Here is a 57,671-nt window from a genome sequence, read left to right on the forward strand (position 1 = left end):
TGGCCCTCCTTGAGGGGGAAGACGACGATACCGTCGCGGATGACCCGGATGAGGGTATTGCGGGTGATCTTGCCCTCCTCCACGAAACAGCCGGCAATGGTACCCACCTTCGAAATCTTGAAGACTTCGCGGACGGACACCTGACAGGTCGTCTTTTCCTCGCGGGTCGGTTCGAGCATGCCTTCGATGGCGCTGCTGATCTCGTCGATGGCCTCGTAGATGATCGAGTAGGTCTTGATCTCCACGCCCTCCCGCTCGGCGAGCTTGCGGGCGGAAGAACTCGGGCGCACCTGGAAGCCGACGATGATGGCATCCGAAGCGGTGGCCAGCAAGATGTCGGAATCGATGATCTGGCCGACGGCCTTATGGATCACGTTGACCTGTACGGTCTCCTGGGAGAGCTTGATGAGCGAGTCGGACAGGGCCTCTACGGAACCGTCCACGTCACCCTTCACGATGAGGTTGAGCTCCTTGAAGGTACCCAGGGCCAGGCGGCGACCGATCTCGTCGAGCGATACCCGCTTGGCGGCGCGGTTGGCCTGTTCGCGACTGATCTGCGCGCGGCGGCTGGCCAGCTGGCGGGCTTCCTGCTCACTGGGCATAACCTTGAGGATCTCACCGGCCTGGGGGGCACCGTCGAGGCCCAGCAGCAGTACGGGCGAACCCGGTCCTACTTCCTTCACGCGTTTGTTGCGTTCGTTGAACATGGCGCGGACACGTCCGCTGGCTTCACCGGCGACGAGAATGTCCTGCACCCGGAGGGTTCCGTGCTGCACCAGGATCTTGGTGACGTAGCCACGTCCCTTTTCCAGCGAGGCTTCCAGAACGGTAGCTACGGCGGGGCGGTCGGGGTTGGCGGAGAGCTCAAGCATTTCGGCTTCGAGCAGTACTTTTTCGAGCAGTTCGGGGATGCCTTCTCCCTTCAGGGCGCTGATGTCCTGCGACTGGTACTTACCTCCCCACTCCTCGACCTGGTAGCCCATGGAGGCCAGTTCGGTCTTGATGCGGTCGGGGTTAGCACCGGGCCGGTCGATCTTGTTGATGGCGAAGATCATCGGTACTCCGGCGGCTTCGGCGTGGCTGATGGCCTCCTTGGTCTGGGGCATCACGTTGTCGTCGGCGGCGATGATGATGATGGCGATGTCGGTCACCTTGGCACCCCGCGCACGCATGGCCGTAAAGGCTTCGTGACCCGGCGTATCCAGGAAGGTGATCTCCTTGCCGTTCTCCAGTTTCACCTCGTAGGCACCGATGTGCTGGGTGATACCACCGGCCTCACCGGCGATGACGTTGGAGTCGCGAATGCGGTCGAGCAGCGAGGTCTTACCGTGATCGACGTGACCCATAACGGTCACGATCGGCGGACGGGATTCGAGATCCTCCGGATCGTCGATGTACTCTTCCTCTTCCTCCTCCGACTCGTCGACGTTGATGAACTCGACCTCGTGGTTGAATTCCTCGGCTACGAGTTCGATGATCTCGGCGTCGAGTCGCTGGTTGATCGACACGATCACGCCGGCGTTCATACAGGCGGTGATGACCTCCCCGATACCGACGTCCATCATGTTGGCCAGTTCCTGAGCGGTTACGAACTCCGTCACCTGCAGTTTGCCGGTGGTTTGCTCGTCCATCATCGCTTCCTGCTTCTCGCGGATGCGATCGCGGTTATCGCGACGTTGACGCTGACGCTTCTTTTTGCCACCGCCGCCCTGCAGACGGGCCATGGTAGCCTTGATCTTGTCTTCGATGTCCTTCGCGGATACTTCGCGGGGTTCATCATTGCGTCCGCCCGTGCGGCCACGGTCATTACCACCGCGACCTCCGCCGCCACCGCGCTGTCCGCCGGTCTGGGGCGGGCCGGTGGTGATCTTTTTGCGTTTGCGCTTCTTACGGCTGTCGTCGGTCGAGGCCGCGCCGCGCTTTTCGGGCTTCTTGATCTCGATCTTTCCGAGCACCTTCAGTCCGCGAAGTTTGGGTTCCGCCGTGACGTGTACGTCGGGGGTTTCCGTGGCCTTCACTTCCGTAACGGGGGCCGGAGCGTCCGGCTTATTGGTCTTGGCGGTTGCCGGCGTGGGCGCGGCGGGTTTCGGGGCCGCGGGTTCGGCGGGAGCACGTTTCGCCTCGGGTTTGGGGGCCGGTCTACGTTCGGGCTTAGGCTGCTCTTTTTTGGACGGGCGACGTTTGGTTGCTTCCAGATCAATCTTTCCCATCACCTTCAGGCCGGGCACTTCGCGCTTCTGCGGCTCCTGGGTGGCCGGTGGAGTCTTGGCGGGCTCCCTGGTCGTTTCCTTGGGCGCCTCGGCGGCGGGCTTCGGTTCAGGTTGCTTGGCGGCCGGTGGCGGCGGCGGGGTAGGCGGCGTGGCCTTGGCTACCGGCTGGGGCTGCACGGGCGGCGGCGCGGGAGTACTGGCCGGACGGGGCGGCGGCGGTGGCGGCGGGGTAGCACGCACGACGGGAGGTGGCGGCGGCGGCGGCGGTGCGGTCGGCCGGGTGCCGAACTCCATCTTGCTCGCTTTCTCCTTGTCCGAAATGGCCTTCGCGAATTCTTGACGTACGGCGGATTCCATCTCGCTACTGACTTGCGCGATCGGCTTATTCTCGATCTCGAAGCCCTTACCGGTCAGGAACTCGACGATCGTCGAGGTCGCTACGTTCAATTCCTTCGCTACTTTAATTAGTCGTTTACTCATTCGATCTCTTAAGCACGTCATAGTTTTACCGCGGGGTGCCGCCGCGGGGCCATTTAGAACTACCCTAAAAAGCCGATTTTCCCCGCCTGTCTGACGCCGCGTCGGGGAGGACTTCCGGAACACTATCCGAATGCGACGCAAATATAACCTAATCTAAGGTACAAAGCGGCAGGCTCACCTGCTTTGTGCCGTGTCTGGGTAAACGTCTATCGGCAAACATGGTTGATTGCTCACCCCCAAGGATTATTTACACCTCCCTTACTCCCGGCCGGATCAGTAGCGGATGTCATTATCCCGTACCGCGCTCACCGTGGATTCGACGAGCGCACGGAGTACTTCTTGGTCTACGTCTTCTAACCGTTTGATGTACAGGCAGCTTCTTCCCGTCCGGTGCTTCCCGAGGCGGTCGAGCAAAGCCTGCTCCCGCCGCACGCCCGCCATGAGGTACAGCGTCAGGTCCTGTTTACGCGGACTGAAGCCCACCTCCATCCAGTCGCCTTCCCGACCGGTGGCGTATTTGTACCGGTACGTGCCGAAACCCACGATACTGTCGCCCCACATCACGGGCGGGTGCCCCGATACTTCCTGCATCAGCTCCACGATGGCCAGGCTGTCGGCTCGCTTGCGGGGGTCTTCGATGCGGTCGATAAACGCCGCTACGGATGCTTCGGTGGGCTGGGTCTTGTTCGCCATACGGGCGTCGGGGAGTTGGTATTTGCGTAAGTTCGTACTTTTCCGTCACGTTTTTTGCTTTCCAAAGACCGCACCAAATTTACCGTCTCCACAATTCTAGCTACATGTTGATACGACGCTGGCCGGCAATCGCCCTGGCCCTGATCCTTTGCGCCGGCTACGCCCACGCGCAGGTTACTTTTCCCTACAATGGCGTATACGACCAGCGTGAGGGCCACTATGCCTTTACGGGAGCCACGGTACACGTAAGTCCGGAGCAAACGGTAGAAAACGCCACCCTCACCATTCGTAACGGCAAGGTCGTTTCCGTCGTCAGCGGCGGGGCGGTGAACGCAGGAGCGGTGGAGGTTAAGCTGAACGGCAAGCACGTTTACCCGAGCTTTATCGAGGTATACGGCGACTACGGGATGCCCGAAGTAAAGGAGGGACGCCGTGGCCGCGGTACGCCCCCCCAACTCGAGAGCAATACCGACGGAGCATACGCCTGGAACCAGGCCATGCGGCCGGAAACCGACGCGGCGGCCCTATTCACCATCGACGCCAAGGCCGCTAAACCCCTGCGGGAGGCCGGCTTCGGCACCGTATCCACTCACCACCCCGATGGCATCAGCCGGGGTTCGGCCGCGGTGGTCACCCTGGGGGAAAGTAGCGATAACGAGGTCCTCATCAAACGGGACGCCGCTCACCACCTGTCCTTCGACAAGGGTTCCTCGGGGCAGGCCTACCCCAACTCCCGCATGGGAGAGATTGCCCTGCTGCGGCAAACCTACCTCGACGCGGAATGGTACGCCGGTCAGAACGGCGAGGAAACTAACCTGAGCCTGGAAGCCTGGACGGACCGCCAGGACCTTCCCCAAATCTTCGCCGTCGACAACTGGCAAGATGCCCTGCGGGCCGACCAGGTGGGCGATGAATTCGGAAAACAGTACATCATCCGTGGTGGAGGCGACGAGTATCAGCGCCTGCAACCCCTGAAGGCATCGGGCGCCACCTTCATCCTGCCCCTCAAGTTCCCGGATACCTACGACGTCAGCGATCCCTTTGCCGCCGACCTCATCTCCATCGGCCAGCTCCGTCACTGGGAACGGGCCCCGGGCAACGTCGCCGCGGTCGCCGGCGCCGGTATCCCCTTCGTACTGACTGCCGATGGCCTGGATAAGCCCACTGACCTGCACGATGCCATGCGCAAGGCCGTGCGGGCCGGGGCGGACGCGAAAGACGTCTTTGCCGGACTGACCACCGCGCCGGCGCGTCTCCTCGGCATCGAGAAGCTCGTCGGCACCCTGGAAAGCGGCAAGCTGGCCAACTTCATCGTTACCGACAAGGACCCCTTCACCGATAAGGCCACCATTTACCAGAACTGGGTGCAGGGCAAAGCCTTCGAGCTGAAGCCCCTCCAATCGGTCGACCTGTCCAGTGCCTACGACATTACCGTCGGTTCGGCGAAGTACGCGGCCAGCATCACCGGGGCGCCCGGAAGCCAGAAGATGACCGTCAGCCCGGCCGGCGATACGACCAGGACGGACGTAAGCTTTACCGAGAGCGGCGGGGTAGTCACCTTCCGGTTCCGCCCCGGTAAGGAGGGCGGCTACTACCGCATCAACGCCACGCCCGACGGAGACGGATACGTCGGTACCGGACGCGATCCCGACGGCAACATCGTCACCTTCACCGCTACGCCGGCCTCCACCAAGTCCACCGAGGACGCGAAGAAGGAGGAGAAAGACAAGGAGGAGGACCGCCCGGAATACCGTGGGCGTCTTACCTACCCCAACATCGCCTACGGTCTGAGCGAAATGCCCCGTGCCGGCCGCGTGCTGTTCCGCAATGCTACGGTCTGGACGAATGAAGACGACGGCATCCTGGAAAACACCGACGTTCTCATCGAGGACGGAAAGATCAGCCGGGTAGGAAAGGAGTTGTCCGACCGCGGCGCCGAGGTCATTGATGCTACCGGTATGCACCTTACCAGCGGCATCATCGACGAGCATAGCCACATCGCGCTCAGCGACGTGAACGAGGGCACGGAATCAAGTACCGCCGAGGTCCGAATGGCTGACGTGGTGGATGCCGTGGACGAAAATATATACCGCCAACTCGCCGGCGGCGTGACGACCAGTCAGCTCCTGCACGGCTCAGCTAACCCCATCGGCGGTCAGTCGGCGATCATAAAACTGCGCTGGGGAGCTACCCCTCAGGAAATGATGTTCGCCGGTGCCGACCCCTTCATCAAATTCGCGCTCGGAGAGAACGTGAAGCAGTCCAACTGGGGCGATGCCAACCGCATCCGCTATCCCCAGACCCGCATGGGCGTGGAGCAGATCTTCGAAAATTACTTTAGCCGCGCCGCGGAATACGGCCGGGCACTGAAGGCCGGCGAGAACGTCCGTCGTGACCTGGAACTGGAAACGCTGCTGGAGATCCTCAACGACGAGCGCTTCATCACCTGTCACAGCTACCAGCAGGGCGAGATCAATATGCTCATGGAACTGGCCGAGCGCCACGGCTTCCGGGTGAACACCTTCACCCACATTCTCGAAGGCTACAAGGTGGCCGATAAGATGGCCGAGCACGGCGCGGCCGGGTCTACCTTCTCCGACTGGTGGGCCTACAAGTTCGAGGTCAACGAAGCCATCCCCTACAACGGAGCCCTCATGCACGAACAGGGTGTCCTTACCGGCTTCAATTCCGACGATGCCGAAATGGCCCGCCGCCTCAACCAGGAAGCCGCCAAGGCCGTCCTGTTCGGCGGCGTAAGCGAGGAGGAAGCCTGGAAGTTCGTGACCCTCAACCCGGCCAGGATGCTGCACATCGACGATCGCGTCGGCAGCGTACGCGCCGGCAAGGACGCCGACCTCGTGCTCTGGAACGAGAACCCCCTAAGTATTTACGCCCGCGCCGAACGTACCTACGTCGACGGTAAGGAGTACTTCAACCGCGAGGAGAACGAAGCCCGCCGGGACGAGCTCCTCGCCGAACGCAACGCCCTCATTCAGGCCAGCCTGGACGACAAAAAGAGCGGTGCAAAGACGCAATCCCCGAAGGGCAACAGCCGCCGCCTGCTCCACTGCGACAGCGTAAACCACTAAAGAAGAACCCATGATCTACCGAATAGAATACCCACTGACCCTGCTCCTGGTCATCCTGCTTGGCACCTGCGTCCGCGCCCAAAATCCGACGCCGGCGGCACGGCAATCGACTCCCTTCGCCGTTACCGGAGTTACCGTACACGTCGGCGACGGCACCGTACTCGAAGGGGCCACCCTGCTGATCCGCGACGGAAAGATCGCCGAAGTGGGAAGCGGTGTACAAGTGCCTAGCGGCTACGAATCCATCGACGGCAGCGGCAAGCACGTATACCCCGGCCTCATCGCCCTGAACAGCCAACTCGGTCTGACCGAGATCGGAGCCGTCCGCGCGACCAACGATCAACGGGAAGTAGGAACCTTCAACCCTAATGCCCGTGCCCTGATCGCCTTTAATACCGACTCCCAGGTCATTCCTACCGTACGCTCCCGGGGGGTACTGTTGGCGCAAGCCACGCCGGAGGGAAGTCTCGTCAGCGGCCGGAGCAGCATCCTGCAACTTGACGCCTGGAACTTCGAGGATGCCGCGGTTCTTGCCGACGACGGGGTGCACGTCAACTGGCCCAACCGCAACAGCTACAACTGGCAAACCGGCGATCTGAAGCCCAACGAAAACTACGACGAACAGGTCCGCGAACTCGAGTCGTTCCTGCAGCAGGCCGGCAGCTACTGTGGCCGTTCGGAAGAAGACGGCGGCAACCGGCTGCTCAAGTTGGAGGCCTTCTGCGAAGCCATCGCGGGGAACGCTAACGCCTACCTGCACGCCGACGAAGCCCGCAACATTCAGGCCGGCGTGCTGCTGATGAAGCGTATGGGCGCCCGGCCGGTCGTGGTCGGCGGCGGTCAGGCTCATTTGATCACGGATTTCCTGAAGCGGGAAGGCGTGCCGGTGATCCTGAGCAGTACCCAGGCCCTCCCAAACTCCCAGGACGACGCCATCGATCAGCCCTACCGCAACCCCGCCCTGCTGGCCGAGGCCGGGGTGGAATTCGCCATCAGTCACGAAGGATACTGGCAGCAACGTAACCTCCCCTTCGTGGCCGGACAGGCGGTCGGCTTCGGGTTACCTTACGAGAAGGCCGTGGAGGCCATTACCCTGGCTCCGGCCCGGATCGTGGGCATCGACGCCGACTACGGGAGCGTCACCCGCGGAAAATCCGCTACCTTTGTGATCGTTGATGGCGATCTGCTCGATATGCGCACCAGTGTTGTCGAGAAAGCGTACATCGATGGTAGGGATGTCAACCTGGACAACAAACAGGCCGAGCTCTACCGGAAATTTAAAGAAAAGTACCGCCGGTTGACGCGGTAAAACACCTAACTCGTATCCAGCAATTATTCATGGCAGTGGCCCGCCGCCCCGAGGGGATGTGCGGGCCACGCTTTGTTTCGGCGCCGTTGGTCGGCGGGGAGGCCCCGTACTTCTAATGGCGGGGCGGGGCGGGGCGGTTTCCGGTGGCTGCGGCCTACATTCGTATTCTACCTCCAACCGCTCCGTATGATCGCCGCCCGTTGCACGCTCAGTTTTTTGCTCGTCCTGCTCACGGCGCTGGGTACCGCCCAGACCCTGACCGGGCGGGTCACCGACGAAGCTACCGGGGAAGCGCTGCCGTACACCTCCATATACGTACAACAAACCGGAACGGGCGCCACCACGAACACCGAGGGCCGGTACGAACTTAACCTACGCCCCGGTAAGAACACCATCATTTTTCAGTTTCTCGGCTACCAGACCCAGGTACGGGAGGTGGAAAGCGGCCGGGGTTCCCTCGACGTGCAGTTGCGCACCGAAGCCCTGGATCTGGATCAGGTGGAGGTACTCAGCGGAGCGGAGGATCTGAGCTACAGCGTCATCCGCCGGGCCATCGCCAAGGCCGATTACCACCGCAACCAGGTGGATCGCTACACCGCCGACGTATACCTGAAGGGGAAGGGAAAGGTGGATAAAATCCCGAAACTGTACCAAAAGCTCGTCCCGAAGGAGGAGCGTAGAGAGGTGACCGAAATCATCGGTAAGGACTTTACGAGTGAAACGACGAGCCGCATCACTTACGAGCGGCCCGCTACCTTCACCGAGGAAGTGCTGTCGAAGTACGTCGTAGGGGAGGAGGATTTTTCGGTAAGCGGGTACATTTTTTCCTCCTTCTACCAGCCGGAGGTGGCGGGGGTGGTCAGTCCGCTCTCTCCGAAGTCATTCGCCTATTACCGTTTTGAGCACGAGGGCGTCTTTATGGACCAGGGGAAGTTGATCAATAAGATCCAGGTGATCCCCCGCAGTCGGGGGGAAGACGTGTTCGAGGGCTACGTGTACATCGTCCAGGACGACTGGTCGTTGCACAGCCTCGACCTGCGAACGTACGGCATGGGCTTCACGGTCGACCTTAAAATTAACTACAATGAGGTGGCCGACCGCATCTGGATGCCCACCACGACGACCATCAGCGGTCGGGGAGGCATTCTCGGCATCAAGATCAGTGCCAGCTACATCGCCAGTACGAGCAACTACGACATCGAACTCAACCCCGATCTCGGCGGCTACGTGGAGGTCATCGACGAGCAAACGCAGCCGGAGGTCGCCGCGGCCACCCGCCGCGAAAACCAGACCGCCGGATACGAGGAAACCCTGGAATCCGGCGGCGAACTCACCCGTAAGGAACTCATGAAACTCATGCGCAATTACGAGCGGGATGAACGCGAAAAGACCGGCGAGCCCGAGGTAGTGGGTAATTATACCTTCAAGGACGACAGCGTAAAGACCATCCGCGACTCGGCCGCCTGGGAGGCCGTACGGCCCATTCCGCTGACGCAGGAGGAGATCGCCGGCTACCGCTACCAGGACAGCGTCGCCCGGGTGGCCCGCCTCGACAGCATCGCGGAAGCGCGGGGAGAGGACCTTCCCAGCGAGCAACGGGCCGGCAGGAAGCGGCTGCCCCCCGCCCTGCGCTTCGACGTAGCACCGGATCTGGTATTCAACCCCGTGGAAGGTTATGCCGTAGGGGCCAAGCTGACCAAAAATCTGCGCCGAACCGTCGTCGAGGATACCAGTAGCCACCAGGAGAAATTCGGTGAACTCAGTCTGCGTACCCGCTACGGCTTCGCCTGGAAGCGTGCCAGCTGGGAACTGGAATACCGGAACTGGACGGGCAAACGGGAGAAGGGGGAGTACTACTTTTCCGGGGGGCGTTACCTGCGGCAGTTCGATCCGGCGCCGGCCATCGATCCGGTACTCAACAGCTTCACCGCCCTGCTTTACGGAGACAACTACGCCCGGTTCTACGAGCGGGCCTACGCGACGGCCGGCTACCGCAAGCGTTTCAGCGATGCCTTCAAGATCGGGACGTCGGCTACTTTCGAGGACCGCCGTACGGTAAGTAATCACACCAACCACCGCTGGTGGGGGGAGGACGATTTCGCTTATGCGCCTAACCGTCCGTTTAATGCGGAGCGGGGGGAAATCGACCGAGTAGCGGACGCCGCGCTGATCGATGTCCGGGCGGCCTGGCGACCGGGGCTGAAGTACTTCATCCGCAACGGCAGAAAGCGGCTGATCGAGAATTCCGCCCCGACGCTGGGGTTCTATCTACAGGCGGGTTTACCCGGTCTCAGTGGCAGCGCATCCGACTTTACCCTGGTGGAAACCAGCTATCGTCACCGGTTCGCGGCCGGGCGTAAGGGAGCGGTCAACTTGCTGGTACGCGGCGGGGCGTTTTTGAATAACGCCTACGTAGACTTCCCCGACTTCAGGCACTTTGCGACCTCCGAGATATTCCTGACCCGCCTCGACCCCATCGGGAGCTACCGCCTGCTGCCCTACTACCGCAACAGCACCGCCGAGGAGTACCTCGAGGTATACGCGCACTACCAGTTCCGCAAACTGCTGTTCACGAACATCTGGCAACTGCACCTTATGGGACTAAAGGAGGATCTCTTCGTGAACTACCTCTACACGCCGACCAGCGAGCACTACACGGAGGTGGGCTACTCCCTGGACAATCTGTTGCGGGTACTGCGGCTGGAATTCGTCACCGCCTTCCGCGACGGACGCTACGACGACTTCGGGGTGCGCCTGAGTTTCACGACCACGTTCGGCGGCGGGGACGACGTGGCCGATGAATTTTAGGTTTACACCGCCAGAAAATCGCGTATGATCCGCTCCCCCACCTTCGCCGATTTTTCGGGGTGAAACTGGGCGGCGTAGAAGTTGTCCTTGCGCAGCATGGCGGCGAACTCCCGCCCGCAGTAGGTAGTGGTGGCGACGGTATCGGGCCCGGCCTCTACGTAATAACTGTGGACGTAGTAGCAGTAGCCGCCGTCAACCTCCCCGCTTACCCAGTCGTTGGCGGCAGCGAGTTTCACCTCGTTCCAGCCCATATGCGGCACCTTGTCGCCGTTGGTGGGCCGGAACTGTCGCACCCGTTCCGGAAAGATCCCCAGGCACTCCACGTCGCCCTCCTCGCTGTGGCTGCACAGCAACTGCATACCCACGCAAACCCCGAAGACGGGCTGGGTGAGGGAGCGGATGAGGTCGGCCAGCCCCGTTTCGTTCAGGTGCTTCATGGTGGAGGCCGCGTGGCCAACGCCGGGGAAGATGACCTTATCGGCCGCGCGAATCCTGTCGGGGTCGCTGGTCAATTCGTGCTCCACCCCAATGCGCTCGAGAGCGTAGAGGACGGAGCGAATATTGCCGGCGTTGTAGTCGATCACTGCTACCATGTCGCAAAAGTACGACAACCGTAATGGGGGTAAATTATACCGTAACCCGGGGCATATGTCGGCTACCGCTCGGGTCTACCTTTGCGGCATGCTACGTTCGTTCTCCTTTCCGTGTTCTCTCCATCACTGGCTAGCCGGCTGCCTACTCCTGACCGCCGGTTTTCTGACTGCCCAATCCGACAGTACCGTCATCCACCGCGAATTATCCGGGACCATCAGCGCCACTCACAATGGCATCTCCATCATTCCCTCGTTCTCGCTGGACAAACCGGCACTGATCATAAACCTGAAAATGGGAGGCAGCCGCTTCACCTTCGAACCCGACCTGCGTATGGCCCTGGAGGGTAAACCCTGGTCGATGCTCTTCTGGGGGCGCTACCAAGCCGTACGCGGCCGACGGTTCTCCCTCCGGTTAGGCGCGCACCCGGCCATCAACTTTCGCACGGTCATGGCCCAGGTCGGGGGCGAGTTTCGGGAGGTCATCGAAACCCGCCGCTACCTCGCCTCGGAGATCGTGCCGAACTTCCGCGTGAGTCCCCATCTGTCGGTAGGCATGTATTACCTCCACGGCCGGGGACTGGATGAAGGCATCAAGGTCAGCAATTTCGTGCAACTCAACGCCGCCCGGACCGGCATTCCCCTGTTTAGGGAGCTGCAACTCGATCTGTTTCCCCAGTTCTATTACTTGCGTACGGACGACCTGGATGGTACCTACGTGGCCGGAGCCTGGAGGATACGGAAACCAAACTTTCCCGTCGCGATAAGCGGGCTCGTCAACCGGAGCTTACGTACCGAGATCGCCCCGGAGCGGAAGTGGATCTGGAACATCGTGGTGGAGTACCATATCGCCGCTGGCCGTTGGACGGTCCCGAACCGGCAGCCGTTGGACGGTTTCAAACCGTCCAACGGCTAGCGGTTTTAAACCGTCCAACGGCTAGCGGCCCAGGTGCACCAGCAGCACGCTCACGTCCGCCGGGCTCACCCCGCTGATGCGGCTGGCCTGGCCGATGGTCACCGGCTTGAGTTTATTCAGCTTCTGGCGGGCCTCCTTGGAGAGGGCGGTGAGCTGCTCGTAGTCAAAGGCCTTACCCAGCTTGATGCCCTCCAGGCGACTCATCTTCTCGACGGCCTGCCGTTCGCGCTCGATGTAGCCTTCGTACTTGAGAGTGACTTCGGCGAGGTTGACGGTCTCGGCATCGTAGGGCGCGAGGAAGTCGCGCAGAGCGGGCACGGCATCGGCCATTCCCTGCAGGCTTACGCCGGGACGGGCGAGGATGGAATCGAGTTTTACGCCCTGCTTCAGCGGAGCGGTACCGACGCTCTCGAGGTAGCCGTTGATCTGTTCCGGGGTGATGCTGTGCTGACGGAGCTCACCGGAAATGTCCGCTACTCCTTCCCGCTTGCTCTGCACCCGCGCTACGCGCCCCTCCATATCCCGTACACCGAGTGCGGCGGCCATGGGGGTAAGGCGCAGATCGGCGTCGTCCTGCCGTAACAGAATACGGTACTCGGCCCGGCTGGTAAACATGCGGTAGGGCTCCTCGGTGCCCTTATTGATCAGGTCGTCGATGAGCACGCCGATGTAGGCATCGCTGCGCCGCAGGATGAAGGGATCGCGTTCCTGGACGCCCAGTGCCGCGTTCATGCCCGCGATGAGGCCCTGGCAGCCCGCTTCCTCGTAACCCGTGGTGCCGTTGATCTGCCCGGCGAAGAACAGGCCGTCGATCAGCCGCGTCTCCAGGGTAGGACCGAGCTGGGTGGGCGGAAAGAAGTCGTACTCGATGGCGTAGCCGGGCCGGAACATCTTCATATTCTCGAAGCCGCGGACCTGACGCAGGGCCTTATACTGTACGTCCTCCGGCAGACTGGAACTGAAGCCGTTCACGTAAATTTCGCAGGTGTTGCGGCCCTCCGGCTCCACGAATAGCTGGTGCTGGTCGCGGCCGGCGAAGCGATCGATCTTGTCCTCGATGCTGGGGCAGTAGCGGGGACCGAGCCCCTGGATGCGGCCGTTGAACATGGGGCTGCGGTCGAAGCCCTCCCGCAGGGTTTCGTGCACCTCCGGACTGGTGTAGGTCACGTAGCAGGGCAGCTGATCGGTCAGTGGGGGCGTATCGGTATAGCTGAAGCGACCGGGATTCTCGTCGCCGTGCTGCACCGTCATGGCGCTGTAGTCGAGAGTGCGGCCGTCCAGGCGGGCGGGGGTACCGGTCTTCATGCGACCGGCTTCGAAGCCCAGTTCCTGGAGTTGTTCCGTGAGTCCGGTAGCGGAACGTTCCCCGGCGCGGCCGCCGCCGAACTGCTTTTCGCCGATGTGGATGGTACCGTTGAGGAAGGTGCCGTTGGTGAGGACGACCGACCTGGCGGGGATTTCCATGCCGAGGCCGGTCCGTACGCCGGCAATCCTGCCGTCCTTTACGACAAGTCCGACGACCATTTCCTGCCAGAAATCGATATTCGGATGAGCTTCCAGTCGTTCGCGCCAGTTTAGGGCGAAGGCCATGCGGTCGCTCTGGGCGCGCGGACTCCACATGGCGGGGCCCTTACTCAGGTTGAGGAGGCGGAACTGTACCATCGTCTCGTCGGTCACGATGCCGGAGTAGCCGCCGAGGGCATCGATCTCGCGCACGATCTGCCCCTTGCCCACGCCGCCCATGGCCGGGTTGCAGCTCATCTGGGCGATCGTCTGCATGTTCATGGTGGCCAGCAATACCTTCGCTCCGAGGTTGGCCGCGGCAACGGCAGCCTCGCAGCCGGCGTGTCCGGCACCGACCACAATGACGTCGTAGGTAGGAAACATAATTTTCGGTTTGGCGGAGCATCCATAACGCCCGGCGAACGCACAAAGTTACGCAAATGCTCAGGGCGGGTGCGCGGGAGCCGGAGGAACAAAGCAAGAGCAGGCCAAGCAAATAGCGCGCATTAATTATACAAAATCTAAATAAGGCCCAATAATTAACAAGGCCGGACACGGGTGGCCTAGATGTTGCCGATGTCGTAACTTTGCCGCAATTCCCAAAAGCCTGGTGATCCGCCCGGCTTTTTTCCTCTTTCGGCTTCCCCCAGTCGAGTCAACCGTAACAATGCATGCCCCCGCGTATGAGAAATTTTAAGAGACCGGCCGGCCTATCTCTGCTGTTACTTGCCGCGCTTTCGCTCCAGTCGCAGTCTTCGGTATCCGGCGGTAACTTGGTTTTCTACGGCATTGCCGCCCTGGCCCTCCTCATTTTCTTCTACATCGTGGTCAGCGTGGCCGATAACTTCATGGTTATCGAGTCCAAGCAGATGGGCCTCGACGACGAGAACCGTGCAGGCCTCTTCCCGGACTTCAGTCAGCTGTTCGCCGGCAAAAAGCCGAAGTACCTGAAGGATGCCCACGTGTACACCCTCACCAAGGGTTACGATATTCCCATGGATGGTGAGCCCCAGGAGACGATCAGCGAGCCCAACGTGACCCGCTTCGCCATCTCCCCTCCCGACTTCTTCGGTCTACGGCCCATCCCCAAACTCCTGGTGGAGGAGGGCGACGTCGTGAAGGCCGGCGATCCGGTATTCTTCGATAAGCAACTGTCGCGGATCAAGTTTGCCGCGCCCGTTTCGGGGGAGATCATTGCCGTCAACCGCGGGCTGAAGCGCTCCATCGCCGAAATCGTCATTCTGGCCGATAAAGAGCAGGAAAGCCGCAGCTACGAACTTCCGACTGCCACGGCTCCCCGTGAGGAACTGGTTGAATTCCTGCTGGAGAGCGGCGCCTGGCCCTGCATCCGGCAGCGCCCCTACAACCTCGTCGCTAACCCCGACGTGGTGCCCCGTGACATCTTCGTCTCGACTTTCGACACTTCTCCCGTCGGTCCCGATCTCAACCTCGCGGTGAGCGGCCGCATGGATACCTTTCAGGCCGGTGTCGACGTGCTCCGCCGCCTGACCCCCGGTCTGGTCTATCTCGGGCTCGACGGTAACGGGGAGGTAGACTCCCCCTTCGCCGTTGTGAAAGGTGCCGAGAAGCGCTACTTCCGCGGTGCCCACCCCGCTGGGAACGTCGGGGTACAGATCCACCACATTCACCCCTGCGGCGTCGGCGAGAATACCGTTTGGACCCTCGGCGTCGAGGACGTCCTGCTGATCGGCGAGCTTTTCCGCAACGGTCATTACGATACCACCCGTCTGGTGGCGCTGTCGGGTGGCTCCCTGAGCAGTCCCGGCTACGTGCGTACCCGGGCCGGTGCCAACATCGGCGAACTGCTGGCGGGACAGACCATCGAGCCCAACTCCCGCATCATCAGCGGCGACGTACTGTCCGGCACCCAAAAATCAGCGGAAGGTTTCCTGAGCTTCTTCGACAACCAGGTCACCGCCATCCCTGAAGGCAACGAAGCCGAAATTTTCGGCTGGTTGCTGCCCCTCAAGCCCCGGGCGTCGATCTCCCCCACCATCCCGGTGCTGAGCGACAACATCCACATCACCACCAACAGTCACGGGGAGAAGCGCGCCTTCGTGGTCAATAACGACTACGAGCAGGTCATGCCGATGGATATTTACCTGACGCAGCTTATGAAATCCATCCTCGTTAACGACCTGGAAAGCATGGAAGGACTGGGCATTTACGAGCTCGTTCCGGAGGATGTCGCCCTGGCCGAATTCGCCTGCGTGAGCAAGCAACCCCTGCAGCAGATATTGCGTCAGGGTCACGACACCATGATTGCGCAGGGATAACTATAAAATACACGGCCTGTTTTCCATTAGCAGTCCGCAACTATAAAGCTTGACATGAAAGCATTGCACGATTTTGTAAAGAAGTTTGAGCCGGATCACGGGACATCCCCCTTCCTGCATACGACCTACGACGCTTTCTATACCTTCCTCTTTCAGCCGCCCGCCGTCACCCAGGGTGGCGTGCACGTCCGCGACGGCATGGACCTGAAGCGCCAGATGGTGTGGGTCGTACTCGCCCTGCAGGTTCTTTACATCTTCGGCACCTGGAACATCGGTCAGCAGCACTTCTCGGCGCTCGGACAGTACACCGGTCTGCTGGAAGGATTTCACCTGAAGCTGGTCTACGGCCTGATCCAGGTTATTCCGATTTTCGTCGTTACGCACGTGGTCGGCCTGGGCATCGAGTTTCTCTACGCGGCCAAGAAGGGCCACTCCGTTGAGGAAGGCTTCCTGGTTTCCGGTGCCCTGATTCCTCTCATCATGCCCCCCGATATTCCCCTGTGGATCCTGGCCGTTTCGGTGGCCTTCGCCGTCGTGCTCGGTAAGGAAGCCTTCGGCGGAACGGGTATGAACATCTGGAACATCGCCCTGCTCGCCCGGGTATTCATCTTCTTCGCATACCCCACGACCATCTCCGGCGACGAAGTCTGGATCAGCGGTATTGAGAAGGTAGACGTCGGCGTTTACGCCAGCGAGGCTTACAGCATCGTGCACCACGGTTTCGACTGGATCTTCGCCGGCCTCGGATGGAACACCTTCGGGCAGGGAGGAACCCTGGTCGCCGACGGTTTCACCGGTGCCACTCCCCTGGGCATTGCCGCCAAGGAAGGTTGGGAAGGCGTATCCGCCGTCTATACGCAGAGCGAAATTTTCTGGGGCACCATTCCCGGATCGATCGGCGAGTCTAGTGTACCCCTGATTCTGTTCGGTATGGCCTTCATCATGTTCACCCGCATCGCCGACTACCGCATCATCGTCGGCGGCATCATCGGACTGCTGGTCGGTGGCTTCATGCTCAACGCCATTGCCCCCGCCGAGCTCACCGAGGACACCCCCGGCATCTTCAAGTTCATGGCCATCCATCCGCTGCGGCAGATGATCATGGGCAGCTTCCTCTTCGCCATCACCTTCATGGCTACGGACCCCGTCAGTAGCGCCGACACCCCGACCGGCAAGTGGATCTACGGCTTCCTGATCGCCTTCATCGGGCTGATCATCCGGGTGCTGAATCCGGCCTACCCCGAGGGCTGGATGCTCTCCATCCTGTTGCTCAACACCTTCGCTCCCCTCATCGACCACTACGTCTACCAGGCGAACATCAAGCGCCGCGCCAAGCGGACCGCCTCGATGGCCAAGACCCGCGACGAACTGATCACCAAGCGGAACGAGGAAGTGGAGATCTTCACCCCCCAGAACGCCGAAGGCTACCGACCCGTCGGTAACCTGGGCAACTACTAACAAACTCAATACTCGACCATGAGTACGAAATACATCTACACTTTCGGCGTCATCATGACCGTAGTGGTGGCCCTCGTTCTGGCCGGTTTCCGTACGGCTACCGCCGACGCGGCCGCCCGTAACGAAGACATCTTCAACAAACGGGAAATTTTGGCCACGGTCGCCGAACCCCTGGCCGAGGCGGGAACTCCTATCGGCAGTCTCTCGGACGATCAGGTGCTGGAGATCTTCGAGAATCAGGTGACTCAGGTCCTCGTGAATTCCGTCGGCGAGCAAGTTGATCAGGAATTTTCCGCCCTCGACCTTGCCAAGGAGTACAAGAAGCCGGAGGATGCGCGCATTTACCCCGTCAACATCTTCGACCTGAACGGAGAGAAGTACTATGTTTTCAGCGTCCGGGGTAACGGACTGTGGGACGCGATCTGGGGCAACATCGCCCTGGCTTCCGACCTGAATACCGTGACCGGAGCCAGCTTCGACCACGCCGGGGAAACTCCCGGACTCGGCGCCGAGATCAAGGACAATTCCGGCTGGAAGTCCCAGTTCAAGGGAAAGAAGATCTTCGACGGCGATAAGTTCGTCAGCATCATCGTGCGTAAGGGCGGTGCGGTTGATCCTGAGCACGACGTCGACGGCCTGAGCGGTGCAACCGTTACCGGCGACGGCGTGACGAAGATGCTCTGGAACGGACTCAAAGCCTACGAGCCCTACATCGAGGAGCAGCGTGCCGAAAACGGCGCCACCAGCATGAACCTTAAGTAAATTCAATCCCCGCCGGCGATCCGGCGGTGACCTATAGCTACAACCATGGCAGAATCAACTGAAATCAGAACCGGGGTCGTCGCCGATCCCGCCGGTACGGAGAAAGAGCCCCTGTTCGGTAAGAAGGAGAAGATCCTGATCACTGATCCGCTACTCGACAATAACCCCATCACCATTCAGGTGCTCGGGGTGTGTTCGGCACTCGCCGTTACCTCGCTCGTGTACCCATCCCTGGTGATGGCCGTCGCGGTGGTCTTCGTGTGTGCGTTCTCGAGCCTGTTCACGTCCCTGATGCGCAACATCATTCCGAAAGCCGTACGTCTGATCGTGCAGCTGGTGATCATCGCTACGCTGGTGACCCTGGTGAACGAAGCGCTGAAGGTGCTGGCTTTCCCCGTATACAAGCAGTTGTCGGTCTACATCGGCCTCATCATCACGAACTGCATCGTGATGGGTCGCCTGGAGGCCTTCGCGATGGCCAACAAGCCCTGGCGGGCCTTCCTCGACGGCGTCGGTAACGGACTGGGTTACGGACTAATCCTGGTTGCCGTGGGCGTCGTCCGCGAGCTGTTCGGCAAGGGAAGTCTCTTTGCCGGTTCCGGCATCGCGATGAACATCATCGGCCCCAGCAACGACACGACGCAGTACTGGATCAACACCGCCGCCGAGAGCGGTATCGGCAGCTTCTTCGGTTGGTACGCCAACAACAACCTGATGGTGCTGCCCGCGGCCGCGATGTTCGTGATCGCCGTCTTCATCTGGATCCAGCGTAGCTACAATACCAAACTGGTCGACGTCTCTTAGGGTACGAGCCCTTCGTTCATCCGCCCGACGTCGTTTCCTACCCACCTCCTAAAGATCAACCCCACCATGGGAGACTTTCTCAACATCTTCATCAAGTCGGCCTTCATCGAGAATATGGTCCTGGCCTACTTCCTCGGTATGTGCTCCTTCCTGGCCGTATCTAAGACGCTGACCACCGCCACCGGACTCGGACTCGCCGTCATCTTCGTTCTCGGCATCACCATGCCGATCAACTGGGTGATCAATGAGTTCATCCTCATTCCGGCCGAACTCGAATTTCTGCGCTTCATCCTCTTCATTGCCGTAATCGCCTCCACCGTACAGCTGGTGGAAATGGTGGTGGAGAAGTTCAGTCCCGGTCTCTATGCAGCCCTGGGTATCTTCCTTCCCCTCATCACGGTGAACTGCGCCATTCTCGGTGGTAGCCTCTTCATGGTCAGCCGGGAGTACAACCTGACCGAATCGGTCGCTTTCGGTCTCGGTGGCGGCTTCGGCTGGTTCCTGGCCATCATTGCGCTGGCGGCTATTCGTGAACGCATCCGGTACAGCAACGTGCCCCCCGCCCTACGTGGCCTGGGCATGGCGTTCCTCATTACCGGTTTGATGGGTGTTGCCTTCCTGAGCCTGACCGGAATCGACCCCGCCGTCTTTGCCGGATGGAGCGGCGCGGCCGAGTAAGTTTTACCCCGAACAGATAAACCGTCGGTTGTAGAACCGGCTTATACGTAAAATATCCCACCATGATTACCATCGGAGCAGCGGTCGTCGTTTTTACGCTCATCGTGCTTGCCCTCATCACCATGTTGCTGGTGGCCCGCCGCAGGCTCGTTCCCCAGGGTGAGGTCAGCATCATCGTCAACGGGGATAAGGAAAATCCCCTCCGGGTTCAGCCCGGCAATACCCTGCTCACGGCTCTTTCGGATAAGAGCGTATTTCTTCCTTCCGCCTGCGGTGGCGGTGGTACCTGCGCCATGTGTGAATGCCACATCACGAAGGGTGGCGGAGATGTACTGCCCACCGAACTCAACCACCTGACCCGCCGTGAAGTCGCCGAGCATAAGCGTCTGGCCTGCCAGGTAAAGGTGCGTGAGGACATGGAGATCCAAATTCCCGAAGAGATCTTCGGCATCAAGAAGTGGGAATGTACCGTCGACCGGAACTACAACGTCGCCACCTTCATCAAGGAGTTCGTCGTGCGGCTGCCGGAAGGGGAGAGCCTGGATTTCGAATCCGGCGGCTACATCCAGGTAGACGTACCTAAGTGTGAAGTGCACTTTAAGAACTTCGACATTACCCCGCACCCCGTTTTCCACAAGGGCGCACCCGCCGATAAATTTAAGCCGGACTGGGATAAGTTCGGTATGTGGGACTTCGTCATGAAGAACGACGAAGAGCAATTCCGTGCCTACTCCATGGCCAACCACCCCGGGGAGGGCGACATCATCATGCTCAACATCCGGATCGCGCCACCACCCTTCGACCGGCAGAAGAACGCTTACATGGACGTCAACCCCGGCGTCTGCTCCAGCTACGTGTTTGACCAGAAGCCCGGCGACAAGGTGACCATCTCCGGTCCCTACGGCGAGTTCTTCATCAAGCCCACCGATAAGGAAATGATCTACATCGGAGGGGGTGCCGGTATGGCACCGTTGCGGAGCCACATTTTCCACCTCTTCCACACCCTGAAGACCGACCGCAAGGTCAGCTACTGGTACGGTGGTCGTTCTAAGGCCGAACTCTTCTACACCGAGGAATTCGAAGCCATCGAGAAGGACTTCCCCAACTTCAAGTACCACATCGCCCTCAGCGATGCCCTCCCCGAGGATAACTGGAACGGCATGACCGGCTTCATTCACCAGGCGGTACTTGACAACTACCTCAAGGACCACCCCGAACCCGAAGAGATTGAGTACTACCTCTGCGGCCCGCCCCTGATGCTACAGGCCGTCCAGAATATGCTCGACGAACTCGGCGTACCCGAAGAGAACATCGCCTTCGACGACTTCGGCAGCTAGTACAATGCGGTCTCCGACCGCGCAAGCAAAAAGCTGCCTCCGGCAGCGCTAGAGAGCCCACCGAGATTTTTCTCGGTGGGCTCTTATAGTTTATGGCGGTTAGCCGCCGATGGCAGTCCCTATGGTGTAATTTCTGATTGTACAGGGGGGGGTACGGTAAGTGCAGCTGCCGGAGGCGGCGTTTTACTTCGCGAGGCCGAGGTGCTTCACGCTGAAGAAGAAGATGGTACCGTAGCCTAGAGCCAACAGCGCGTGAAAGACCACGAAGGTGGTATTCTGAAGGTAAAATGCTCCCCACACCGCGAAGAGAAAATACACGGAGAGCAGACCCTCGCCGACGGTAATCAGATTGAGCTTACCCGAGAGGTATTTTTTCGTGGACAGCTTATCGCGGACGGTGCTGATGTTAAACTTCGGAGTGCGTACGAAGGGACTTTTCTTGCCCCGGTAACCCTGCAGTACCGCCACCGAGTTGTGCAACGAAAGCCCCATACTCAGGGCCAGGAACAGGGGAAAGAGGAAGGCGAATTTGATCAGGCTCTTTACGAAGCTCGGTTCCTTATTCGCGACGCTCTGCACGTTCGCAACATAATAGATCCCGATCACCGACAGCAAACCGGCCAGGAAGAGGGCGAAAAAATTCTTACTGAAACCGTACTGCGCCAGTTCCCCGAACAGAAAGAGCAGCGGGACGCTGAACACCCCGCACAGAAATACGAAGAGAAAGATCGAGGAGGCCAGCAAGTGCGCCGTGGCCTGCACCTTGTGGCCGAACGCCAGATCGCTGTGCCACACGTCGGGCAGCATCTTGCGGGCCGTTTCGGCACCCCCCTTCATCCAGCGGTGCTGCTGACTCTTAAAGCTGTTCATCTCCACGGGGAGTTCCGCCGGACTGCCCACTCGTTCCAGGTACTGAATCCGGTAGCCGGCCAGCTGCGTACGGATGCTCAGGTCCAGGTCCTCGGTAAGGGTATCGGGCTGCCACCCCCCGCCGGCCTCGATCGCCGCCCGCCGCCACACGCCGGCCGTTCCGTTGAACTGCAGTAAGTGCCCCCCGTTCATGCGCCCTACTTGCTCGACGGTGAAGTGTACGTTGAGCTGCAGGGCCTGTAGGCGGGTAATGAGGCTGTAATCTTCGTTGAGGTGTTCCCAGCGGGTTTGTACGACGCCCACCTTAGGATCCGTGAAGTAAGGAATGGTCCGCCGCAAAAAGCTGGGGTCAGGTACGAAATCCGCGTCGAAGATGGCTACGAACTCCCCCCGTGCGACGTGCATCCCGTCCCGCAGCGCCCCGGCCTTATAACCCTGTCGTTCCTCCCGGATGATCTGTTCGATCAGGAATCCGCGGGCTCGGTAATGCGCCACCCGTTCGGCCACCAGCGCTACGGTCTCGTCCGTACTATCGTCGAGTACGTGGATTTCAAAGCGGTCACGTGGGTAGTCGAAGGCCGCGACGGCGTCGATCAGGCGGCCGATGACGTACAGTTCGTTGTAGATCGGTAACTGGATCGTGACGAAGGGATACGGGGGCGGGGCCGCGGGTGCAAGATCAATTCCGGAAGTCCGGTGCGACCTGGTCGGGTAGGCGGAGTGCGCAGCAGCGGAATGGCCATCTTTTCGTGCGGGTTCGGCGGGAGCGACGGCCTGCAGCGGCGGCAGATTTACCGGGGCCGGGTGCTGCTTGTAGTGATACAGCAAGTTGAATTGCAGCAGGCAGTAGACCGTGATGTACAGTAGACTAATGGTATAGATAGCCAGAACCACGAACGCCGCTACGGTCATCGTCAAATCAGTTTAAAGATGGTCCACAGGATCTTGTGACCGGCGAGGATGGTTCCGCGCAGCGTACCGGAGATCTTGGAGACCCCGATACGCCGACGGTAACGAACGGGTACTTCCGTACACTGCAGACCGGCCCGCGCGGCTCGCACCTGCATTTCTACCGTCCAGCCAAAATCCGGATCCTCCATTCCCAATTGCACGAGGGTGGAGTAACGAATGGCCCGAAACGGACCGAGGTCGGTAAAGGCGTAACCGTAAAACAGCCGAATAAGATTCGTCGCGAGCCAGTTGCCGAATACCTGAGGTACGGTCATGCTCCCCGCTTCGGATTCGCCGAGCGCCCGCGATCCGATCACGAGGTCATAGCCGTCGTTTACAATTGGGGCAACCAGTTCCGGTAACTGCTCGGGGTAGTCGCTGTGGTCACCGTCGATGAAAACGACGATGTCGGGATGCTCGTGCGGTGGCCGCCGGGCGATGTATGCCATACCCCGCAGGCAGGCACTACCGTACCCGGCCCGCTCTTCCCGTACAACTACGGCACCCGCGTCCGCGCCCACCTGAGCCGTACGGTCCCGGCTGTTGTTGTCGCACACGATAACGTCCCGCAACAGGTGGCGGGGCAGTTCACCCACGACCCGCCCGATGCTTGCCTCCTCATTGTAGGCGGGGATGATGACATCGATAACCGGGGGGGTAGACAAAGACGAAAATTTGCGTAAAGATACGCTTCCCCCCCGGCCCCGAACGTCGGCTTACGACAGGCCGCCGTCGACGGATAGTACTTGTCCGCTCACGTAGCTGCCCAGGTCCGAGCCCAGGAAGATGCAGGCGTTAGCAATCTCCTCCGGTTTGCCGAAGCGCTTCAAGGGGATATTAGCCAGGTAACCCTCCCGGACCTTCTCGGGAAGTTCGTCGGTCATATCGGTCTCGATGAAGCCGGGCGCGATGACGTTGCAACGAACGTTGCGGCTGCCCATTTCCTTAGCGATCGACTTGCTGAAGCCGATGATACCCGCCTTACTGGCCGCGTAATTCGCCTGGCCGGCGTTGCCCTGGATGCCGACGATGCTCGACATATTAATGATGCTGCCCCCGCCGCGCATCATGGTCCGCATGGCGTGTTTGGTGAGGTTGAAGACGGACTTGAGATTGTTATCCATGACCGTATCCCACTGTTCCTCGTTCATGCGCAGCATGAGGGTATCGCGGGTGACGCCGGCGTTGTTGATGAGGATGTGAAGTCCCCCGAAGTCCGCTACGACGGTCTTGACGAGCTGCTCGGCCTCCGCGTAGTTGGCAGCGTCGCTCTGGTACGCCCGTACGTTCTCCCCCAATTCTTCCACGAGCGCGTCGGCGGGCCCGGCGGAGCTGCGGTAGGTAAAGGCCACTTTAGCGCCGGCCGCGGCGATGGAACGAACGAGAGCGGCCCCGATGCCGCGGGATCCGCCGGTGATGAGGGCGACTTTTCCGTCGAGTAGACCCATAATGTCAGCTTGTTTTGGTGACCGCCAAAGGTAGGACAAGTGCAAAGAATGGCGAACCCGGCAAACTAAACCGCCCGCCCCTTCCTTCTATAGGTTCACCAAACGACCTAGCCATGTTCGGAGATATGATGAAACAGATGGAGGAGATGCAGGCCAAGATGCAGGAGCAACTGGCCCAGCAAACCTTCGAAGCCGAGGCCGGCGGAGGAGCCGTGAAGGTTACCTGCGACGGCACCCGCACCATTCACAATGTGAGCATCGACCCCGAGCAGGTCGACCCCTCCGATCTGGAGGCCCTGGAAGACCTGGTGGTCGTGGCCACCAACCGCGCCCTCGAACAGGCGGCCGCCTACGAAGCACAGCAGGCCGGCGGCATGATGGATAATATGCTGCCCGGCGGACTGGGAAGCATACTGGGGGGATAGCCTTAACTTTAAGGCCTCCGGAACGCCAGCACACCTTACATGGAAGAATTAGCGGGAATTATTGTACTCGGCATATTCGCCCAGTGGCTCGCTTGGCGCGTCAGGGTTCCCGCGATCTTGCCCCTCATCGTGATCGGGCTGCTGGTGGGTCCGCTGTCGACCCTCTTCACCGCGGACGGGAGTAAACTCATCAGTCCCATCTTCACCGTAGCCGGCGATACGGGCGAGGGGCGGGGACTTTTTCCGGGAGAATCGCTGTTCTACTTCGTCAGTCTTGCCATCGGTATCATCCTGTTCGAGGGGGGGCTTACGCTGCAGTTCCGGGAAGTAAAGGAGACGCAACGCTCCATACTGCGCCTCATCTCGATCGGCAGCCTCATCACCTTCATCGGGGCGGGGCTGGCGGCCCACTTCATTATGAATCTGGGGTGGAGTGTCAGCTTTCTCTTCGCCGGCCTGATCATCGTGACCGGCCCTACCGTAATCGCGCCGATCCTACAGAATATCCCCCTGAATCGGAACGTGAGTACGGTGCTGAAGTGGGAGGGCATATTGATCGACCCTCTGGGGGCACTGGTGGCGGTCCTCGTCTTTGAGTTTATCAGCTCCACGGACCACGGCCTCGGCTTTACCGGAGAGGCGGTGCGCACCTTCGTACAGATCATCATTTACGGCGGCACCCTCGGTTTCCTGGCGGGCTACGGACTGTTCCACATCATCAAGCGGGAATTGGTGCCCCACTATTTGCTCAACGTTTTCATTCTGGCGTTCGTCCTCTTCGTCTTCGTGGCGAGCGACCAGCTGGCCCACGAGTCCGGACTGCTCGCCGTCGTCGTGATGGGGCTCGTGCTGGCAAACAAGGACGTGCCGCGCATCAAGGAGATTCTTTCCTTCAAGGAGTCCATCAGCGTGCTCCTCATCTCAATCCTCTTCATTCTGCTGGCGGCCAACATGAATATGGCGGAACTGCGCCTGCTGACCGAAGACTGGCGCCCCCTCGCGCTGTTCGGGGTCGTTATTCTGGTGCTCCGGCCGCTGGGCGTGTTTGCCAGTACGGCCCGCGGTAATCTGAGCTTTAACGAAAAACTCTTCATCAGTTGGGTGGGCCCCCGGGGCATCGTCGCCGCCGGTATTGCCTCCCTGTTCGGACTCAAACTGGCCGCCGACGGGGTGCCGGGAGCGGAATACATCACGCCACTGGTGTTCATGATCGTGCTCGGTACGGTACTGATCAACGCTACGACCGCCCGTTTCGTAGCCCGTCTGCTCGGCGTTATTCAGGATACCTCCAGCGGGGTACTGATTCTCGGCGCAAACGACTTCGCCATCACCATCGGGGAATACCTCAAGGGGGAGGGCCGCGAGGTCTTCCTGGTCGACAGCAACGCTAAGAACATTCGCCGCGCCCAGGAGAAAGGGCTGCGGGCGATCGTCGCCAACATTTATAATTCTGACCTCAGCGAGGAGTACGACCTGCTCGACGTCGGCTACATGCTGGCCCTGACCGGCAGCGACGACGTCAACGCTTACGCCATCACCCGGTACGAGGACATCTTCGGAGAACGGGGGGCCTACCGCCTGATCACCGCCGAAGAGATGAAGGCCGAGGAAGCGCCGAGCGATGCGGAGCACATCTTCAGTCGGACGGATGACTTCATCAACATGAGTGAAGCTCACCGGGAGGCCGGTATCGTGCACGAGCGCAAACTCTTCAGCCAGCGTGAATATCTGGACCTGCTGCTGGAAATGAGCCGGGAAAGCTACTCGGTGCCCTTGTTCATCAAGGCCCCCGACGGCACGCTCCAGGTGCTCTCGGCCCACCCGGAGGAAATTGACGTCGACGCGGGGGGCTATCGTTTGGTGTACCTCGGCGTGGAATTGCCCGGCGCTACCGAGCCGAAAAAGGTAACCGAAGTCCGTGGGGAGCGATGAATTGACTACCTTCGGGTAGGATTATTTTTTTCAGCTTTGAGTGGGCACAAGAAACCAACCTCGCGCCCCGTTCACGCAGTAACTGGAGTATACATATTATGCGTTACCTCATAACACTAGCCCTACTGGGCTGTGCCGTGGCATCCTTTGCACAGGATCCAGCGGACATTTTCCACCGGACCGTCGACGTCGACCAGGTTAACCTGCTATCGTTCGATGTGTATCCCAAGGACCAGGTCGAGTACCGTAGCTGGCCCGGTGATGATCTCCTCATCGAGACCAGCGTCGAGATCAAGAACGTCAAACAGGACATTCTCGATTTCTACATGCGCCAGAACCGTTATCTGCTCAAACCCCGCGTCGAGGGTGACCAGATGGCGCTCGTGAGCTTCGATAAGACCCGCCGCGCCGTGAAGGGCACCGAAGCTAATGCCTTCGAAAACGTGGTGATCGTGGTATACGTCCCCGAAGACTTTACCGTAGCCGGTGACGGGCAGTACCGCCGGATCGGTAAGTGATCCCGTCGGCGGGAGTGCGTAACTTCGCCCTCCATGCCGACCACCTTAGAAATAAAGCTTCCCCCCGCCGAGCTCCACGATCCGGAGGCTCTCCGGCGTGCCGTCAGCCGTAAGGGAATTTCCGAACAACGGATCGGTGAGGTCATCGTGGACCGGCGGAGCATCGACGCCCGGGGCTCCCACCCCGTCTACCGCCTGCGCGTAGAAGTGAGGAGTGCGGAGGAGGGGCCCGCCCCGGAAGCACCCCCGACCCTGTCTCTACGCGACGTGAGCGATGCTCCCCCCGTAGTTGTAGTGGGGTGCGGTCCGGCCGGTATGTTCGCCGCCCTCGAGCTGATCGAACTCGGACTCCGGCCCATCCTGCTGGAACGGGGCCGGGACGTGCGTTCCCGCCGCCGCAGTCTGCGGGCGATCCAACAGTTCGGGGAGGTGGATCCCGATTCCAATTACTGCTTTGGAGAGGGCGGGGCCGGTACCTACAGTGACGGAAAACTGTACACCCGTAGCCTCAAGCGGGGCAACTACCTCAAGGCGCTGCGTACCCTGGTCGACCATGGCGCGCAGGCCGATATTCTCATCGACGCCCACCCACACATCGGTTCCAATAAGTTGCCGCAGGTGGTCGCCAATATGCGAGAGACCATCCTGGCCCACGGGGGGGAGATCCGCTTCGGTCACCGGCTGACGGATCTGGAATACGATCAGGACCTAAGAGCTCTGCTCGTGACGGACGATTTTGGCAGTACCTACCGGCTAGTCGCCGAGGCGTACATCCTGGCTACCGGCCACTCCGCCCGGGATGTTTACCACTTACTGGACCGTCACGGCATCCGGCTGGAGGCCAAACCCTTCGCCCTCGGCGTACGCATCGAACATCCGCAATCGCTGATTGATCGGATCCAGTACGGCCAGTCCGAACGGGAGGAGAACCTACCCGCCAGCAGCTACAAGCTGGTGACCCAGGTAAAGGAACGGGGGGTATTCAGCTTCTGTATGTGCCCGGGGGGCTTGGTCGTGCCCGCCGCCACGGCTCCCGGGGAGATCGTGGTCAACGGCATGAGTTTATCGCGCCGCGACAGTCCCTACGCCAACTCCGGTACCGTTGTTGCGGTAGAGGTGGAGGACCTGGCGCCCTACGCGGCGGCGGGCGTCTTTGCCGGCTTAGCCTTTCAGGAAGCCGTCGAACGGGCCATGTTCGCCAGCGGCGACGGGACCCAACAGGCACCGGCCCAGCGGCTGCCGGACTTCGTGGCCGGCAAGATCTCCCGTGACCTTCCGGCGAGCAGCTACATTCCCGGTCTGCACACCGCTCCCCTCCACGATCTTCTGCCGGCCGGCATTTATGATCGTCTACGGCAGGGTGTGCAGGACTTCGGCCGCAAAATGCGGGGCTACTTCACGGCCGAAGCCAACGTGATCGGGGTGGAGAGCAGAACGTCCTCGCCCGTGCGCATCCCCCGCGATCGCCATAGTTACCAGCATCCGGAGGCCGCCTCGCTGTACCCCTGCGGGGAGGGGGCGGGCTTTGCCGGAGGAATTCTCAGTGCGGCCATGGACGGTCAGAACGTGGCCCGGGCGGTCGCCGCAAAGGTGAAGGGTTAGTGCGGCGGGCCGGTAGGGCAGTGGGGGGAATCCTGCAATCCGCCGGGGTCTTGTACCTGGGGTTCGGCGTAGATCGTTCGGACTTCGTCTCCCTCTTCACGGCCTTTACGGTGGCCTTTCTCGGATATCTGGTCGTACTGCTCGTCCGGGGCGGTTCGTCGCAGCTACCCTACTGGATCGGACTCGGCATTGCGCTGCGGCTGGTGCTGATCTTTGCCTTCCCCCTGCTGAGCGACGATGTGTACCGCTTTATCTGGGACGGTCGCCTGGTCGCCGCGGGCGAGAACCCCTTCGTTCACCTCCCCGCCTACTACCTGGAAGGGGGCAACGGAGTTCCGGGGCTATCCCGGCAACTCTTCGAACGGCTGAACTCTCCGGAGTATCATTCCATCTATCCCCCGCTGGCGCAGGCCGTGTTTACGGTGGCTGCCTGGATCAGTCCGCAGAGTTGGTACGGGGCGGCGGTGGTCATGAAAGTCTTTCTCTTGCTGGCCGAACTGGGTTCACTAGCCTTGCTCTGGCAGCTTTTGCCCGCTTTTGGTCTGCCCCGCTTCCGCTTGCTGTACTACTGGCTCAACCCCCTCATCATCACCGAGATCGTTGGTAACATCCACTTTGAGGGCATGATGATCTGTTTTCTGCTACTCTCCCTGCGACTTCTGACGCGTAGCCGATACGGCGGGGCCGCGGGTGCCATGGCGTGCTCGATAGCCAGCAAGTTACTGCCCCTGATGTTCCTCCCCTTCCTTCTGCGGCGGCTATGGAAGCGATCTTTTTGGGTATTCTTCCTGACGCTTGGGTTGGGGATCGTTGTGTTGTTCCTGCCCCTGCTGGCGGGTAGTGAGGTGGTCGGTGGATTCGGGGGGAGCCTCGATCTGTATTTCCGCAAATTCGAGTTTAATGCCAGTCTGTACTACCTGGCCCGGGCCTACGGCTATTACGAACTCGGTTGGAATCAGATCGCGCGCTTCGGTCCGCTGCTGGCCCGGGTGGCGGCGGCACTGATCTTCATGGTCGCGCTTGGCGACCGGACCACCGATTGGCGATCCCTGCCCGGGCTCTGGTTGGCCGCTTTCGTGATCTACTTACTGTGCGCGACCACGGTGCATCCGTGGTATCTGAGCCTCCCCATCGTGCTGTGTTGCTTTACCCGCTGGCGGTTTCCCCTGGCTTGGTCTTACCTCATCATGCTTACCTATACCAGCTACGTAGCCCAACCCTACCGGGAAAATCTCTGGCTGGTGGCAATAGAATACGTGTTGGTGCTGTTATTCTTTCTGGCGGAACGGCATAAAAAACAAAGGCCCGTGCGAATTTCGCACGGACCTTAAATTGTAGCTTTCTAACTACCGAAATAACTGGAATTTAGTGCGCTAAAGCGCAGGGATTATAATACAAACCTTCAAAATCGGGCGGGGGGAAAACCAACAATCCCGGCCGCCAAAATCAATGAACACGCTTTTTGGAAAAACACGAGGAGAACGTTGCACCGTTCCCTTCGATAAGTCAAAGATAGGGGGAGGGGGTGGGGGGGCACCACCCCACGACCGTGGGGTGCGGCAGAAAAGATTGTTAATATTTCACTAAAACAGACGATTTTCCCTCCCGCCAGGGTTCTTTCCGGGGGAACAACCGTCTACTTATCGCTGGGCACGATGCCCAGCCCCGCGGCAACCTCTACCATCCGAGCATACGCGGCTTCGTAATCGTTAGCGATCTCGCCGTCCAGAATAGCCTCCCGCACTCCGTCCTTGATCAATCCGACTTCCCGACTGGGCGGAATGCCGAATGTTTCCATGATCAGTTCGCCCGTGATAGGGGGCTGCCAGTTGCGTAGGTGGTCCTTTTCCTCGATCTCGCCCATGCGCTGCCGTAGACCCTCGTAATTTTCGAGGTACCGCTTCACCTTTTGGGGGTTCTTGCTGGTGATGTCGCTCTGGCAAAGCGTCATCAGGTCGTCAATATCTTCTCCGGCGTCGAAGAGAATACGGCGGACGGCGGAATCGCTGATCTCCTCCTGGGTAAGGGAAATGGGGCGTTGGTGCAGGGCCACCAATTTCTGCACGTACTTCAGTTTGTCGTTGGGTAAGCGGAGCCGGCGAAACACTTTCGGTACCATTCGCTCCCCCACCGCGTCGTGGGCGTGGAAGGTCCAGCCCGCCTCGGCCTCCCACCGCTTCGTGCGGGCCTTGCCGATGTCGTGCAGCAGCGCGGCCCACCGCAACCACAGGTCATCGCTGCGCTCGGCAAGATTATCGACCACTTTCGTGGTATGGATGAAGTTGTCCTTGTGCTTTCGTCCGTTACGGCTCTCCACCCCCTTCAGCGCGGCCAGCTCGGGGAGGATATACTCGAGTAGTCCGCTCTTATCCAGCATACGGAGCCCGATGCTGGGCCGGGATGCCAGCAGGATCTTGTTCAGCTCGGTAGCGATCCGTTCCCAACTGATGATCTTGATGCGTTCCCGGTGTTCACTGATCGCGCGGAAGGTGACGGGGTCGATCTTGAAGCCGAGTTGGGTGGAAAACCGGATGGCGCGCATCATCCGCAGCGGATCGTCACTGAAGGTCTTGCCGGGCTCCAGGGGGGTGACGATGCGTTTAGCCTCCAGGTCCTCCAGTCCGTTGAAGGGATCGATGATGGTGCCGTAGTCGTGTTCGTTCAGGCTGATGGCCAGCGCGTTGATCGTAAAGTCGCGACGGTTCTGATCGTCGGCAAGGGTACCGGATTCCACGGTCGGCTTGCGGCTATCGGAGCGGTAGGACTCCTTGCGCGCGCCCACGAATTCGATCTCCATGTCGCGGTGTTTGAGTGCCGCCGTCCCGAACCGCTTATATACGGTTACCCGGCTACGGGGATGGAGGCAGTCGCCCACCCGCCGGGCCAAGTCGATGCCGCTGCCCACGCATACGATATCCAGGTCCTTGCTCGGGCGCGCCAGCAGGCGGTCGCGGACGTATCCCCCCACCACGTAAGTGGGATAGCCCAACTCTTCGGCGGCCCGACCAATGACCTCGAAAATTTTGCGCTCGTCTTCCCTGATCTGAAATATCATACGGAGCGCGAAGATAAGATTTAACGCAACTCCACTCCCAGTGGAGTGGCCGCCGCTACCTATGCGTAAAAAAACAATGCGTTACTCTTACCCCCTGTTCTGGCTATTGCTCTTTGCCGGTTGGCCCGGCACCCGCGCCCCCGCCCAGGATACCCTGTTCTACCAAAGTTTCGAGGGAAGCCCCGACGAAAACCTGCCGTTCACCACGGACGTGAACCCTTACGGAACGGGTAGTCTGCCCACCTGGAATACCGTGGAGCGTATCCGCGGAATCGACGGACCTACCACCGGCAGTCTTTTCTGGGCCGCCCGCGATGTCGATAACGCGATTTCCGGGAGGGCGGTAAGCCGGCTGACCTTCGACCCCGGGGAGATCTGTAACCTCACCCGCGCCCGCTTTGTCTTCGACTACAATGTGGTCGGCTACGACGGCGGTGACGATTTTGGTTATGAACTTTACCTGGATGGATTTCTGGACCGTACGGAAGTTCTCGTAGACGGGCAGAACGGGGGCGGGGTATCCACGCTCGGCTGGATTTCGGATACCGTAACTATTCCCGGTACCGCCCAGACGGCACGCCTGGTCCTGTTCTTCGACCAGAACGGCGATGACGTGGCCGGTATCGACAACGTGCGGGTGATCGCCACGGGGCAGTCGGGGAGCTGCGCCGCCAGTTGCGGCATACGGCTGGGAGAACCAACCGCCAATTGCGCGAGCTTTACGGACGGCGCGGACGACCTGCGCGTCGTGATCCCGTATTCCGGTGCGGAGACGGGCGTAGTGGTGAACATTCCCGGCGCGGAAAGCGTCGGCGGCGACGATCCCGCCCTGTACCCGGACGGCCGGATCGAAGCTACGGGTTTGCGGGAAGGAAATTCCTACGAACTGGAGGTGAGCGGGGGAGATTGCGCACTTCGCCTCCCCCTCGAGTTTCCCACCGATCAGTGTGCTCCCAGCGATTTGGTTATTAACGAAGTGCTTGCCTCCCCCGCCGAGGACGTCAACGGCGACGGAGTGGTCTCCCCCGCCGATGAATTCGTAGAGATCTATAACGCCGGCACCGAGGCGCGGGCGGTCGGCGGCCACACCCTGCACGACGCCTCGAATTCCGGCTCCCGCTACACCTTTCCGGCCGGAGCGGAACTGGCACCGGGGGAGAGTTTTACCATTTTCGCGGGGGCGGGCACGATCGGCGAAGAATGCAACTACGGTACCGCCAATGGTTTTCTGGGCCTCAACGACCGGGGTGAAGAGTCGGTGATCCTCCGCGACGGCCGCGGACGGGTAGTGGCGCAGGTCGACTTCACGGACGCCCCCGCCGGCGAGTCGCTATCCCTCTTCCCGGACGGTAACCTGGACGGCGGTTACCACGCACATTCCACGCGGCAGGCCGGCACGACCTCCTCCCCGTGCACTCAGCAAGCCATGCCGGTAACGCTGCTCTCCTTCACGGCGACCTCCCTCCACGATGCTGTGCGCCTGGACTGGACAACGGCCTACGAAGCCGATAACCGGGAATTTACCGTCGAGCGCAGCAAGGCCGGGGTGAGCTACGAAACGGTGGGTAGGGTGCCGGCGGGGGACGGTACGTACGTGCTAATCGACCACCAACCCTTTCCGGGGCAGAATCTGTACCGGTTGCGGCAAGTCGATCACGACGGTACGGAAACCACATTCGGACCCGTCTTGGTACGGCTCGACAGCGGACTGCTCCGACTTTACCCCAATCCCACTACGGGTAAGCTGCGGCTGAGTGGCGAAGTCGGCCACGATGAACGTGTGACCGTGTACCGCAGCGACGGCGTGGTCGTCTACGAAGGTCGGGGACCGCGGCTGGATGTCTCCGCGCTGCCGGCCGGTAGTTACTACTTGCGGTTGCGCTCGGAATCGGGGGCGGAGTCGTTACGCTTTATAAAGGAGTAGATCATCTCCTGAATCCGGGGACGGATCCCCAGTTCGTAGATCGCGCGTCGCTCCCGGCTCGGGTGCACGCGGTTGCTCAGGAAAATGTACAACAGTTCGTGCTCCGGATCGGCCCACACGAAGGTTCCGGTATATCCGCTGTGGCCGAAACTCGTAGGGGAGACCGCTTCGGCGACCGAACTGAGCGCGGCATTGTATTCCAGCAGGGGTTTATCGAAGCCCAGTCCGCGCCGATTTCCCTCTCCCGGGTACTGGTAGCGGGTGAATTCCCGCACGGCTTCCTCGGTCAGGTACCGCCGCCCTTCGTAGATGCCGCCGTTCATGAGCATCTGGTAAAGTTTGGCGAGGTCTTCGGCGTTGGAGAACAGACCGGCGTTGCCACTGACGCCGTCCATCATGGCGGCGCCTTCATCGTGCACCACGCCGTGCAGGGTGTCCATGCGGAAGAAGGTATCTACTTCGGTCGGCACGATGCGGTCCAGTGGAATGCCCCGGTCCAGCGGCCGGTAACCCAGGGTGGTAGCGCCCAACGGATCGTAAAAATGCTCCCGCAAATATTCCCGGTAGTCCGTTCCGGTCGTCCGCTCTACGTAGTCGGGTAAGAGGTAAAACAGCAGTCCGGAGTAGACGTAGTCACCGGGTGGCTTGAGGGGAGACTTTTGGATTGCCCGGTAGATGCGACGTTCGCGGTACTTGCGGTGTAACCACAGATCGTCGGTAAGCCGAATGGGAAAGCGACGCGAACTGTCGCGTTTGATGGTGCGGTTCCGAAAACGGTAATCGTTGGTTTGCGCCGGATCCCACTTCTTCTTCCAGGGGTAACGCGCCTGACTGCGGAGGGTGGTCTGCCAGTAGGGAACCCAGGGCAACAGGCCGGCCCGGTGGGCGAGGGCCGATCGCAGGGGAATATCCGACTTGTCGGTGCGGTAAAGTTCCGGGAAGAGGGCACCGACGGGGGTGTCTAAGTTGAGTCTTCCCTCGCCGTACTGTTGCATCAGTACGAGTAGTCCGGAGCTGGTCTTGGTTACGGATGCCAGATCGTACACGTCATCGGGTCGCGTAGGGCGCCGCCGTTCGTAGGTATGGTAGCCCGCCGTGACGTGCAGCAGGGGCTTACCGTGATGCCATACCAGCACCTGGGCACCGGGGAAGGCACCGGCGGCCACGCCTTCCTCCAGCACCGACCGGATCGAATCTTCCAGAACTTCCTGAGCGGGCAGGGCTACGGTAAGGAACAACAGCAGGGAAAGCAGGCGCATAGGACGGATTTAGTAAGTGAAAGTAAGCAATTGCGGTACGGAGACGGGACTAGAGTACCGCCCATTCACTACGCATGATCGACAGCAGTTCGGCTTCCCGTCGGAGGGTATGGGTGAAGGTGTCCGGCTGGGATTTTTCGGCCGCGACGGTTGCGGTCAGCTGGTCGCCGTACCGGGCTTCGTGGCGGTATACGATGTCGGCTCGCGTAGGGAGGTGAGTGGTGAGGAAGTTGATGTCCAGGGGTTCGACCATCAGTTCCGCGAAGGCGGGATTGGTCAGGTGATCGTTGAAATCGAGGTGGGCGAAGCCGACCCGGTAGGAGCGTTCGGCGTCGGATGCTTCGGGTACCCGGATTTTTTGTGAAGGTTGGGTCAGGCGGGCTTCCGGGGGCGGCATGTGCTCGGCGAGGGCGGTGACGACCGGGGGGATGTGCCGGAGGCGCCGCGAGTCAAACTGCATGACGGACCACACGGAGGTCGAGGAGATGAGCGGGGTGCCGGCTTCGTCGATCAGGTGAAAGTCCCGGTAGGTCATCAGGCCGCGTTCGATATGGGTAGGCGCGGTAATGACCGTGACGGCGTCGCCGATAATGGGCCAGGCACGGGCCGTAATCAACTGCCGGTGTAGTACCCAGGTGAGTCCGTGGGCTTTCATCAGATCACCACTGGATATGCCCAACCGGTCGGTGTTGCGCATGGCGGCCTCCTGAAACAGGCGGATCAGGTGGGGAAGCGTCAGCCGACGGTGGGGGCCGACCGCTGACGCCAGGACCCGCGACGCGATGCGCTCGGCGAGGGGGGAGCGGGAAAGCAGGGTGGGAATAGGAATCGGCACGATCGAAACTTTTTGTTTAATTTTGGGGCAACTCAAAACATGAACATGGGAGTCAGTGCCCCCTCACGTCCGCTGCGGCGGCCGGTATACATTGCCTCATTCGGATCTACGGAAGCCGCGGAGCCAACCGAAGCCGTCAGCGAGGTGGAGCTGGCGGAAGAGACCAAAGATTCGCAAGTACGCCATGATTTTCCACTTGCCGGTGAAAGTCGGCAGGGAGGAGTCAGTGACGGACGTTGCTTCACGATAACGTTTGCGGCGGGGCGGCTGGAGCAGACCTATGCACTGATCCGGGGTTTTCTCCGCGAACAGGGTTACGGTGACGTGCCCGTTCCGGCCGACCTGGCGGAGCTGCGGGCGTTCCGGTTGCCGCCGAAATTACGGCACCAGTTGTCCTTGTTCGGGGAAGATGGCTACGTACACAATCCGGTCAAGATTCTCTTTCCTCCACCCGGGGCTAAGCGGGGCGCTCTGATCCTTGAACTGCACAACGAGCGTGCTCCCGGTCATCTGTTGCGTTTCCACCGCCGCGGCTAAACGGAGCGATATTCCCCGGAAACCGGGGCTTTTGGGGAGGCTTTGCCACAATTACTAACTCCGTAATGGTATAAAGCGCTAAAATTGCAGCTTGAAACTTACCGCCCCGAACAAAAACCGTGTGTAAGCGATAGATCGGTAAGATGCTCCGAACTCTCACGGACAGCCTCAATTTTGAAAACAACCATACGTCAAACCCGCAAATATGCTTAAGCAATTACTATTCGTCTTAGCGGTGCTCACTTGTCTCCAGGTATCCGGCCAGGGAGTTACCACGAGCCCCGGAAGTACGGATTCCCCGGAAAGCCCCTATCCCTGGGAGTTCGGTCTTAAACTTGGAACCTCCGCCCTGGGTGGCGATCTTATCGACAACGATATCGTCATTTTCAATAACGCCCAGCCCGCCGGAGGCGTCTACCTCCGCCGCCGCCTGGGTAATGCACTGGCGCTGCGTTTCTCCCTGATGTACGGACAGCTGGTTGGCGATGACAGTAAGAGCGACGATCCCACGCTGGTCACCCGCGGATTTACCTCCGAAACCAACATACTGGAGCCCAGCCTGATCTTCGAACTTACCCCCTTCTACGGTAGCCGTTTCAATGACGACTATACCTTTAAGCCCGGTCTGTCTCCCTACCTCTCCGCCGGTATCGGCTACGGGATCTGGGGTGATGTCATGACCGACTACAACAACAGCGAACCCGCTAATGCCGGTCTCGCCTCGCGGATCCAACAGGACATCGCCGCGGAACAGGAAGACGACGGCGGCGTTGTGTTCCCCGTTGGCGTCGGTATTCGCTACCACTTCTCGCCCAAGTCCTCTCTTGGCCTGGATTACAACTTCCGCATCACCAGCGCGGACCTTATCGACGGAGTCTCCGCTTCGGGTAATCCCGATAACGATGACGCTTATGCCTTCTTCGGCCTTACTTACTCCGTTGGATTCGGTGCCCGCGATGCCGATAAGGACGGCGTTAAGGATAAGGACGACGAATGTCCCACTCAGCCCGGCCCCGCCAACACCAACGGCTGCCCCGATGCCGACGGTGACGGTGTTGCCGATAAGGATGACGCTTGCCCCAACGAAGCCGGCCTGGCTAACCTGAATGGTTGTCCCGACGGTGACGGCGACGGTGTTGCCGATAAAGACGACGACTGTCCCACCGAGGCCGGTCCCGCAAACACGAACGGTTGCCCCGACGGTGACGGCGACGGTGTTGCCGACAAAGACGATGAATGCCCCGATGAGGCCGGTCTGGCCAGCCTGAACGGTTGCCCCGATGGCGACGGTGACGGTATCGCCGATAAGGACGATGAGTGCCCCGCCGAAGCCGGCCCCGCCAGCACCAACGGCTGTCCTGACCGCGACGGTGACGGTATCGCCGATAAGGACGACGAATGTCCCGACGAAGCCGGTGTACCCGAGCGCAACGGTTGCCCGCTGCCCAACGATCGCCCGGAGAACCTCCAGGAGCGCCTGGCCCGTTACGGTAAGATCCTGGAAGGTCAGGACTTCAAGCACATCCGCCTGGATTCCGTCAACGGAACCATCATGATCGACCGGATCTACTTCCCCACGGACGTATCGAGTCTCAACCGCCCCGACCGCATCATCATCGAAGAGATCGATCGCTTCCTCGAACTGGAAGGAGCGGAAGACTTCACGATCCGCTACGAAGGTCATGCCGACCGTCGCGCTTCGGATGAGTACAACCAGCGCCTCTCGGAGCGCCGCGCCGAATCGGCCAACGACTACTCCGTGCGTCAGGGTGCCAATCCTGCTAACCTGTCCACCATCGGATTCGGTGAGAAGCAACCAGTTGGTGCCACGCTGCGCGAAAACCGCGTCGTGATTCCGGTAGCTACCGAGCCTACCCGGATGATCAAACTGGACAACTGATTCCAGTTTCCGGTTAATCCGTAGAAAGAGGGTGCTTCCGAGCCGGAAGCACCCTCTTTTATTTAGAAAAGCCGCACCTTTGTCACCACCTTTCGTTGTAGGGGTCCATCTATTTACAGCGGGTTACGGTTATTTTTAAGTGCTTAACGGTTTGGGTAAGCCCACCGATGGGTATGCGTCTAAAGTCTTAAGGGAAATGTCTGAGTATAAGGTCATTATTGCGGGACAGCTGGAGTTCGGGTCGCGTCGGGCGTTTAGCCAGGTGATGGAGCAGTACGCTCATCGCATGGAGAACTACTACAAAAACGACATTCTTCTCAAGCCGGAAACCATCTTCAAGGAGGAAGAGCTCACCCTGGACGTGCCCCGCACGGTAATGCCCAGCACGGAGCGGCTTTGGCTCAACACCCTGAATCTTCTCGAACGCGTCGTCACCTTCAGCATAGCCGGCAGCCTCAATCTGTGGCGGCTCGACGCCGGGGTGATGGTCGATCACCACAAACTCGAGCCCAAGAGCGACCGTACAACCGTGCAGCTCTTCAATCGTGGCCGCGAGATGGTCGACCAGCACGACAACGAGCAGGAAGCCCTCAAGATGATGACTAAGGTCGTTTCACGGTTTGAACGCCACGCCCAGGCGTACGAACGGCGCGGCTTCATCAACTACCGCCTGGGCAACGATAAGGATGCTCATTACGACTACACCAAGAGCATTTCGATCAACCCCCTTATGCCGGAGAGCTACTACGGCCGCGGCCTGGTGAACGTTCGTCAGGGGGATATTCAGGCCGCCGCCGCCGACTTCGAAGCGGTTACCCAAAACAGTATTCCCCATCAGTCCATCTACTGGATGGCGCAGGTAGCGCTCGGTGATGCCTACCTGCAACTGGGCCGACCCGCCGACGCCATGCGCATCTTCGGAATGTTCACGAAACGTAAACAGCGCATTGCCAGTCTCGATCGCTACGACCGCCGGATTGCCTACCAACTGGGAGACTTATACCTGAAATCCGATCGGTCCCGCGATGCCGTCATCGCGTTGCAACGTGCCCTATCCGCCTCGGCCGATCACAAGGCCCCCTCGGAGGAAGCCATTCAGGCGCTGCTGGACAAGGCACTCACCGGCCAGGCCTGAGCGTACTTTTTCCGCGGCGCGGGCGTTGACTTCAGGTAACGTGAAGCGAAGTGTTCATGCGCCCCTGTTTATTCAACGGTCTGGTTTTCTGTCTGCTCCTGGTATTTATTCCGGAAGCCGCGTTCGGACAGCCGGATCGTCACGAGCTTAAACCACGCGATCTTAGAGAGCTGGCCGCGGTGCAGTCACTCATGACCCTTCAGCAATTCGAAGAGGCTGACGGACAGCTTACCCGGCTACTCCGCAAGTATCCGTCCGTAGCCGAACTACACTATCTAAGTGGCGAGATCAGTCGCTACCGGGGAGACTACTCCGGTGCCGTAGCATCCATCAACCGCGGCTTGTCTCTAGACGCGGGCAACTCACCGATGGCTCATCTCATGCTTGGTGAAATTCACACCCTTGCCGGTGCGTACGATCAGGCGCTCTCCAGCTACGAGGAGTACCTGAAGCTCGCGCGTGCGGGGGGCAGCGAGGCGGCCATCAGCAAGGCCGAAGGCCTGGTCTCCGATGCGCGAACCGTAGCCGATCTGGCTGCCGATCCGTACCCCTTTGCCCCCACTCCCCTCGGACCGGGCGTGAATACTACCCACAGCCTGGAATACTTTCCGAGTCTGAGCGTCGACGGTAAACACATGATCTTTACCCGTCGGGTAAACCGTAAGCAGGAAGACTTTTACCAAAGTGAAAAGCAGGCGGACGGCAGCTGGGCGGAAGCCATTCCCCTGGGCGGGATCAATACCCCCATGAACGAAGGAGCGCAGACCGTTACGGCAGACGGAAACTACCTCGTCTTTACGGGATGCGGGCGCCCGGGCGGACAGGGTTCCTGCGACCTATACTACAGCCAGCGTACGGGCGATGCGTGGTCGGAAGCCCGTAACCTGGGGCCGGTCATCAATTCCCGCTCCTCCGAAAGCCAGCCCAGCCTGTCCCGCGACGGTCGGCTGCTGTTCTTCGCGAGCAATCGCCCCGGCGGGTCGGGCAATGACGATCTATACGTCGCCGGGCGCACGCCCGACGGAAGCTGGAGCCGACCGGTCAATCTCGGACCCGCCGTAAACACCAAGGGCAACGACCGCTACCCTTACTGGGCAGCCGACAACAAAACCCTCTACTTCACGTCTACCGGGCGGCGGGGAATGGGCGGGGCCGATCTCTTTATGACCTCCGTCGACGAAAATAATAAGTGGCGGGAACCCGTCAATCTCGGCTACCCCATCAACACGCCCGGCGAGGAGACCAATCTGTTCATCGGTCTGGACGGTAAGACCGCCTTCTTTAGTAAGGGGGTAGGCGACGACATCGACATTTACTCCTTCGAGCTGCCCGAGAAGATGCGCCCCGCTCCCGCCACCTACGTTTCGGTAAAGGTTATTGACGATAAGACGGGCCAGCCCCTCCGCGCCGAGGTGCGCCTCAAACCCCTGGAGCCCGGCAGCATGGTCTCCTCGAACCATACCGATCACCGTGGGCGCTACCTTACGGTACTACCGATTGGGGTCGACTACGGCTTTACCGTCGAAAAGTCCGGCTACCTATTCTATTCCAACCGTTTCATACTCACCGGACCCTACTCCGCGAGCGAGCCTTACGAATTGCTTATCCGGCTGCAACCGGTGGAGGCGGCAGCCGTGGCGGAAGAGGCCGAAGCGGACGGGGCCATTGTACTGCGCAACGTCTTCTTCGCCACCGCCAGCGACGCCCTGCTCGATCTGTCGACCGAGGAACTCGACCGTCTCGCCGCCCTGCTCCGGGAACAACCCACGGTCCGGGTAGAGATCGCCGGACACACCGATGACGTAGGCTCGGAGGAGGACAACCAAGACCTCAGTGAGCGCCGGGCCGCTTCCGTAAAACGTTACCTGGAAAGCCAGGGGATCGCGGCCGATCGCATCACGGCCGTCGGGTACGGGGAGAGCCGGCCGGTAGCGCCTAACGAGACCGAAGCCGGGAGGGCCAGCAACCGCCGCACTACGTTCCGGTTACTGTTTTAGCCCTACTTTTGCGCGTATGCCCGAAGAAGCGCAACGCTTGGCCGCCCCCGTCCGGAACCTCCCCGCCCTGCTCGTCAGCGTGGTGTTTCACCCGTTGCTGGTGCCGACTTACATCTTCCTCATTCTGGTGGGAGTCAACCCCTACCTCTTCGGCACTTCCGATCTGGGGGAACCGCGGGCTATGAGCAACCTGATCCTGATCTTTCTTGACACCTTCGTGATCCCGATGGTCGCCGTCGTTATCATGGCGAAGTTGAACATGATCAACAGCATCATGATGCACGAGAAGTCCGAGCGTATCGGTCCCCTGCTCCTGGTGATGGTGCTGTACTTCTGGATCTTCTGGAACTTCAGTAAGAGCAACCAGACGCCCACCATCTTTACCTCCTTCCTGCTCGGAGTGGTGATCGCGCTGGTGGCATCCTTCGTCATCAATCTGCTGGATAAGATCAGCCTGCACGCTACGGGAATGGGCGGACTGGTGGCGGTTGCCCTCATCACGCTCGGGCTGTTCGGCTCCAACGGCCTCACCGTCGGGAGTTGGAATATCGGGCTTCCCCTCCTGGTTATCTTTACCGTCGTGGCCGCCGGTCTCGTGGGCTCGGCCCGCCTGGCACTGGGCTCCCACAACCGAATGCAACTCTACGCCGGTTACCTGCTGGGGTTTGTGGCTCAGTTTGTCGCGCTGAAATTTTACTTCTGATGATTGCTCCTTCGGAACCCAATTTTCCGGATCCCCTGGGGGAATCCCCGCGCGTGATCGGCCACTATGTAGGGGAAGAAAGTGGACCCCTCGTGGTGGCCATCGGCGGCATTCACGGCAACGAACCGGCCGGCGTACTAGCCCTCGAGCAGTTGTTCGACCTGCTGCGGGAGGAGCCCCTCGTCAATCCGGGTTTCTCCTTCCGGGGAGAGCTACTGGCCCTGCGGGGCAACCTCGAAGCCCTGCGGACCGGACGTCGCTACATCGATACGGACCTCAACCGCATCTGGAAGACCCCCACCCGCGGGACCGGCGACCCCTACCCCTCCGTCGAGGCCCGCGAACTTGACGGACTACTGGCCGCGATCGAAAACGCGCTCCGGGACACGGCGGCCAGTGAACTCATCATGCTGGACCTCCACACCACCACGGCGGCCGGCGGGGTCTTTTCCATTACGGGCGACGATACGCCAAGTCTGATGCTGGCCGCCGAACTCGGGGTACCGGTCATCAAGGGCATGCTCAGCAACTTACAGGGTACCACGCTGAGCTACTTCCGTCAGGGGCAGTTCGATTTCGACCGGCCCAGCCGTGCCATTACCTTCGAAGCCGGAGCGCACGACGACCCGGTCTCAGTAGACCGGGCCCTGGCCGCCACCGTCAATCTGTTACGCTCCGTAAACTGCGTCCGCCCCGAAGACGTAAGCACCCACCACGACGAGACCCTACGGCGGGCGAAGGCCGGCGTACCCTCCCTGCTGGAACTGGTTTACGTACACCGGCTGGAACATACCGAAAATCGCAGCTTCCGCATGCGGCCGGGCTTCCGCAACTTTCAGCCAATCGAGGAAGGCGATCTACTGGCCGACGATGTCAACGGACCCATTGCCGCCCCCTGTAGCGGATACTTGCTTATGCCCCTCTATCAGGAACAGGGCGACGAAGGCTTCTTCATTGTCGAGGCGTACGAATCTTCCCTTGCTTACTAAGTATTCTTTTGCATGAGTAGGCGACAGATCGGGCTCTTCTTCGGTTCCTTCAATCCCGTGCACACCGGGCACATGATCCTGGCTAATTTCATGGCTACCCAGACGTCGCTGGACGAAGTATGGATCGTGGTCAGTCCCCAGAATCCCTTCAAGAAAAGGGGCAGCCTGGCCCGCGATCACGATCGTCTGCATTTGGTCGAACTAGCCATCGGCGATACTCCCGGTCTGCGCGCGAGCCGGGTGGAATTCGACCTCCCCAAACCTTCTTACACCATCGACACGCTGGCCGTACTCCGCGACCGGCACCGGGAGTACGACTTTTCGCTCATAATGGGGAGCGACAATCTTGCCTCCCTGCCAAAGTGGAAAAATGCGGACATCATCCTGCGCGACTACCACATTCACGTGTACCGGCGCCCGGAATACCCGGCCGGCGAGCTCAGCGGTCACCCCCACGTTACGGTCTACGACGCGCCGCTCATGCGCCTCTCCGCTACTTACGTCCGCAACTGCCTGCGGGAGGGCAAGAGTATTCGGTACCTCGTCCCGGAAGCCGTGGTGGCCGAACTGGAGAAGTCCGGCCTCTACCGTAGGTAAGGACACCGACATTTTGACAGTACAATACGGCTGGAACGGATGTTGACCGTTGCGGGGGTGGGACGGTGTGTTCCCGAAAAATCTACGACTATGCAGAAAGGCAATATCTCCGTACAGACGGAAAATATCTTTCCGATCATCAAAAAATTTCTTTACTCGGATCAGGAAATTTTCCTGCGGGAACTGGTTTCCAACGCCACCGACGCGACGAGTAAACTAGCCACGCTGGCCCGTAAGGGTGAAGCCAAGGGCGATTACTCCGACAAGACCATCGATATCGTGGTTGATAAGGAGGCCGGTACCCTCACCATCCGCGACCGGGGTATCGGGATGACCGAGGAGGAAGTCAAGAAATACCTCAACCAGGTAGCTTTGTCCTCCGCCCAGGAGTTTGTCGACAAATACCAGGACGATGCCTCCATCATCGGTCACTTCGGCCTCGGATTTTACTCCGCCTTTATGGTCGCTGACAAGGTAGAGGTCGTCACCAAGAGCTACCGCGAGGATGCGGCGGCGGTGCGCTGGATCTGTGAAGGTGACCCGAGCTACGAAATCGGGGAGGCCGAGCGTGATATGCAGGGGACCGATGTTATCCTGCACATTAGTGAAGACAGCAAGCAATATCTGGAAGAAGAGGAGATCGAGGCGCTGCTCATGAAGTACTGTCGCTTCCTCCCGTATCCCATCCGCTTCGGTACCAAAACGGAGACTACCTACGCGGACGTACCGGAGGTTGCCGAGGGCGAGGAGGCTCCGGAACCCGAGAAGATCGAAACGGAGGTCGATAACATCATCAACAACACCGACCCCCTCTGGAAAAAGTCGCCGGCCGACCTGACCGACGAGGACTATAAGGCATTCTACCGGGAGCTTTACCCCATGGGCGAGCCCCCGATGTTCTGGATCCACCTCAACATCGACTACCCCTTCCACCTGACGGGCATCCTCTATTTCCCGAAGGTGTCGGGCCGGATGGAACTGCAGCGCAACAAAATCCAGCTCTACAGCAACCAGGTCTACGTCACGGACAATGTCTCCGACATCGTTCCTGAGTTCCTGACCCTGCTGCACGGTGTCATCGACTCTCCGGATATCCCCCTGAACGTATCCCGCAGTTACCTCCAGGCCGATACGAACGTCAAGAAGATCACGGGCTACATCACTAAAAAGGTGGCGGAGAAGCTCAACAGCCTCTTCAAGGAGGACCGCAAGGCTTACGAAGAGAAGTGGGCCGACCTTGGGGTGTTCGTCAAGTACGGCATGGTTTCGGACGATAAGTTCTACGACCGGGCCAAGAAGTTCACCCTCCTCGAGAACACTGAAGGCAAGTTCTTTACCCTCGAAGAATACCGCGAACGGATCAAGGAGCAGCAGACCGACAAGTACGATCGTCTGGTAGCCATCTACACGGCCGACGCCGATCGCCAGCACACGCTCGTGGAGGCGGCCCGCGACCGCGGTCTCGACGTACTGAAGTTCGAGCACGCCATCGACGCGCCCACCATTCAGTCGCTGGAGCAGAAGGAGGACAAAATGACCTTCGTTCGGGTCGACTCCGCTACGCCCGACCAACTGGTGCAGAAGGATGAGGAAAAGGAGAATCTACTCAGCGACGAAGAACGCGAGACTATTTCCTCGGTATTCAGCGGCGTGGTGGATAGCACCGGCTCCGTTGAGGTTAAGCCTCTCGACGTACAGGATGCGCCGGTACAGATCGTCCGTAATGAATTCATGCGCCGCATGAAGGAAATGCAGATGATGCAGGGCATGAACGCCGATATGTTCCCCGACTCCTATCAAGTCGTCGTGAACGGCAACAACCCCCTGATTAAGGAGCGCCTACTCGATGTCGAGGACGAGGCTACCCGTACCGACAACGCCAAATATTTGTATCAGCTCGCGAAGCTGAGCCAGCAGATGCTTAGCGGTGCCGAACTGAAGGCCTTCATCGATCGGTCGCTGAAGAACATGTAAGCGGGGCGTTCCACGCGTACGTACCTACTCGCCGGCGTGTTTCCGTAAGGAGGCACGCCGGCGTTGGTTACAGGCGAAACTCTCCCGCTGGCCCGCGGAGGGTGATCTCGATCCGCTCCACTGGCGCGGATACCGCCACCGCATCCGTAGCAAGGGCGGCGAGTAAGGGCGTCAGGCTTTCCGGCGTGGGGTGGTATAGCCGCAGCTCCGTCAGGCGAAGACCCACGTCCGGGAGGGCATCGGTAGGGTGAACGGCCTGCGCGCCTCCCCAGTCGATCAGGAAGGGGAGCACCGACACGGCGGGGTGAGTGCCGGGATCGGTTAACCGCCACCGGAGGGTGTCGCCGTTCGGCAACCGCCGTTCGCCGGTTTGTATCCGGGTGTCCTTCCCGAGCAGTTTGGCCTTCGTGATGATGTCAGCTCCTGCGTTTACCGCCCACCTACTCACGGTTGGACCGTTTAGGAGATCGATGCCCATCCAGCGCGGAGGAGCGACGGTAGCGGCGGGATCGGGCGCCAGTAATTCAAGATAAGAGCGGGGTCCGAGCCGCAGGAGGCAATTGTGCGTCCCGCGATCCGGGTGGCGACCGCCGACTGATGGAGACAGGCCCAGCAGCGAAAACCGTTCGGTGGCTTCTTCCAGGTCGGGAACGCAGTAAACCAGGTGATCTAGCATTTGCCAAAGGTAAAGCCTAACTTTGCGGAGCTTTTTTCGCTGGACTACCCCGACAACCGATTTTTGTATGCGTTGCCTCCTGTATTTGTGCTTTTTTTGTCTCTGTACGTCGCTCGCCGCCCAGAAGCGGGGTAATCCGGCCCTTTCCGACGGAACTCCGCTCCAGCTGCAGTTCGATACGATGCTGGATGTGTCCAATCGCTACCGGGAGAACAATGACGAGTTTAAGGTCGTGCGTAGACTGTACCTCGATGCCTTTATGAGTAACGTAAGTGATTCGATTGCCATCTACACCCAACGAATCAGCCAACTGGAGTCGGATAAGGCACGCTTACAGGCCCAGATCGACGGCAACGCCTCCCAGGTAGCCGACCGCGACGCTACCATTGCCGAACTCAACGCCGAGCGCGATAGCGTAAGTCTGCTGGGCTTCCAACTGGCGAAGGATACCTACAGTATCATCATGTGGTCCCTGGTACTGGGGCTACTCGTGGCCTTCCTCGTGGCCCTGGCCGGAACGCGGGTAGCATCGTCCAATAATAACGAGTTGAAGCGGGAGCGCGACAAGTTGGCCGCCGAGCTCGAACAAAGTCGGAAAAGCCGCCTTACCGTAGAGCAGGACCTGCGCCGTCAGCTACAAGACGAAATCAATCGTCGTAACCGTTAGTGGCGTTTGGAGGTCCGAAAATTAAGATTTCGTACACAATAGATCGAGCGACTGATCGGTTTAACTAGCCGTGGATCGGACCACCGCGCGTGCAAGGACCGCCCGGAAGACCGCCCCGCCATAACAAATAACTGGACTACCAACGCCACATGAAGATATTGCTAAAGACGCTTCCCTACCTCTGCCTGGTGCTGCTGGTCGCGAGCTGTAACCGCAACAACGAACGATCGCGTACGACCAACTGGAAGTACAACGACGAGAAGTGGGGTGGCTACGAACGAAATGACGACTTCGACGGTCAGGAAACGCCCCCGAACATGGTGCTCATTCCGGGCGGTACGTTCGTGATGGGTTATACGGAAGAGGACGTTCCCTACGACTGGGACAACATTCCCCGCCGCGTCACAGTGGCGAGCTTCTACATGGACCAGACCGAGATCGCCAACGAAGACTATCTGCTATACCTCGACTGGACGCAGGATGTATACAGTGAGTACCCCGAAGTACTGCTGGCCGCCCTGCCCGACACATTGGTATGGCGCGACGAGCTTTCCTTCAATGAGCCCTACGTGACCGGTTACCTGCGTCACCCCGCTTACGCCCAGCACCCCGTGGTGGGTGTCTCGTGGGTACAGGCGCGGGAGTACAGCCGCTGGCGGACCGACCGCGTAAACGAGGCCATCCTCATCGATAAGGGCATTCAGGAGGAGCGACCCGACCAGAGCGGTTCCGACGTTTTCGTTACGGATGCTTACCTCGCCGGACAGTACGAAGGGGTAGAGCGTAAGGGTAAGAAGGATATGAAAACCGGCGGCACCCGCCCGGTACGTCTTGCCGACGGCATCCTACAGCCCGATTTCCGCCTGCCTACCGAAGCGGAATGGGAGTATGCCGCCCTGGCCCTGCAGGGACTGCAGGAAAACGAAAAGGACGAGAACTACACCGACCGCCGCATCTATCCCTGGAGCGGTACGAGCCTTCGCTACCAGAAGCACGACAAAAACCAGGGTAAGATGTACGCCAACTTCAAGCGCGGAGCTGGTGACTACAGTGGTATCGCCGGAAAGCCGAACGACGAGAACATGATCACCAGCAACGTCTTCGACAACTTCCCCAACGACTTCGGCCTGTACAACATGGCCGGCAACGTCAACGAGTGGGTGCTGGACCTTTACCGTCCGCTCACTACCCAGACGCTGGTCGACGTACAGAACCACGACCTGAACAGCTTCCGCGGTAACGACTTCCAGAATATCAAGCGCGATCAGGACGGCAAGGCCGTCGAAAAGGACAGCCTCGGACGTCTCATCTACGTACCCGTAGAGGATGCGGAGGTGGCCGATCGCGATAACTACAACCGTGGTCGGGTGTACGACTACCTCGACGGTGATGAGGAGAGCGGTGCGGAGTACGCTACCGATCGGTATACCCTCATCAGCGACAAGGCCCGGGTGTACAAGGGCGGCAGCTGGGCCGACCGTGCTTACTGGCTCAGCCCCGGTACCCGTCGCTTCCTGGATCAGGATCGTGGTTCGCGGACTATCGGATTCCGGTGTGCCATGGTACGGGTCGGCAACAGTGCCGGCGTGGATGAAGCCAAGGTCAACCGCTTCGGCATCAAGCCCGGTAAAACGAAGAACCGGCGACGTTCCCGTCGTTAGGATCATAGGACACTCCTAAAATGCCCCGCCCGAAATATCGGACGGGGCATTTTTAATTGACCCCCCTCCCGTAGTTTTACGCGATGAATCCTTTCGTGCGTATTCCGGATCTGTACGAGATCTACCTCCGCCATCCGGTGATCAGTATTGATAGCCGGCGGGTAAGTCAGGGCGGACTTTTCGTGGCCCTGCGCGGCGATCGCGTCGACGGAAATCACTATGCGGCCCGTGCGCTGCAACAGGGGGCGGCCTACGCGATCGTCGACGACCCGGCGGTGATACCCGATACCGGTGACGGTCGCTACCTCCTCGTAGAGAACAGTCTGCTGGCACTGCAGCAGTTGGCACGTCACCACCGTCAGGAGTTCATGATGCCCGTACTGGCCATCACCGGCAGCAACGGAAAAACGACGACCAAGGAACTGATCGCGGCGGTCATGTCACAGCAGTACGGAGTCCACGCCACGCCCGGTAACTACAACAATCACCTGGGATTACCCCTGACGATCCTGTCCATGCCCGCCGACACCGATCTACTGATCCTGGAAATGGGTGCGAACCATCGGGGCGAGATCGCAGCCCTCTGCGAGATCGGTCGACCGACCCACGGACTGGTGACGAACGTCGGCGACGCTCACCTGGAGGGTTTCGGGGGCCGGGAGGGAGTACGCAAGGGGAAGGCCGAGCTGTTCGAGTTTTTGGCCGATACCGGCGGAATCGCCTTTGTCAATACCGATGAACCTCACCTGATCGACATGGCCGGAGGCAGAGTACGGGTGATCCCCTACTTCACCAGCGCATCCCCCTCCCCGCTCGTCCAGGGGGTAGAGGTGAAAACGGAGTCCGTACATCCTAAGATCAGCGTCAGCTACCTGAGTGAGCACCGTGAACTCGTTACCTGCGTGACCCAGCTCAGCGGTATGCACAATCTGCAGAACGTGAAATCCGCCGTTGCGGTAGGAAAATACTTCAAGGTTCCGGGCGCATCCATCGCTGCCGCCCTTACCGCTTACCATCCTGAAAACCACCGCAGCCAGTGGATGGAGCACCGTAAACTGCGTTTTTACTGGGACGCGTATAATGCCAATCCGAGTAGCGTCCTCGCGGCGCTGACGGGTTTCGCGGCCGCGACTACACCCGAAGAAAGCGTGGTAGTCCTCGGAGAGATGCGGGAATTAGGGGTGGCGGGTCCGGCCGCGCACCGGGAAGTGGTGTTGCGGGCGGGGCAGGTCGCGCGGACCGTATTATTGGTGGGGGCGGAGATGAAGTCGGTTGCTGAGGAGTTTGAGCGACCGTACTTCACCAGCAGTACGGAATTAGCGGATTGGTTCTGGCGGCAGGACTGGTCCGGAAAAACGATCTTCGTGAAGGGCAGTCGGGGGAATCGTCTGGAAGCGCTGCTCGCGCAGGATTAAACTTCGATGGCGCGGGTTTCGGGCTGGTGTTCCGGGCTTTCTTGCATGACTCCCCGGGGATTGCCCAGATAGTACAGCGTATCTCCCGTCGACACCGACACCGCTGCTTCCCCCGCCGGGATGAAGGTGATGTCTCCGTGCTCCGCGCAGCGTAGGTAAAGGGGGATGGCCTTTTCTTCCCGGAGTTGCGCGAGTACCGTCGGGTAGTCGGCGGTTTCGGTCAGTTCCACGGCTTGCACTTCCCCGAAATTACGGGCGGCCCGGTTGAAGAGCAGATAGCTGGCGTAGTGTCCGAAGAGAGCTTCGTGGCCGTAGCGCTGTGCCTGAATTTCCTTGCGGGTGACCAGGCGGTAGGCTCCGCGGATGCCTTCCCGGCTACGGTAGTTGTTGAGCAAATAGAAGTTATCCTCGTCGTTGCCGGTAAGGGCGAGGATGTAGCCGATGTCCGTCAGGTCGATCTGGCTATCGAGTTCGTCGGAATTGAACTGCACCTTGATGACGTTCAGATGTACTTCCTCCGCGATATCGAATTCCGCGCGGTTGGGGGTTACGAGCGTTACGTCCCTTCCGCTCTCCTGCAGCGACAGTCCTAGCTGGCGGGCACCTTCGGAGGCCCCGAAGATCAGTACGCCACTTCCGCGGGGCAGGCTGACCCGGAGCTTACGCGCGATGTAACCGGCCAGGGTAGCGTTGAGGAGTACGGTACCCAGTACGATCAGAAAGACTAAAGGGGTGATGTACTCGGCATCCGCGATTCCTTCCTTTGCCAGTTCGATACCGAATAGGGATGCGACGCCCGCCGCCACGATGCCCCGCGGCCCGACCCAACTGATGAAGGCCTTGTCCCGCCAACTGAGGTCCGACTTCATCAAACTCCAGAACACCCCGAGGGGGCGGGCCAGAAAGACGACGACCAAAAAGACGAGGAGGCTTTCCTGGGTCAGCACCAGAGTGATCTGATCCACGGTCATGTTGGCCGAAAGCAGAATGAAAAGCAGTGAGATCAGCAGAAGGGTTAGGCTTTCTTTGAAGTCGAGAATGTCGTGCAGGAAGGGGACCTCCCGGTTGGCCAGGTAAGCGCCCATAACTACGGTGGTGAGGAGGCCACTTTCGTGGACGATAGCGTCCGAAACCAGAAAGGCGCCGACCACGAAGCCCAGGGTAACGATGTTGAGCAGGTACTTAGGCACGTAAAACCGGCTGATCAGGAAGAAGAGCAGGTGACCGATCACGAAACCCAGGCCGATGCCGACCAATCCCGCCTGGAAGAACTTTACCAGCGACTGGTACACCGTCGCCGCCGGGTCGTAGTAGGCGACGATGAAGTTGTAGAATAGTACGGCGAGGAACGCGCCCACCGGATCGATGACTATGCTTTCCCACTTCAGTACCGTCGCTACCTGTCGCTTGACGTTGATCTGCCGCATAATGGGAGTGATGACGGTAGGACCGGTGACCACGATGAGGGTGGAAAAAAGGAAGGCGATCTGCCAGTTGAGGCCCATGACGAAGTGCGCCGCAAAGCCGGCAATGATGGTCGTCGTGAAGGCGCCGTAGGTGGTCAGGCGAAAGATGCTATCGGCTAATCCCCGGATTTCCTTGAGGCGTAGGGTCAGTCCGCCCTCGAAGAGGATGAGTCCGATGGATAAAGACACGAAACTGTACAGCAGATTACCCGGGAACAAACCGGTACCCGCCTCGCTATCGAAGCGGGGGCTGAGCAGTCGGTGCCCGCTGTACCACTCCCAGCCCGGACCAATGAGTATGCCCGCTAAAATTAGGGGAAGAATTGCGGGAACCCGCAGTCGCCAGGCGATCCACTGGGCAACGACGCCAATGATGATCAGGCTTCCGATTTCGTACATGGAAGTAAATTGCCAGGGATGGGAAGTTGTTTATCCGTTGCGGGGGTTATCTTCGCCGGCCAGACCCTTACTAAAACCCAACCCGTGACCCGCCAGGAATTTGACGCTTCGCTTGCCGAAGCCGCCCCACCGCCGTCCTTCGGTCGCGAGCTCACGTCCCTCTGGTGGATCTCCCGAAACCAGTGGCAGCGCGCCCACGACCTGGTCGACAAGGCACCCGGCCCCGACGCCGCCTGGGTACATGCCTACCTGCACCGGGTGGAGGGAGACGAGGCAAATGCGGGATACTGGTACCGGCGGGCCGGTAAGCAAAAACCAGACCTCGGCCTGTCCAAGGAGCGAGATGCCCTCCTCGAGTATTTTCTGAGTAAATAAGATGCCGGGAACAAACGGCGTTTACTTCCAAACTCCTTCCATGCGCATTGTTTTTCTGCTCCTGCCCGTTTTCCTGCTTACCCACTGTGCCCGTCCAATCGCGAAATTTTCCCCGGTGGAACGGAGCGTGGCCGCGGCCGACACCGTGGCGTTCCGCAATGCGTCACAAAAGGCCGTGGCGTATCACTGGGATTTCGGTAACGGAAAAACCAGTACCGTGGCCGAGCCGGAGATGCGGTACTTCAAGTCCGGAGACTACGCGGTCGTGCTTACGGCTACGAACGAAAAAGGTAAATCCAGAACCACCACTCAAACCATCACCGTGACTCCTCCCAACGAATGCCTCGTCCGAATTGAAACCAGCCAGGGTGATATGCTCGCCCGACTGTCCGACCTCACCCCCCAGCACCAGGACAACTTCGTCAAACTGGCGGAGGAAAATTTTTACGATAGCTTGCTCTTTCACCGGGTCATCGAAGGATTCATGATCCAGGGCGGCGATCCCGACAGTAAGAACGCCGCTCCGAATGCCCGCCTCGGAAGCGGGGGACCGGGGTACCAGGTGCCCGCGGAATTCGATCCCTCGCTGGCCCACGTGAAGGGGGCTATCGCGGCGGCCCGCACCAACAACCCCCAGAAACTGAGCAGCGGCTCCCAGTTTTACATCGTGCACGGTCGGCCCGTCACCGAAGCGGAACTTAACCGGCAGGAGAGTCAAACCGGGGTCCGCTACCCCAGCGACGTGCGGGAAGCTTACCTCCAACACGGGGGTGTTCCCTTCCTGGATCAGAATTATACCGTCTTCGGTCAGGTGATCGAAGGACTGGATGTCATCGATAAGATTGCCGCAATGGCGACCGGCGCCGGCGACCGGCCCCAGGAGGATGTATCCATGAAGATTTCATTGGTGCGTTAGGAGATTCCTATCTTCACCGCCCTAGGACAATCCAGCGGAATGAAGGATACGACAATATTGGGCGTCGACGTAGGCGCAACCGGGTTTAAGGGCGGACTGGTAGATATCAAGACCGGGGCCATGCTCACCGAACGCTTTCGCTTCGATACCCCCCAGCCGGCGACTCCCTCCGCCATGGCGTACACCTTCCGTAGTCTGATCGATCACTTCGAATATTCGGGCGTCGTCGGAGTCGGATTTCCGGCCGTGGTGCACCGCAATGTGGCGGGAAGCGCCTCGAACATCGATAAGGCCTGGATCGGCACCTCCATCTCCGAGACTTTCGGCCGGATGCGTGACGTATCTATCTATGCCCTTAACGACGCGGATGCCGCCGGTATCGCTACCATGAACTTCGGCACCGGCCGCTCCCATAAGGAAGACGGTACGGTGGTAATGATCACTATCGGTACCGGGCTGGGTGGGGCTATGTTTCTCGACGGCGAACTGATCCCCAACTTCGAACTCGGACAGCTCTATCTGAAGGGGATGGACATGGTCGCCGAAAAGTGGATCTCTAACAAGGTGCGAAAGGACAATAATATGGACTGGAAGACCTTCGGAAAGCGCCTGAACAAGTACCTGAAGCACGTAAACTCCATCCTGAACCCCGATCTGATCATTCTCGGTGGCGGTGGCAGTAAGTACTACCTGGACTATAAGAAGTACCTAAAGTGCGAATGCGAGATCAAACCCGCCGAAATGCGGAACACCGCCGGTACCGTCGGCGCCGCCCTGTATGCTTACCAGCGTCACCACCGGAAAGTAGCGGCGGTGTAATTATCCGCCGATCGACCAGGTCGCGCCCTCCTTACCGTCCTTGACCACAATGCCGGCTTCGGTCAGGGCATCGCGCAATTTATCGGAAAGTGCCCAGTCCTTATCGGCCCGGGCCTGTTGACGCAGATCGAGAATGATCTGCATGGCATGGCTGAGTGCCTCTTGCTCCGCTCCCGCGCTTGCCGCCTCATTTTTAAGTCCTAACACGTCGAATAGGAGCGTACCCAATCCCTCCCGAAAGGCCGTAAGCCGTGCGGGACTCACTTCCCCCAACGACAACTGACCGCCCTGCAGCGCGTTGATGCGGGAGACGAGTTCGAACACGCGAGCCAGGGCACGGGGGGTGTTGAAGTCGTCGTCCATTTCCGCGTAGGCGGCCGCGAGACCCTCTTCGAGTTCCTTGCCGACGGTATCGTTCTGGCCACCGCCCTTTGCTTCCATTTCCTGTAGGCTACTCCAGGCGTCCAGGAGGCGGGTATATCCTTTCTTAGCGGCCTGGAGGGCTTCGTCGCTCAGATCCATCGTACTCCGGTAATGGCTCTGGAGCATGAAGAAGCGGACGACCATGGGATCGTAGCCTTCGGAGACGTGCTCGCTGTCGCCGCTGAAGAGTTGCTCGGGCGTGATGGTGTTGCCGTCCGATTTCGACATCTTCTTGCCGTTCATGAGCAGCATATTGGTGTGTATCCAGTAGCGGGCACCGGCGTGGCGGCAGGCGCCGACGTTCTGGGCGATCTCGTTCTCGTGGTGGGGAAACTTGAGGTCGTTGCCACCGCCGTGAATGTCGAACTCCTCACCGAGGTACTTGGTGCTCATGGCCGAGCATTCCAGGTGCCAGCCCGGAAAACCCTCGCCCCAGGGGCTGTTCCAGCGGAGGATATGCCCTTCGTGAGCTTTCATCCAGATGGCGAAATCGGAAGGGTTGCGCTTTTCATCCTGTGCCCGCAGTTCCCGACTTTCGGCCAGCAGCTCGTCGATGCGGCGGCCGGACAGCTCTCCGTAGCGATCGTCGTTGGCGGCGTTGTAGGCTTCCACGTCGAAATAGACCGAACCGTTTACCTCGTAGGCAAAACCGTTGCGAATAATTTCCTGCACCAGTTCGATCTGCTCGATGATGTGGCCGGTGGCCCGGGGTTCGATGCTGGGGGGCAGCGCATTGAGCGTACGCATGACGTCGTGGAACTGGTTGGCGAATTTCTGGGCGACCTCCATGGGTTCCAACTGCTCGAGGCGGGCGCCCTTACTCATGCGGTCCTCTCCGTCGTCGGTGAGGTGACCCACGTCGGTGATATTGCGGACATAGCGCACCCTGTAGCCCTTAGCCATGAGGTAGCGATATACGATATCGAAGCTTACGAACGTGCGGCAATTGCCTAGGTGGACGGGGTTGTACACCGTCGGACCGCAGACGTACAGTCCGACGTAGCCTTCGTGAAGGGGCGTGAAGGTTTCCTTTTCACGGGTAAGGCTGTTGTAGACGGTTAGATCGGTGGGCATGCGGAACGGGATTTCAGGGCGCGAAATTACGGTATTCGGGGAGGATGGGGCCGGAAGACACCGTTGGACGGTGTGACACCGTCCAACGGCTATAGCGGTCCAACGGCTATAGCGGTCCGACCGCTATAGCCGTTGGACCGGTGCCGGTGCCGGTACAGATGCGGCTCGCCCCCCGCCCTCACCCCATCTCCCACAGGTACCGACTCGCATAGCTGCGGTAGGGCCGCCAGGGTTCGGCCGCCGCGAGCATCGCGGTTACTAATGCCTTACCCTTCAGGTGGTGAAGATCGAAAAGAGCGATGAGGTTGCGGCGCACCACGAGATCATCGAGGGGAAGCAGGTCGGGGCGTTTCAGGACGAACATCAGGACCATCTCGGCGGTCCACTGGCCCACGCCACGGATCTGGGTCAGAAGCGCCAGTATCTCTTCATCGCTGAGTCGCGACCAGTCCTGATCGATCAGCTTATGTTCGAGCCAGAATTCCGCGACCCCGTGCAGGTACCCGGCCTTGGACCTGCTCATGCCCACGGCCCGCAAGTCGGTCTCGCTCAGATCGAGCACGCGCTCCGGGTGGGGGTAGCCGTCAGGAAACAGGTCGAGAAAGCGGCCGAAGATGGTACCCGCGGCCCGACCGCTCAGCTGCTGGTAGGTAATGGAGCGAAGCAGACCGAAGTAGACGTCGCCCCCGTGATCGGGGCGGGGCTTTAGCGTATGGCGCTCGATGAGGGGTGCCAGCTTGTCGTGGCGGCGTAGGTGGTCGGCAATTGCGGGATCGATCATGGACAGCCGATCCGGAAGCTAGGTTCGGGGACTTACGCCTTCGTAGTGCTTGCGGGTATCCGCCTCCGTGATGGGTTGACCGCCATTACTGCGGGCACGGACGATACGACCGACGAATAGCAGGTGATCGCCGGGGGTAGTCAGGGCATCCTCGAGTTTGCATTCCAGAGTAGCAATGCCGCAATCGAGCAGGGGAGCGCCGGTTTCGCCTTCTTCGTAAGATATACCGTTGACGGAGTGATTGCTGTAGTCGACCTCCGTTTGCTGAGCGAACTTCTGGATGAGCTGTTCATCGTCTTTGCCGAGTACGGAGAGGGAGAAGGACTGCGCCCGCTGAATCGTTTCATTGAGATCGCTGTCCTTCTGTACGGCGATCGTAATCAGCGGTGGCTCGAAGCTCGACTGCATGGCCCAACTGACGGTGGCGGCGCTGACCCAATCTTCGTCGCGGCTGGTCAAGTCTTGCCCGTCCTTACGGGTAGCGACGATGTAATAACCGTAGGAAAGTTGTTTGAGGGCTTTGTCGAGGTCTTGACGGGTGGCGGATTGGTCGGCCATAAGAATAGATAGTTTACGTGGATAATGCTTTATGTCCGGAGCGAAGCAAGTCGGTGGTGTGGTCCCGGAAGCCGGACTTATACCCGGAATCCGGTGAGCACGCGCCCGTCCCGCATCACTTCGCGCCGGGCTTATCCAACGGCCGGCTTTCCGGAGATGTTCGGGAAGCGCGGGAGCGGTGAGGGTCGGCCAAACAGCGGAGAAGGGGGAAATTGTCCGCCGCCGCGCCATCTTTTTATGACGACTTCATCCGCTTACGGGGCCTACCGCGTTACGTTGCTTCCGGGATGTCACATTGCTCCCGCGTACCCGCCGCATATGAAATATCTTCCGCTCTTTCTACTGTCGCTCTTGCTGCTCGGTTGTCAGGATGACGATGATCCGGTGACTACCCTGCCGGAGGCCGACCTTACGCTTGATTTCCGGACCGACTACGCCGGACGCCCCCTGGCGATTCAACGGGGTACTTATGCCTATCCTTCGGGGGGGCAACTGAAGGTGCTGTTGTTCCAGTTTTACGTATCGGATTTGGAAATCCTTCCCGCCGACGGAAGCGCGGCCATCCGGCTCAGCGACATCGATCTGATTCGGTGGATGTCGGCCGGTGACGACGCGACTACCAGCCGCACGTACCGGGTGCCGGAGGGGGATTACCGGGGTATCCGCTTCGGGCTGGGGGTGAAACCCGAACTGAACGCCCGCGACCCCAGCGACTTTGCGGCCGATTACGTCCTCAACGAAGCCGAATTCTGGGGGCCGACCACCCGCTACGTCTTCGCTAAGATCGAGGCCAATGCCGATCTGGAGGGCGACGGCACCTTCGATTCGGGACTGAGCTACCATTTGGGCAGCGATG

Annotated in this window: 46 protein-coding genes (2 of these 46 running past the window's edge); 31 read left to right on the top strand and 15 right to left on the bottom strand. The window is 60.0% G+C overall.

Translation table 11 applies throughout. The features are described 5' to 3' along the window. Nucleotides 1-2,690 carry the 5' portion of a translation initiation factor IF-2 gene (gene infB / locus NMA52_RS16080; RefSeq protein WP_254828726.1) on the bottom strand. Its footprint begins 166 nt before the window's first position, so 2,690 of the gene's 2,856 nt are visible here — the first part of the coding sequence; it begins with the start codon at nt 2,688-2,690; its stop codon lies off the left edge, out of view. A 273-nt stretch (nt 2,691-2,963) separates the two neighbouring features. Beyond that, nucleotides 2,964-3,383, bottom strand: coding sequence for a DUF1801 domain-containing protein (locus NMA52_RS16085; RefSeq protein ID WP_254828727.1), 420 nt, complete (start codon nt 3,381-3,383; stop codon nt 2,964-2,966). A gap of 104 nt (nt 3,384-3,487) precedes the next feature. Between NMA52_RS16085 and NMA52_RS16090 the strand changes: the two genes are divergently transcribed. The 3 genes from NMA52_RS16090 (at nt 3,488) to NMA52_RS16100 (ending at nt 10,589) form a co-directional block, all read left to right on the top strand. Beyond that, a complete protein-coding gene (locus NMA52_RS16090) occupies nt 3,488-6,472 on the top strand; it encodes an amidohydrolase family protein (protein ID WP_254828728.1) in 2,985 nt (994 codons plus the stop codon). 10 nt (nt 6,473-6,482) lie between these two features. After that, nucleotides 6,483-7,781, top strand: a complete 1,299-nt coding sequence (locus tag NMA52_RS16095) for an amidohydrolase family protein (RefSeq protein WP_254828729.1) — start codon at nt 6,483-6,485, stop codon at nt 7,779-7,781. Nucleotides 7,782-7,967: 186 nt separating this feature from the next. Next, on the top strand, nt 7,968-10,589 hold the full coding sequence (locus NMA52_RS16100; protein WP_254828730.1) for a DUF5686 and carboxypeptidase regulatory-like domain-containing protein: 2,622 nt from the start codon (nt 7,968-7,970) through the stop codon (nt 10,587-10,589). 2 nt (nt 10,590-10,591) lie between these two features. Here NMA52_RS16100 and hisH read toward each other — a convergent pair whose 3' ends face one another. Continuing rightward, entirely contained in the window at nt 10,592-11,182 is a 591-nt protein-coding gene (hisH, locus tag NMA52_RS16105) for an imidazole glycerol phosphate synthase subunit HisH (RefSeq protein WP_254828731.1), read from the bottom strand. Nucleotides 11,183-11,270: 88 nt separating this feature from the next. Here hisH and NMA52_RS16110 point away from each other — a divergent pair, with 88 nt between their 5' ends. Then, a complete protein-coding gene (locus NMA52_RS16110) occupies nt 11,271-12,095 on the top strand; it encodes a hypothetical protein (protein WP_254828732.1) in 825 nt (274 codons plus the stop codon). Between the two features lie 21 nt (nt 12,096-12,116). On the opposite strand, the gene mnmG is transcribed toward NMA52_RS16110, so the two are convergent. Then, nucleotides 12,117-13,982, bottom strand: coding sequence for a tRNA uridine-5-carboxymethylaminomethyl(34) synthesis enzyme MnmG (gene mnmG, locus NMA52_RS16115; RefSeq protein ID WP_254828733.1), 1,866 nt, complete (start codon nt 13,980-13,982; stop codon nt 12,117-12,119). Between the two features lie 299 nt (nt 13,983-14,281). On the opposite strand from mnmG, the gene NMA52_RS16120 reads away from it, so the two are divergent. From NMA52_RS16120 to nqrF, 6 genes are all read left to right on the top strand, one after another. Further along, entirely contained in the window at nt 14,282-15,895 is a 1,614-nt protein-coding gene (locus NMA52_RS16120) for a Na(+)-translocating NADH-quinone reductase subunit A (RefSeq protein ID WP_254828734.1), read from the top strand. 54 nt (nt 15,896-15,949) lie between these two features. Next, the gene (locus tag NMA52_RS16125) at nt 15,950-17,353 is read left to right on the top strand and encodes an NADH:ubiquinone reductase (Na(+)-transporting) subunit B (protein ID WP_254828735.1); all 1,404 of its coding nucleotides are present in this window, start codon (nt 15,950-15,952) and stop codon (nt 17,351-17,353) included. 18 nt (nt 17,354-17,371) lie between these two features. Next, nucleotides 17,372-18,115: an FMN-binding protein gene (locus NMA52_RS16130; RefSeq protein WP_254828736.1), complete on the top strand. Its 744-nt coding sequence runs from the start codon at nt 17,372-17,374 to the stop codon at nt 18,113-18,115. Nucleotides 18,116-18,160: 45 nt separating this feature from the next. Beyond that, on the top strand, nt 18,161-18,919 hold the full coding sequence (locus tag NMA52_RS16135) for an NADH:ubiquinone reductase (Na(+)-transporting) subunit D (protein WP_254828737.1): 759 nt from the start codon (nt 18,161-18,163) through the stop codon (nt 18,917-18,919). Between the two features lie 66 nt (nt 18,920-18,985). Continuing rightward, a complete protein-coding gene (nqrE, locus tag NMA52_RS16140; protein ID WP_254828738.1) occupies nt 18,986-19,597 on the top strand; it encodes an NADH:ubiquinone reductase (Na(+)-transporting) subunit E in 612 nt (203 codons plus the stop codon). A 62-nt stretch (nt 19,598-19,659) separates the two neighbouring features. Beyond that, nucleotides 19,660-20,934 (top strand): NADH:ubiquinone reductase (Na(+)-transporting) subunit F, encoded by a 1,275-nt coding sequence (gene nqrF / locus NMA52_RS16145; RefSeq protein ID WP_254828739.1) that lies wholly within the window; start codon nt 19,660-19,662, stop codon nt 20,932-20,934. 183 nt (nt 20,935-21,117) lie between these two features. Here the strand turns inward: nqrF and NMA52_RS16150 are convergent, their stop codons facing one another. From NMA52_RS16150 to fabG, 3 genes are read right to left on the bottom strand one after another with little or no spacing between them, the layout of a single operon-like run. Further along, nucleotides 21,118-22,716, bottom strand: coding sequence for a cellulose synthase family protein (locus NMA52_RS16150; RefSeq protein WP_254828740.1), 1,599 nt, complete (start codon nt 22,714-22,716; stop codon nt 21,118-21,120). A 2-nt stretch (nt 22,717-22,718) separates the two neighbouring features. After that, entirely contained in the window at nt 22,719-23,420 is a 702-nt protein-coding gene (locus tag NMA52_RS16155; protein ID WP_254828741.1) for a glycosyltransferase family 2 protein, read from the bottom strand. 51 nt (nt 23,421-23,471) lie between these two features. After that, a complete protein-coding gene (gene fabG, locus NMA52_RS16160; protein WP_254828742.1) occupies nt 23,472-24,203 on the bottom strand; it encodes a 3-oxoacyl-[acyl-carrier-protein] reductase in 732 nt (243 codons plus the stop codon). A gap of 113 nt (nt 24,204-24,316) precedes the next feature. On the opposite strand from fabG, the gene NMA52_RS16165 reads away from it, so the two are divergent. From NMA52_RS16165 to NMA52_RS16185, 5 genes are all read left to right on the top strand, one after another. Beyond that, the gene (locus NMA52_RS16165; protein WP_254828743.1) at nt 24,317-24,628 is read left to right on the top strand and encodes a YbaB/EbfC family nucleoid-associated protein; all 312 of its coding nucleotides are present in this window, start codon (nt 24,317-24,319) and stop codon (nt 24,626-24,628) included. Between the two features lie 39 nt (nt 24,629-24,667). Further along, nucleotides 24,668-26,560 (top strand): sodium:proton antiporter, encoded by a 1,893-nt coding sequence (locus tag NMA52_RS16170; protein ID WP_254828744.1) that lies wholly within the window; start codon nt 24,668-24,670, stop codon nt 26,558-26,560. A gap of 98 nt (nt 26,561-26,658) precedes the next feature. Continuing rightward, nucleotides 26,659-27,078: a hypothetical protein gene (locus NMA52_RS16175; protein ID WP_254828745.1), complete on the top strand. Its 420-nt coding sequence runs from the start codon at nt 26,659-26,661 to the stop codon at nt 27,076-27,078. Nucleotides 27,079-27,111: 33 nt separating this feature from the next. Further along, nucleotides 27,112-28,680: an NAD(P)/FAD-dependent oxidoreductase gene (locus NMA52_RS16180; RefSeq protein ID WP_254828746.1), complete on the top strand. Its 1,569-nt coding sequence runs from the start codon at nt 27,112-27,114 to the stop codon at nt 28,678-28,680. Nucleotides 28,681-28,730: 50 nt separating this feature from the next. Continuing rightward, nucleotides 28,731-30,011 (top strand): glycosyltransferase 87 family protein, encoded by a 1,281-nt coding sequence (locus tag NMA52_RS16185; RefSeq protein WP_254828747.1) that lies wholly within the window; start codon nt 28,731-28,733, stop codon nt 30,009-30,011. Between the two features lie 305 nt (nt 30,012-30,316). Here the strand turns inward: NMA52_RS16185 and NMA52_RS16190 are convergent, their stop codons facing one another. Further along, nucleotides 30,317-31,735, bottom strand: coding sequence for a CCA tRNA nucleotidyltransferase (locus NMA52_RS16190; protein WP_254828748.1), 1,419 nt, complete (start codon nt 31,733-31,735; stop codon nt 30,317-30,319). Between the two features lie 76 nt (nt 31,736-31,811). Between NMA52_RS16190 and NMA52_RS16195 the strand changes: the two genes are divergently transcribed. After that, complete coding sequence (locus NMA52_RS16195) at nt 31,812-33,659, top strand: lamin tail domain-containing protein (RefSeq protein WP_254828749.1); 1,848 nt, start codon at nt 31,812-31,814, stop codon at nt 33,657-33,659. On the opposite strand, the gene NMA52_RS16200 is transcribed toward NMA52_RS16195, so the two are convergent. Both NMA52_RS16200 and NMA52_RS16205 read right to left on the bottom strand, forming a co-directional pair. Continuing rightward, nucleotides 33,602-34,918: a serine hydrolase gene (locus tag NMA52_RS16200; protein WP_254828750.1), complete on the bottom strand. Its 1,317-nt coding sequence runs from the start codon at nt 34,916-34,918 to the stop codon at nt 33,602-33,604. The genes NMA52_RS16195 and NMA52_RS16200 overlap by 58 nt on opposite strands. A 49-nt stretch (nt 34,919-34,967) precedes the next feature. Continuing rightward, nucleotides 34,968-35,753: an acyl-ACP thioesterase domain-containing protein gene (locus NMA52_RS16205; RefSeq protein WP_254828751.1), complete on the bottom strand. Its 786-nt coding sequence runs from the start codon at nt 35,751-35,753 to the stop codon at nt 34,968-34,970. A gap of 39 nt (nt 35,754-35,792) precedes the next feature. Between NMA52_RS16205 and NMA52_RS16210 the strand changes: the two genes are divergently transcribed. The 8 genes from NMA52_RS16210 to htpG all read left to right on the top strand — a co-directional run bounded on the left by NMA52_RS16210 (nt 35,793) and on the right by htpG (nt 45,585). Next, nucleotides 35,793-36,290, top strand: a complete 498-nt coding sequence (locus NMA52_RS16210) for a hypothetical protein (RefSeq protein ID WP_254828752.1) — start codon at nt 35,793-35,795, stop codon at nt 36,288-36,290. Nucleotides 36,291-36,495: 205 nt separating this feature from the next. Further along, nucleotides 36,496-38,190 (top strand): DUF6089 family protein, encoded by a 1,695-nt coding sequence (locus NMA52_RS16215; protein ID WP_254828753.1) that lies wholly within the window; start codon nt 36,496-36,498, stop codon nt 38,188-38,190. 196 nt (nt 38,191-38,386) lie between these two features. Then, nucleotides 38,387-39,325, top strand: coding sequence for a tetratricopeptide repeat protein (locus NMA52_RS16220; protein WP_254828754.1), 939 nt, complete (start codon nt 38,387-38,389; stop codon nt 39,323-39,325). A 56-nt stretch (nt 39,326-39,381) separates the two neighbouring features. After that, complete coding sequence (locus NMA52_RS16225) at nt 39,382-41,322, top strand: OmpA family protein (RefSeq protein WP_254828755.1); 1,941 nt, start codon at nt 39,382-39,384, stop codon at nt 41,320-41,322. 16 nt (nt 41,323-41,338) lie between these two features. Beyond that, nucleotides 41,339-42,025: a hypothetical protein gene (locus tag NMA52_RS16230; protein ID WP_254828756.1), complete on the top strand. Its 687-nt coding sequence runs from the start codon at nt 41,339-41,341 to the stop codon at nt 42,023-42,025. Then, nucleotides 42,025-43,014: a succinylglutamate desuccinylase/aspartoacylase family protein gene (locus NMA52_RS16235; protein ID WP_254828757.1), complete on the top strand. Its 990-nt coding sequence runs from the start codon at nt 42,025-42,027 to the stop codon at nt 43,012-43,014. Before NMA52_RS16230 ends, NMA52_RS16235 begins: the two co-directional genes overlap by 1 nt. A gap of 12 nt (nt 43,015-43,026) precedes the next feature. Continuing rightward, nucleotides 43,027-43,611 carry a nicotinate (nicotinamide) nucleotide adenylyltransferase gene (gene nadD, locus NMA52_RS16240; RefSeq protein WP_254828758.1) on the top strand — a complete coding sequence of 195 codons (585 nt, stop codon included), beginning with the start codon at nt 43,027-43,029 and terminating at the stop codon, nt 43,609-43,611. Nucleotides 43,612-43,701: 90 nt separating this feature from the next. Beyond that, nucleotides 43,702-45,585 (top strand): molecular chaperone HtpG, encoded by a 1,884-nt coding sequence (htpG, locus tag NMA52_RS16245; RefSeq protein ID WP_254828759.1) that lies wholly within the window; start codon nt 43,702-43,704, stop codon nt 45,583-45,585. Between the two features lie 67 nt (nt 45,586-45,652). On the opposite strand, the gene NMA52_RS16250 is transcribed toward htpG, so the two are convergent. Next, a complete protein-coding gene (locus tag NMA52_RS16250) occupies nt 45,653-46,261 on the bottom strand; it encodes a VOC family protein (RefSeq protein WP_254828760.1) in 609 nt (202 codons plus the stop codon). 67 nt (nt 46,262-46,328) lie between these two features. On the opposite strand from NMA52_RS16250, the gene NMA52_RS16255 reads away from it, so the two are divergent. The 3 genes from NMA52_RS16255 (at nt 46,329) to murF (ending at nt 50,004) form a co-directional block, all read left to right on the top strand. Further along, nucleotides 46,329-46,928 (top strand): hypothetical protein, encoded by a 600-nt coding sequence (locus tag NMA52_RS16255; RefSeq protein ID WP_254828761.1) that lies wholly within the window; start codon nt 46,329-46,331, stop codon nt 46,926-46,928. A gap of 149 nt (nt 46,929-47,077) precedes the next feature. Then, nucleotides 47,078-48,589 carry an SUMF1/EgtB/PvdO family nonheme iron enzyme gene (locus NMA52_RS16260; RefSeq protein ID WP_254828762.1) on the top strand — a complete coding sequence of 504 codons (1,512 nt, stop codon included), beginning with the start codon at nt 47,078-47,080 and terminating at the stop codon, nt 48,587-48,589. A gap of 83 nt (nt 48,590-48,672) precedes the next feature. Further along, nucleotides 48,673-50,004 carry a UDP-N-acetylmuramoyl-tripeptide--D-alanyl-D-alanine ligase gene (murF, locus tag NMA52_RS16265; RefSeq protein WP_254828763.1) on the top strand — a complete coding sequence of 444 codons (1,332 nt, stop codon included), beginning with the start codon at nt 48,673-48,675 and terminating at the stop codon, nt 50,002-50,004. Here murF and NMA52_RS16270 read toward each other — a convergent pair. Continuing rightward, nucleotides 50,001-51,869, bottom strand: coding sequence for a sodium:proton antiporter (locus tag NMA52_RS16270; RefSeq protein WP_254828764.1), 1,869 nt, complete (start codon nt 51,867-51,869; stop codon nt 50,001-50,003). The genes murF and NMA52_RS16270 overlap by 4 nt on opposite strands. Before the next feature lie 18 nt (nt 51,870-51,887). On the opposite strand from NMA52_RS16270, the gene NMA52_RS16275 reads away from it, so the two are divergent. The 3 genes from NMA52_RS16275 to ppgK are packed head-to-tail and all read left to right on the top strand — an operon-like array spanning nt 51,888 to nt 53,979. After that, a complete protein-coding gene (locus tag NMA52_RS16275) occupies nt 51,888-52,244 on the top strand; it encodes a hypothetical protein (RefSeq protein ID WP_254828765.1) in 357 nt (118 codons plus the stop codon). Between the two features lie 40 nt (nt 52,245-52,284). Beyond that, a complete protein-coding gene (locus NMA52_RS16280) occupies nt 52,285-53,160 on the top strand; it encodes a peptidylprolyl isomerase (RefSeq protein ID WP_254828766.1) in 876 nt (291 codons plus the stop codon). A gap of 39 nt (nt 53,161-53,199) precedes the next feature. After that, nucleotides 53,200-53,979, top strand: a complete 780-nt coding sequence (gene ppgK, locus NMA52_RS16285; RefSeq protein ID WP_254828767.1) for a polyphosphate--glucose phosphotransferase — start codon at nt 53,200-53,202, stop codon at nt 53,977-53,979. Here the strand turns inward: ppgK and cysS are convergent, their stop codons facing one another. The 3 genes from cysS to NMA52_RS16300 all read right to left on the bottom strand — a co-directional run bounded on the left by cysS (nt 53,980) and on the right by NMA52_RS16300 (nt 56,815). After that, nucleotides 53,980-55,476 carry a cysteine--tRNA ligase gene (gene cysS, locus NMA52_RS16290; RefSeq protein ID WP_254828768.1) on the bottom strand — a complete coding sequence of 499 codons (1,497 nt, stop codon included), beginning with the start codon at nt 55,474-55,476 and terminating at the stop codon, nt 53,980-53,982. Between the two features lie 178 nt (nt 55,477-55,654). Beyond that, entirely contained in the window at nt 55,655-56,257 is a 603-nt protein-coding gene (locus NMA52_RS16295) for a DNA-3-methyladenine glycosylase (protein WP_254828769.1), read from the bottom strand. A gap of 18 nt (nt 56,258-56,275) precedes the next feature. Beyond that, nucleotides 56,276-56,815 (bottom strand): flavin reductase family protein, encoded by a 540-nt coding sequence (locus NMA52_RS16300; RefSeq protein ID WP_254828770.1) that lies wholly within the window; start codon nt 56,813-56,815, stop codon nt 56,276-56,278. Nucleotides 56,816-57,133: 318 nt separating this feature from the next. On the opposite strand from NMA52_RS16300, the gene NMA52_RS16305 reads away from it, so the two are divergent. Then, nucleotides 57,134-57,671, top strand: the 5' portion of a protein-coding gene (locus tag NMA52_RS16305; protein WP_254828771.1) for an MbnP family protein. 224 nt of this gene lie beyond the right edge of the window; the window shows 538 of its 762 coding nt (coding positions 1-538); its start codon is at nt 57,134-57,136; the stop codon falls past the right edge of the window.

Origin of the sequence: Lewinella sp. JB7 (assembly GCF_024297185.1) — a bacterium.
Lineage (GTDB): Bacteria > Bacteroidota > Bacteroidia > Chitinophagales > Saprospiraceae > Neolewinella.

What these genes read in the sequence shown, in the direction of transcription:
- NMA52_RS16170 (WP_254828744.1), top strand. Translation starts at nt 24,668, where the DNA reads ATGGAAGAATTAGCGGGAATTATTGTACTCGGCATATTCGCCCAGTGG.
- NMA52_RS16270 (WP_254828764.1), bottom strand. Translation starts at nt 51,869, where the DNA reads ATGTACGAAATCGGAAGCCTGATCATCATTGGCGTCGTTGCCCAGTGG.
- NMA52_RS16275 (WP_254828765.1), top strand. Translation starts at nt 51,888, where the DNA reads ATGGGAAGTTGTTTATCCGTTGCGGGGGTTATCTTCGCCGGCCAGACC.
- NMA52_RS16125 (WP_254828735.1), top strand. Translation starts at nt 15,950, where the DNA reads ATGAAAGCATTGCACGATTTTGTAAAGAAGTTTGAGCCGGATCACGGG.
- hisH (WP_254828731.1), bottom strand. Translation starts at nt 11,182, where the DNA reads ATGGTAGCAGTGATCGACTACAACGCCGGCAATATTCGCTCCGTCCTC.
- NMA52_RS16225 (WP_254828755.1), top strand. Translation starts at nt 39,382, where the DNA reads ATGCGCCCCTGTTTATTCAACGGTCTGGTTTTCTGTCTGCTCCTGGTA.
- fabG (WP_254828742.1), bottom strand. Translation starts at nt 24,203, where the DNA reads ATGGGTCTACTCGACGGAAAAGTCGCCCTCATCACCGGCGGATCCCGC.
- NMA52_RS16220 (WP_254828754.1), top strand. Translation starts at nt 38,387, where the DNA reads ATGTCTGAGTATAAGGTCATTATTGCGGGACAGCTGGAGTTCGGGTCG.
- htpG (WP_254828759.1), top strand. Translation starts at nt 43,702, where the DNA reads ATGCAGAAAGGCAATATCTCCGTACAGACGGAAAATATCTTTCCGATC.
- NMA52_RS16110 (WP_254828732.1), top strand. Translation starts at nt 11,271, where the DNA reads ATGCTACGTTCGTTCTCCTTTCCGTGTTCTCTCCATCACTGGCTAGCC.
- NMA52_RS16250 (WP_254828760.1), bottom strand. Translation starts at nt 46,261, where the DNA reads ATGCTAGATCACCTGGTTTACTGCGTTCCCGACCTGGAAGAAGCCACC.
- NMA52_RS16230 (WP_254828756.1), top strand. Translation starts at nt 41,339, where the DNA reads ATGCCCGAAGAAGCGCAACGCTTGGCCGCCCCCGTCCGGAACCTCCCC.
- NMA52_RS16150 (WP_254828740.1), bottom strand. Translation starts at nt 22,716, where the DNA reads ATGACCGTAGCGGCGTTCGTGGTTCTGGCTATCTATACCATTAGTCTA.
- nadD (WP_254828758.1), top strand. Translation starts at nt 43,027, where the DNA reads ATGAGTAGGCGACAGATCGGGCTCTTCTTCGGTTCCTTCAATCCCGTG.
- NMA52_RS16100 (WP_254828730.1), top strand. Translation starts at nt 7,968, where the DNA reads ATGATCGCCGCCCGTTGCACGCTCAGTTTTTTGCTCGTCCTGCTCACG.
- NMA52_RS16235 (WP_254828757.1), top strand. Translation starts at nt 42,025, where the DNA reads ATGATTGCTCCTTCGGAACCCAATTTTCCGGATCCCCTGGGGGAATCC.
- NMA52_RS16190 (WP_254828748.1), bottom strand. Translation starts at nt 31,735, where the DNA reads ATGATATTTCAGATCAGGGAAGACGAGCGCAAAATTTTCGAGGTCATT.
- NMA52_RS16260 (WP_254828762.1), top strand. Translation starts at nt 47,078, where the DNA reads ATGAAGATATTGCTAAAGACGCTTCCCTACCTCTGCCTGGTGCTGCTG.
- cysS (WP_254828768.1), bottom strand. Translation starts at nt 55,476, where the DNA reads ATGCCCACCGATCTAACCGTCTACAACAGCCTTACCCGTGAAAAGGAA.
- NMA52_RS16090 (WP_254828728.1), top strand. Translation starts at nt 3,488, where the DNA reads ATGTTGATACGACGCTGGCCGGCAATCGCCCTGGCCCTGATCCTTTGC.
- NMA52_RS16175 (WP_254828745.1), top strand. Translation starts at nt 26,659, where the DNA reads ATGCGTTACCTCATAACACTAGCCCTACTGGGCTGTGCCGTGGCATCC.
- nqrF (WP_254828739.1), top strand. Translation starts at nt 19,660, where the DNA reads ATGATTACCATCGGAGCAGCGGTCGTCGTTTTTACGCTCATCGTGCTT.
- NMA52_RS16215 (WP_254828753.1), top strand. Translation starts at nt 36,496, where the DNA reads ATGCTTAAGCAATTACTATTCGTCTTAGCGGTGCTCACTTGTCTCCAG.
- NMA52_RS16210 (WP_254828752.1), top strand. Translation starts at nt 35,793, where the DNA reads ATGAACATGGGAGTCAGTGCCCCCTCACGTCCGCTGCGGCGGCCGGTA.
- NMA52_RS16195 (WP_254828749.1), top strand. Translation starts at nt 31,812, where the DNA reads ATGCGTTACTCTTACCCCCTGTTCTGGCTATTGCTCTTTGCCGGTTGG.
- NMA52_RS16165 (WP_254828743.1), top strand. Translation starts at nt 24,317, where the DNA reads ATGTTCGGAGATATGATGAAACAGATGGAGGAGATGCAGGCCAAGATG.
- NMA52_RS16300 (WP_254828770.1), bottom strand. Translation starts at nt 56,815, where the DNA reads ATGGCCGACCAATCCGCCACCCGTCAAGACCTCGACAAAGCCCTCAAA.
- NMA52_RS16180 (WP_254828746.1), top strand. Translation starts at nt 27,112, where the DNA reads ATGCCGACCACCTTAGAAATAAAGCTTCCCCCCGCCGAGCTCCACGAT.
- NMA52_RS16120 (WP_254828734.1), top strand. Translation starts at nt 14,282, where the DNA reads ATGAGAAATTTTAAGAGACCGGCCGGCCTATCTCTGCTGTTACTTGCC.
- NMA52_RS16295 (WP_254828769.1), bottom strand. Translation starts at nt 56,257, where the DNA reads ATGATCGATCCCGCAATTGCCGACCACCTACGCCGCCACGACAAGCTG.
- mnmG (WP_254828733.1), bottom strand. Translation starts at nt 13,982, where the DNA reads ATGTTTCCTACCTACGACGTCATTGTGGTCGGTGCCGGACACGCCGGC.
- NMA52_RS16255 (WP_254828761.1), top strand. Translation starts at nt 46,329, where the DNA reads ATGCGTTGCCTCCTGTATTTGTGCTTTTTTTGTCTCTGTACGTCGCTC.
- NMA52_RS16130 (WP_254828736.1), top strand. Translation starts at nt 17,372, where the DNA reads ATGAGTACGAAATACATCTACACTTTCGGCGTCATCATGACCGTAGTG.
- NMA52_RS16280 (WP_254828766.1), top strand. Translation starts at nt 52,285, where the DNA reads ATGCGCATTGTTTTTCTGCTCCTGCCCGTTTTCCTGCTTACCCACTGT.
- NMA52_RS16085 (WP_254828727.1), bottom strand. Translation starts at nt 3,383, where the DNA reads ATGGCGAACAAGACCCAGCCCACCGAAGCATCCGTAGCGGCGTTTATC.
- NMA52_RS16200 (WP_254828750.1), bottom strand. Translation starts at nt 34,918, where the DNA reads ATGCGCCTGCTTTCCCTGCTGTTGTTCCTTACCGTAGCCCTGCCCGCT.
- ppgK (WP_254828767.1), top strand. Translation starts at nt 53,200, where the DNA reads ATGAAGGATACGACAATATTGGGCGTCGACGTAGGCGCAACCGGGTTT.
- nqrE (WP_254828738.1), top strand. Translation starts at nt 18,986, where the DNA reads ATGGGAGACTTTCTCAACATCTTCATCAAGTCGGCCTTCATCGAGAAT.
- NMA52_RS16095 (WP_254828729.1), top strand. Translation starts at nt 6,483, where the DNA reads ATGATCTACCGAATAGAATACCCACTGACCCTGCTCCTGGTCATCCTG.
- murF (WP_254828763.1), top strand. Translation starts at nt 48,673, where the DNA reads ATGAATCCTTTCGTGCGTATTCCGGATCTGTACGAGATCTACCTCCGC.
- NMA52_RS16135 (WP_254828737.1), top strand. Translation starts at nt 18,161, where the DNA reads ATGGCAGAATCAACTGAAATCAGAACCGGGGTCGTCGCCGATCCCGCC.